General features: G+C 37.0%; 52 protein-coding genes and 1 pseudogene. 32 read left to right on the top strand and 21 right to left on the bottom strand.

The window, feature by feature from the left end; genetic code table 11:
- Positions 1-108 precede the first annotated feature (108 nt).
- The 5 genes from J678_RS20105 (at position 109) to J678_RS20085 (ending at position 4,016) form a co-directional block, all read left to right on the top strand.
- Positions 109-981 carry a DUF4882 family protein gene (locus J678_RS20105; protein ID WP_025466141.1) on the top strand — a complete coding sequence of 291 codons (873 nt, stop codon included), beginning with the start codon at positions 109-111 and terminating at the stop codon, positions 979-981.
- Positions 982-1,231: 250 nt separating this feature from the next.
- Positions 1,232-1,918, top strand: a complete 687-nt coding sequence (locus J678_RS20100) for a glutathione S-transferase family protein (RefSeq protein WP_017393415.1) — start codon at positions 1,232-1,234, stop codon at positions 1,916-1,918.
- A 7-nt stretch (positions 1,919-1,925) separates the two neighbouring features.
- Positions 1,926-2,687, top strand: a complete 762-nt coding sequence (locus tag J678_RS20095; RefSeq protein WP_017393414.1) for an SDR family NAD(P)-dependent oxidoreductase — start codon at positions 1,926-1,928, stop codon at positions 2,685-2,687.
- Between the two features lie 9 nt (positions 2,688-2,696).
- The gene (locus J678_RS20090; protein WP_017393413.1) at positions 2,697-3,380 is read left to right on the top strand and encodes an SDR family NAD(P)-dependent oxidoreductase; all 684 of its coding nucleotides are present in this window, start codon (positions 2,697-2,699) and stop codon (positions 3,378-3,380) included.
- 78 nt (positions 3,381-3,458) lie between these two features.
- On the top strand, positions 3,459-4,016 hold the full coding sequence (locus J678_RS20085; RefSeq protein ID WP_017393412.1) for a chorismate mutase: 558 nt from the start codon (positions 3,459-3,461) through the stop codon (positions 4,014-4,016).
- A gap of 28 nt (positions 4,017-4,044) precedes the next feature.
- Here J678_RS20085 and J678_RS20080 read toward each other — a convergent pair whose 3' ends face one another.
- Positions 4,045-4,530 carry an Lrp/AsnC family transcriptional regulator gene (locus J678_RS20080; RefSeq protein ID WP_031944247.1) on the bottom strand — a complete coding sequence of 162 codons (486 nt, stop codon included), beginning with the start codon at positions 4,528-4,530 and terminating at the stop codon, positions 4,045-4,047.
- A 656-nt stretch (positions 4,531-5,186) separates the two neighbouring features.
- Between J678_RS20080 and J678_RS20075 the strand changes: the two genes are divergently transcribed.
- The gene (locus J678_RS20075) at positions 5,187-5,552 is read left to right on the top strand and encodes a hypothetical protein (protein WP_032027467.1); all 366 of its coding nucleotides are present in this window, start codon (positions 5,187-5,189) and stop codon (positions 5,550-5,552) included.
- Positions 5,553-5,691: 139 nt separating this feature from the next.
- Here J678_RS20075 and J678_RS20070 read toward each other — a convergent pair whose 3' ends face one another.
- Positions 5,692-6,171: a hypothetical protein gene (locus tag J678_RS20070; RefSeq protein ID WP_017393410.1), complete on the bottom strand. Its 480-nt coding sequence runs from the start codon at positions 6,169-6,171 to the stop codon at positions 5,692-5,694.
- Positions 6,172-6,250: 79 nt separating this feature from the next.
- Positions 6,251-6,778 (bottom strand): hypothetical protein, encoded by a 528-nt coding sequence (locus J678_RS20065; RefSeq protein ID WP_017393409.1) that lies wholly within the window; start codon positions 6,776-6,778, stop codon positions 6,251-6,253.
- 650 nt (positions 6,779-7,428) lie between these two features.
- Here J678_RS20065 and J678_RS20060 point away from each other — a divergent pair.
- The gene (locus tag J678_RS20060) at positions 7,429-7,983 is read left to right on the top strand and encodes a TetR/AcrR family transcriptional regulator (RefSeq protein ID WP_017393408.1); all 555 of its coding nucleotides are present in this window, start codon (positions 7,429-7,431) and stop codon (positions 7,981-7,983) included.
- Positions 7,984-8,048: 65 nt separating this feature from the next.
- Here the strand turns inward: J678_RS20060 and J678_RS20055 are convergent, their stop codons facing one another.
- The 7 genes from J678_RS20055 to sbnA form a co-directional block, all read right to left on the bottom strand.
- The gene (locus J678_RS20055; protein ID WP_017393407.1) at positions 8,049-10,283 is read right to left on the bottom strand and encodes a TonB-dependent receptor; all 2,235 of its coding nucleotides are present in this window, start codon (positions 10,281-10,283) and stop codon (positions 8,049-8,051) included.
- A 153-nt stretch (positions 10,284-10,436) separates the two neighbouring features.
- Positions 10,437-11,210, bottom strand: a complete 774-nt coding sequence (locus J678_RS20050) for an HpcH/HpaI aldolase family protein (RefSeq protein ID WP_017393406.1) — start codon at positions 11,208-11,210, stop codon at positions 10,437-10,439.
- Positions 11,203-14,730 carry an IucA/IucC family protein gene (locus J678_RS20045; RefSeq protein WP_017393405.1) on the bottom strand — a complete coding sequence of 1,176 codons (3,528 nt, stop codon included), beginning with the start codon at positions 14,728-14,730 and terminating at the stop codon, positions 11,203-11,205. The genes J678_RS20050 and J678_RS20045 overlap by 8 nt, the downstream gene beginning before the upstream one ends.
- On the bottom strand, positions 14,727-15,932 hold the full coding sequence (locus tag J678_RS20040) for an MFS transporter (protein WP_017393404.1): 1,206 nt from the start codon (positions 15,930-15,932) through the stop codon (positions 14,727-14,729). Before J678_RS20040 ends, J678_RS20045 begins: the two co-directional genes overlap by 4 nt.
- A 3-nt stretch (positions 15,933-15,935) precedes the next feature.
- Positions 15,936-17,576, bottom strand: a complete 1,641-nt coding sequence (locus tag J678_RS20035) for an IucA/IucC family protein (RefSeq protein WP_079377527.1) — start codon at positions 17,574-17,576, stop codon at positions 15,936-15,938.
- 71 nt (positions 17,577-17,647) lie between these two features.
- A complete protein-coding gene (gene sbnB / locus J678_RS20030; RefSeq protein WP_002048660.1) occupies positions 17,648-18,661 on the bottom strand; it encodes a 2,3-diaminopropionate biosynthesis protein SbnB in 1,014 nt (337 codons plus the stop codon).
- Positions 18,662-18,682: 21 nt separating this feature from the next.
- Positions 18,683-19,687, bottom strand: a complete 1,005-nt coding sequence (gene sbnA, locus J678_RS20025) for a 2,3-diaminopropionate biosynthesis protein SbnA (RefSeq protein ID WP_031944644.1) — start codon at positions 19,685-19,687, stop codon at positions 18,683-18,685.
- A gap of 603 nt (positions 19,688-20,290) precedes the next feature.
- Here sbnA and J678_RS20020 point away from each other — a divergent pair.
- The 7 genes from J678_RS20020 to J678_RS23350 all read left to right on the top strand — a co-directional run bounded on the left by J678_RS20020 (position 20,291) and on the right by J678_RS23350 (position 24,863).
- Positions 20,291-21,526, top strand: a complete 1,236-nt coding sequence (locus J678_RS20020; protein ID WP_002048675.1) for a mechanosensitive ion channel family protein — start codon at positions 20,291-20,293, stop codon at positions 21,524-21,526.
- Between the two features lie 307 nt (positions 21,527-21,833).
- A complete protein-coding gene (locus J678_RS20015) occupies positions 21,834-22,085 on the top strand; it encodes a hypothetical protein (protein WP_002048677.1) in 252 nt (83 codons plus the stop codon).
- 413 nt (positions 22,086-22,498) lie between these two features.
- Positions 22,499-22,969 carry a hypothetical protein gene (locus J678_RS20010; RefSeq protein WP_004886619.1) on the top strand — a complete coding sequence of 157 codons (471 nt, stop codon included), beginning with the start codon at positions 22,499-22,501 and terminating at the stop codon, positions 22,967-22,969.
- A gap of 182 nt (positions 22,970-23,151) precedes the next feature.
- Positions 23,152-23,505 carry a hypothetical protein gene (locus J678_RS20005; RefSeq protein WP_224272965.1) on the top strand — a complete coding sequence of 118 codons (354 nt, stop codon included), beginning with the start codon at positions 23,152-23,154 and terminating at the stop codon, positions 23,503-23,505.
- Positions 23,506-23,665: 160 nt separating this feature from the next.
- The gene (locus J678_RS0104580; RefSeq protein ID WP_004886623.1) at positions 23,666-23,947 is read left to right on the top strand and encodes a hypothetical protein; all 282 of its coding nucleotides are present in this window, start codon (positions 23,666-23,668) and stop codon (positions 23,945-23,947) included.
- A gap of 169 nt (positions 23,948-24,116) precedes the next feature.
- Positions 24,117-24,500, top strand: a complete 384-nt coding sequence (locus tag J678_RS20000; protein ID WP_004886625.1) for a hypothetical protein — start codon at positions 24,117-24,119, stop codon at positions 24,498-24,500.
- Between the two features lie 231 nt (positions 24,501-24,731).
- Positions 24,732-24,863, top strand: a complete 132-nt coding sequence (locus J678_RS23350; protein WP_002048661.1) for a hypothetical protein — start codon at positions 24,732-24,734, stop codon at positions 24,861-24,863.
- A gap of 44 nt (positions 24,864-24,907) precedes the next feature.
- On the opposite strand, the gene J678_RS19990 is transcribed toward J678_RS23350, so the two are convergent.
- Positions 24,908-25,609: a hypothetical protein gene (locus J678_RS19990; RefSeq protein WP_017393401.1), complete on the bottom strand. Its 702-nt coding sequence runs from the start codon at positions 25,607-25,609 to the stop codon at positions 24,908-24,910.
- A 383-nt stretch (positions 25,610-25,992) separates the two neighbouring features.
- Between J678_RS19990 and J678_RS19985 the strand changes: the two genes are divergently transcribed.
- The gene (locus J678_RS19985) at positions 25,993-26,427 is read left to right on the top strand and encodes a hypothetical protein (RefSeq protein WP_002053610.1); all 435 of its coding nucleotides are present in this window, start codon (positions 25,993-25,995) and stop codon (positions 26,425-26,427) included.
- Positions 26,428-26,486: 59 nt separating this feature from the next.
- Here J678_RS19985 and J678_RS19980 read toward each other — a convergent pair whose 3' ends face one another.
- Positions 26,487-28,070 carry an ATP-binding cassette domain-containing protein gene (locus J678_RS19980; RefSeq protein ID WP_017393400.1) on the bottom strand — a complete coding sequence of 528 codons (1,584 nt, stop codon included), beginning with the start codon at positions 28,068-28,070 and terminating at the stop codon, positions 26,487-26,489.
- 262 nt (positions 28,071-28,332) lie between these two features.
- A complete protein-coding gene (locus tag J678_RS19975) occupies positions 28,333-28,776 on the bottom strand; it encodes a universal stress protein (protein WP_002053669.1) in 444 nt (147 codons plus the stop codon).
- Between the two features lie 288 nt (positions 28,777-29,064).
- On the opposite strand from J678_RS19975, the gene J678_RS19970 reads away from it, so the two are divergent.
- The 5 genes from J678_RS19970 to J678_RS19955 all read left to right on the top strand — a co-directional run bounded on the left by J678_RS19970 (position 29,065) and on the right by J678_RS19955 (position 34,396).
- On the top strand, positions 29,065-29,292 hold the full coding sequence (locus tag J678_RS19970; protein WP_000774578.1) for a hypothetical protein: 228 nt from the start codon (positions 29,065-29,067) through the stop codon (positions 29,290-29,292).
- Between the two features lie 177 nt (positions 29,293-29,469).
- Positions 29,470-29,643 (top strand): hypothetical protein, encoded by a 174-nt coding sequence (locus J678_RS23920; protein WP_002053667.1) that lies wholly within the window; start codon positions 29,470-29,472, stop codon positions 29,641-29,643.
- 257 nt (positions 29,644-29,900) lie between these two features.
- Entirely contained in the window at positions 29,901-30,344 is a 444-nt protein-coding gene (locus J678_RS19965) for an RDD family protein (protein ID WP_002053613.1), read from the top strand.
- A gap of 560 nt (positions 30,345-30,904) precedes the next feature.
- Positions 30,905-33,661, top strand: a complete 2,757-nt coding sequence (mgtA, locus tag J678_RS19960; protein WP_017393399.1) for a magnesium-translocating P-type ATPase — start codon at positions 30,905-30,907, stop codon at positions 33,659-33,661.
- Positions 33,662-33,676: 15 nt separating this feature from the next.
- Positions 33,677-34,396, top strand: coding sequence for an MgtC/SapB family protein (locus tag J678_RS19955; RefSeq protein WP_002053619.1), 720 nt, complete (start codon positions 33,677-33,679; stop codon positions 34,394-34,396).
- 73 nt (positions 34,397-34,469) lie between these two features.
- Here J678_RS19955 and J678_RS19950 read toward each other — a convergent pair whose 3' ends face one another.
- The gene (locus tag J678_RS19950) at positions 34,470-35,642 is read right to left on the bottom strand and encodes a benzoate/H(+) symporter BenE family transporter (RefSeq protein WP_017393398.1); all 1,173 of its coding nucleotides are present in this window, start codon (positions 35,640-35,642) and stop codon (positions 34,470-34,472) included.
- 187 nt (positions 35,643-35,829) lie between these two features.
- Between J678_RS19950 and J678_RS19945 the strand changes: the two genes are divergently transcribed.
- Positions 35,830-36,303 (top strand): Lrp/AsnC family transcriptional regulator, encoded by a 474-nt coding sequence (locus tag J678_RS19945; protein WP_000344223.1) that lies wholly within the window; start codon positions 35,830-35,832, stop codon positions 36,301-36,303.
- A gap of 36 nt (positions 36,304-36,339) precedes the next feature.
- On the opposite strand, the gene leuE is transcribed toward J678_RS19945, so the two are convergent.
- The 3 genes from leuE to J678_RS19930 form a co-directional block, all read right to left on the bottom strand.
- Positions 36,340-36,990, bottom strand: a complete 651-nt coding sequence (gene leuE, locus J678_RS19940) for a leucine efflux protein LeuE (protein WP_000467074.1) — start codon at positions 36,988-36,990, stop codon at positions 36,340-36,342.
- A gap of 74 nt (positions 36,991-37,064) precedes the next feature.
- A complete protein-coding gene (gene tal / locus J678_RS19935; RefSeq protein ID WP_000149851.1) occupies positions 37,065-38,054 on the bottom strand; it encodes a transaldolase in 990 nt (329 codons plus the stop codon).
- Positions 38,055-38,184: 130 nt separating this feature from the next.
- A complete protein-coding gene (locus J678_RS19930; RefSeq protein ID WP_017393397.1) occupies positions 38,185-39,078 on the bottom strand; it encodes a LysR family transcriptional regulator in 894 nt (297 codons plus the stop codon).
- 90 nt (positions 39,079-39,168) lie between these two features.
- Here J678_RS19930 and aceI point away from each other — a divergent pair, with 90 nt between their 5' ends.
- On the top strand, positions 39,169-39,603 hold the full coding sequence (aceI, locus tag J678_RS0104570; RefSeq protein WP_050456377.1) for a chlorhexidine efflux PACE transporter AceI: 435 nt from the start codon (positions 39,169-39,171) through the stop codon (positions 39,601-39,603).
- 65 nt (positions 39,604-39,668) lie between these two features.
- Here aceI and J678_RS19925 read toward each other — a convergent pair whose 3' ends face one another.
- The gene (locus J678_RS19925) at positions 39,669-41,237 is read right to left on the bottom strand and encodes an acetyl-CoA C-acetyltransferase (RefSeq protein WP_000047940.1); all 1,569 of its coding nucleotides are present in this window, start codon (positions 41,235-41,237) and stop codon (positions 39,669-39,671) included.
- Between the two features lie 235 nt (positions 41,238-41,472).
- Here J678_RS19925 and J678_RS19920 point away from each other — a divergent pair, with 235 nt between their 5' ends.
- From J678_RS19920 to J678_RS19910, 3 genes are all read left to right on the top strand, one after another.
- Positions 41,473-42,864 carry a 3-oxoacyl-ACP reductase gene (locus J678_RS19920; RefSeq protein WP_017393395.1) on the top strand — a complete coding sequence of 464 codons (1,392 nt, stop codon included), beginning with the start codon at positions 41,473-41,475 and terminating at the stop codon, positions 42,862-42,864.
- A gap of 74 nt (positions 42,865-42,938) precedes the next feature.
- Positions 42,939-43,793 carry a MaoC family dehydratase gene (locus tag J678_RS19915; protein ID WP_017393394.1) on the top strand — a complete coding sequence of 285 codons (855 nt, stop codon included), beginning with the start codon at positions 42,939-42,941 and terminating at the stop codon, positions 43,791-43,793.
- A gap of 71 nt (positions 43,794-43,864) precedes the next feature.
- A complete protein-coding gene (locus tag J678_RS19910) occupies positions 43,865-45,124 on the top strand; it encodes a serine hydrolase domain-containing protein (protein ID WP_017393393.1) in 1,260 nt (419 codons plus the stop codon).
- Between the two features lie 52 nt (positions 45,125-45,176).
- On the opposite strand, the gene J678_RS19905 is transcribed toward J678_RS19910, so the two are convergent.
- Complete coding sequence (locus J678_RS19905; RefSeq protein ID WP_002053659.1) at positions 45,177-45,755, bottom strand: TetR family transcriptional regulator; 579 nt, start codon at positions 45,753-45,755, stop codon at positions 45,177-45,179.
- A gap of 125 nt (positions 45,756-45,880) precedes the next feature.
- Between J678_RS19905 and amvA the strand changes: the two genes are divergently transcribed.
- The 5 genes from amvA to J678_RS19880 all read left to right on the top strand — a co-directional run bounded on the left by amvA (position 45,881) and on the right by J678_RS19880 (position 54,828).
- Entirely contained in the window at positions 45,881-47,359 is a 1,479-nt protein-coding gene (amvA, locus tag J678_RS19900; protein WP_017393392.1) for a multidrug efflux MFS transporter AmvA, read from the top strand.
- A gap of 255 nt (positions 47,360-47,614) precedes the next feature.
- Positions 47,615-49,396 carry a metalloendopeptidase CpaA gene (gene cpaA / locus J678_RS19895; RefSeq protein ID WP_017393391.1) on the top strand — a complete coding sequence of 594 codons (1,782 nt, stop codon included), beginning with the start codon at positions 47,615-47,617 and terminating at the stop codon, positions 49,394-49,396.
- A 22-nt stretch (positions 49,397-49,418) separates the two neighbouring features.
- The gene (gene cpaB / locus J678_RS19890) at positions 49,419-50,033 is read left to right on the top strand and encodes a metalloprotease secretion chaperone CpaB (RefSeq protein WP_017393390.1); all 615 of its coding nucleotides are present in this window, start codon (positions 49,419-49,421) and stop codon (positions 50,031-50,033) included.
- A 123-nt stretch (positions 50,034-50,156) separates the two neighbouring features.
- Positions 50,157-52,274: a DNA polymerase III subunit gamma/tau gene (locus J678_RS19885; protein WP_031956495.1), complete on the top strand. Its 2,118-nt coding sequence runs from the start codon at positions 50,157-50,159 to the stop codon at positions 52,272-52,274.
- A 325-nt stretch (positions 52,275-52,599) separates the two neighbouring features.
- Complete coding sequence (locus tag J678_RS19880; RefSeq protein WP_025466140.1) at positions 52,600-54,828, top strand: phosphocholine-specific phospholipase C; 2,229 nt, start codon at positions 52,600-52,602, stop codon at positions 54,826-54,828.
- Positions 54,829-54,877: 49 nt separating this feature from the next.
- On the opposite strand, the gene J678_RS19875 is transcribed toward J678_RS19880, so the two are convergent.
- Both J678_RS19875 and J678_RS19870 read right to left on the bottom strand, forming a co-directional pair.
- Positions 54,878-55,312, bottom strand: coding sequence for an acyl-CoA thioesterase (locus tag J678_RS19875; protein WP_002053618.1), 435 nt, complete (start codon positions 55,310-55,312; stop codon positions 54,878-54,880).
- Positions 55,312-56,469 carry an iron-containing alcohol dehydrogenase gene (locus J678_RS19870; protein WP_017393388.1) on the bottom strand — a complete coding sequence of 386 codons (1,158 nt, stop codon included), beginning with the start codon at positions 56,467-56,469 and terminating at the stop codon, positions 55,312-55,314. The genes J678_RS19875 and J678_RS19870 overlap by 1 nt, the downstream gene beginning before the upstream one ends.
- A 294-nt stretch (positions 56,470-56,763) precedes the next feature.
- Here J678_RS19870 and J678_RS19865 point away from each other — a divergent pair, with 294 nt between their 5' ends.
- Positions 56,764-57,123, top strand: coding sequence for a YcgJ family protein (locus J678_RS19865; RefSeq protein WP_017393387.1), 360 nt, complete (start codon positions 56,764-56,766; stop codon positions 57,121-57,123).
- A gap of 320 nt (positions 57,124-57,443) precedes the next feature.
- Positions 57,444-57,671, top strand: a pseudogene (locus J678_RS19860) (IS3 family transposase); the annotation flags it as partial.

The raw sequence follows: 57,671 nt of genomic DNA, 5'->3' as shown, positions 1-57,671 counted from the left end.
GAATTAAGAAATATATTTTTTCTATTTAAAATGCCGTTTATCAGATTTAATTAAATTATTTATCTACTTATATATACTAAACGTTCAAATATAAAAAAGGATAATGACGTGAAAAAGATAATTTTAGCAACAATAGTAGGTGTTTCGGGTATGAGTAACTCTTTTGCTGAATGTACCTATAACTTTGATGCTAGTGTACAAGATTTAAAAACTTTAGAAGCATCATTGAATTCACCTACAGGGTTGCAACGTTATATAGAACAAGTCTCTAATATAAATAATGCAAACCAATCAGGTTATGATCTTATACGCTATTACTCAGATAAAAACGTCGACATATATTTAACATCTAAAAAATATACCCAATTTAAAACTCAATATCATACAAAAACACCCGATAACGTTATTTTAGTAGATAAACCTATTGCTAGTTCAGATATCTTTGTACAGGAATTTATTTTTGATGTTAGCAACTTACAGGTCAATCTTGGGACTGCCTCTCAAATGTACGAGTACGGCTTTTTAATTACGGGTTCCTCACAGAACAAAATTGAGTTAGCTTTAAATATAGCTTTTACTAAAGGTAATAATTATTCTGGTGTTATGAATGGTGATTCGATTAACGTGCTTGGTGTGACTAATAAATCAGATGGTACTGGGTATCTAGCACCTTTAAGTGCTGCTAGAAATACTAATCCAGTAGAAGTTCCAGCTGATGGAAAAGTTAGAGTAGGTATTTATGTGAATCAAAATACTAAACAGGTGGGTTATATAGTTAATGGTACTAACTATGGTTATCTCAATATTACTATGGAAAATAAATTAAGCTATATCAGCTTCACAGGGGTAATTAATCAAAACCATTTTGCCAACTCTGCCTTAACTGGAAAAACGGTAGGACTTCAATTGATTACAGATAAATCAAAAATGCAGTTTACTTACCCAACAGGGTCTAAAGACATTTGTGGTGTCGCTTTATAAGAGAAAACTATCAAGACTATGTATCACAGTTTTTAGGGTACATAGTCTTTGTAAAATACTATAAATTAAAAGATAACGTAAAAACTTAAAGCTCTTTTTAATCATAATAAAAATCAAATAATTCTTAGATTACGAAACTTGACCGTCATCAAAAATGGTTTGACTTAAAAAGGTATTCTGTATATTTATTGATTAGTTCCAAAAAAGAACTGGTAAGTAAAACAGGCAATTAAAAAATAAAGGTGAATAAATGTCAGATATTATTTTGCATCAGTGGGAAATTTCTCCATTTTGTCAAAAAATTTCAAGGGCTTTGAAATTTAAGGGTATCCCATTTGATACAGTAAACTATAACGGCATTCTTGGTGCCAAAGTTCCTTTGCTAAGTAAAGTGGGTAAAGTACCTGTGATTGACCATAAAGGACAACGTATACAAGACAGTACTCGTATTGCTCGCTATTTAGACGAAGCCTATCCGGATACACCGCGACTTTATCCAGCAGATCCAAATCAAAAAGCACTTGCCGAACTGTGGGAGGACTGGGCAGATGAGTCTCTTTATTTTTATGAAGTGTATTTAAGAGTAAATTATTCGGAAGCTTTAGAGGAAGCCATCCGTATTAGTAGTATTGGTCGCCCAGCGTATGAAAAGCCGATGGTGAAAGCTTTTATTTTAGCCGAATTAAAAACACAGCTTTTCTTTCAGGGCTTGGGCCGAATGAAAGCCGAAGATGTTGAAGCAGAGTTTATTAAACACTTAGACCGTATTGAGCAGGTTTTATCACAAAGCGAATGGTTGGTTGGAGATAACCAGACGATAGCGGACATTGCCGTAGTTGCCCAACTCGGTGAGGTGGTTCGAACAAGCAAAAAGTTTAGTAAAGAAATTTTGAATCGTCCGTTTATTGCTTTATGGTATAAAAAACAAACAGGGTGAAACGGCTATGTCATTAGAACCACCGAATAAAACACGAGATTGTGCAGTTGTTATTGGTGTTGGGGCTTCACAGGGGATCGGAGCAGCCGTTTGTCATCGTTTTGCAAAAGAAGGATTAAAAGTTTACGTTGCAGGACGAACTTTCCAGAAAATTGAAGCAGTGGCTGCTGAAATCCATGCAAATGCAGGTGAAGCTGTCGCATTTCGTTTAGATGCCGAAGATATACATCAAGTACAAGCCTTATTTGACACCATTACTAATCAAAACGAGCGTATTACCGCTGTTATTCATAATGTTGGAGGGAATATACCTTCAATTTTTTTACGCAGCCCGCTGTCGTTTTTTAATGATATGTGGCAATCCACATTTTTATCAGCTTATTTGGTTTCTCAAAGCTGCCTAAAAATTTTTAAAGAACAAAATCACGGCACACTTATTTTTACTGGGGCGAGTGCTTCTTTACGTGGAAAACCGTTTTTCGCTGCTTTTACCATGGGTAAATCTGCCTTGCGAGCTTATGCATTAAATCTAGCTCAAATTTATAAAACACAAGGCATTCATATTGCTCATGTCATTATTGATGGAATGGTAAATGGTGACAGAATTAATAAAGCTTTATTTGGGCTAGGCCGTTTGGCGCGTCTTACACGTGGAACAGGCGGGCTTAATCTTGATGCAATAGTAGAAAACTATTGGATGCTCTACCTGCAAAGCCCTGAACTTTGGACACATGAGTTAGATTTACGCCCATACCAAGAAAAATTTTGAGAGACTTATATGCTAAAAACAATATTTCAGAAGTTTCAAAAAAAGCAGGGCTGTGTTGTGGTTGCCGGCCATGATATAGAACTACTTAATCATGACTTTGTAATTTTAGATAAAAACTATCAAGCTCCATTACATGTTTATCAAGTTGTGCATGATTCTACTGTTCAGAACATACAAGTAAGTTACGTAAATGATGGCATGACGAGTGTGCGCTTAAACTTGGTAAAAACTAAGCATTTAAAAAGTCTGCTGAAATATATAACAGAGCATCGTCATACCATTGAGTTATGCGTGTTTCAGCCAAATTTTTCATCAGCGCCAAATATCGAAGCTTTATCTTTAGAAGAAATTGAACACAGTTGGCAGACCACAGGTTTAAGTGCAGTGAGCGTGTCACAGTTCGTACTGAAACCTATGTTAAAGCAGCAGCGGGGTACAGTTATTTTTCTTGGAGCGCCATCTCATCATTCGGCTCATCACGATGTATTAAGTCAAAGTATGTTTGCGAGTATTCGAGCGTTATCGCAGTCGTTGGCAAGAGAGTTTCAGCCCAAAGGTATACACGTGGCGTATTGCATGGTGGAAAAATGGGATGGACAAAACCCGCACTTTATTTCATCGATTAAACAAGTGTGCCAGCACATCTATCACCAATCTGATTCTGCATGGAGCCAAGAGCTCAGCGTATCGTGAGATTTTACTTTCGAGTGTTCTTAAAATAGAGTACTGCTTTGGGATGACAGCACAACAATAATTTCTACAGGTACTCAAATGTTAAATATTAAGTATGCTCAACAAACGGTTAAAGTGGCGACTGCATTGGCAACTTTGATGTGCTTTTCTTCACTGACACAAGCATATCAATATGAGCAAACAGCACGTTTAGTTAACGAGCGTTTATCTTATATGAAAGATGTCGCAGGCTATAAAGCAGAGCAGCATTTACCGATTGAAGATTTAACACAAGAAAAGAAGGTACTCGACCAATCACTTTCTGAAGCCGAATCTTTTGGACTGAACAGCGAAACAGTAAAGCCATTTATAGTGGCGCAAATGGATGTGGCTAAAGCAATTCAGTACCGATATAGAGCAGATTGGTTGTCTAGCCCTGAAACCAACTGGAAGCCTCAAGACTTAAGTGAAGTGCGTTTAAAAATTAGTTCTTTAAACACCGAACTTCTAAAAAATATTGCCTATGAACTTAAGAAAAATAATAACAAGGCGCCTTATGGCTGTAGCTATATGTGGCCAGTTCAGCACCCTCAACTTAAAGAAGCTGACAAGAAAGCTTTATGTGTAACATTAAATAAAATCAAATTAAAACAATGAAACACCCAAAGCTGTCCATATAAGTAAATCACTCAATTAACATTAAATCGGCAGTATTGGCAGATTTAAGTGGTCGTAAGGCAAAAGTTGAACGCGTATGCCGAATACCTTTGATCGAATACAGCTTTTTACGTAAAAACCGTTCGTAATGTTCGGCATCTTTTACGGCCACTTTTACCAAGTAATCATAATCACCAGTAACTAAATGAGCCTCGACTACTTCGGGAATGTCTGCCAAAGCCTCACTAAAGTTTTCTAGCATTTCGTCATCGTGTCGTTCTAGCGTAATTTCAATAAAGAACAACTCGTGAATGCCAATCGCTTTTGGGTTTACGTTTACTGTATAGCCTTCAATAATTTTTAGACTTTCTAAACGTTTGAGTCGAGTCCAGCAGGGTGAAGATGAAAGCCCAACTTCTTCGGCGAGCTGCGCAACTGTTAAGCGTCCATTTCCACGAAGGGCAGATAATATTTTCCGATCTATGCGATCTAGTGTGTATTCTGTGCTGTTCAAAATATAAACCAAAGAAGATTCTTCTGTTAATTTTTAATATACGTGATTTTTATGCTGAGATCATTTAAAAAAACTGAAAATACAGTAAACATTTTGAGTGGCACAGCCATACACTATTTCTATGCATCGAACTCTACTGGATAGGAGTTGTGATGAAGCAAAGAGCACTGTTTCAGTAAGGGTGACTAAACAGTGCTCTTTGCGGATCTTATAAAAAATTAAATATTAGAATTTTTGATTCGAAAACTGCTTTTATAGTTGAAGTAAAAGTCACTAAAAGAAATTATCTTTATCTGCTGCTTAGTTTTATATTTGACAAATTTATTTAAACATTTTTTAGATACTCTCATAAACTAAATCTACCGATTTAATGAAGTTAATTCTCATTTTTATTTTATAATTATTCTTATATGGTTTTATAATCTCATTCATTGAAAAATATAAAGTATGTTATTTAAACCTACATCAAAATTTTAATTTAATCATTATAAGTGCATATAAAACTAATCCCATAATTTTAATAAGGTGATGAAATATTCAAAAGATAAGAGGATTTATCTAACTTTCTTATTATTAATAGACACTTATAAACAATTATTATTTAATACACCCGCAACATTGCCACTAATACTTTTAATAATTTTATCGGGGAAATAATGCGTAATTTTTTAGTAACAGCTTTCACTTTATTGGTAGGGTCATCAGTTTATGCTGCTCAAGAGCCTAAAACTTATATACAGCGAACAACTTGCGAGAGAACAGTACAACTACATGGTTTTTTAAGCCGTGCTCAACTTGATTGTAATTATCACTATACTTCACAAGAATTAGTTCATGAATCTGACAAATGTACCAAACATGAACTAGGTGAAAAATATGGTAGAGAAGTTATGAGATTAGGTATGGACCAATTTGAAGCACGCAAACGTGAAGATATGAAAGGCCAATTATGTAGTACGGTTTTAAAAGAGTTTCCAAACTATATTAGAAAAAAAAAAGGAAATCTAAAAAACCCTCTGTAGGAAAGCCGATAAAATGGATTTTATGATTCATTTTATCGGTGTATCACAGTATATAACTATCAATTAAATCAGAAAATAATTATTAAAAATGTAATCAATATAAAAATTAGCTAATTGGGGATCTATTAATGATCATATTTTAGTTGTTGGAATTAGTGGGAGATGAAAAGTGTTCTTTTAACTCTAATTTAAAATTTTCCCATAGTGTTTCAGGCTCTAATTGTGAATAACCTAGAAATGCCACATCTAGTTGACTCTCATATGAGTGAATTAACGAAGCTAGTTCTGCATTTTCTAAATAATGAATCAGGTAATGAGTATTCTGAAAGAAAGAATCTATCTGATCTTTATAATTCCAAGTATTTAAGTGCTTAAAAATATAATTTTCCAAAACTTTCCTTGTTACTTCATCTACCGAAATTTCATTGAATTCACTTTTTTCCGTGAGTCTGAAATATTGTAATATTTGTTCAGTGTTTGATAAAAAACAGATGTCTAAAGCTAGCTCATTTGTTGGATCATTCTCTAGTGCATGCACGGCCCAGTTCTGAATCTCTTCAGGCGTGATTAATTTTAGATCTAGCTCCATTTTTAATTGAAATTTATAACTATTAGACATTTATTTAACCTAAATTTATTACATGATATTTAGAGAAGGTAAGAGCAGCATCTTTCAATATGTGGTCATATTTAAAAAACTAGATAAAACCTTCACTCCATTTTTTGTCTAATTCTTTTAAATCATTATATGCTTTTTCAAATTCGCTCAATGGAAAACTTAATTGAGGAACAGAAGTCGAGGTTTTCCAGACTACGGATGTCACAACATCGTGAATATGGTTAAATGCGTAACCAAAACGAGCCCATACGACTTGATCTTCTGAAACAACTTGCTCAACCATAATTACGCTACATGTTAGATCTAAATCATCAGGGCAAATTAAGATTGGAACCACTGTTGAAATAGCTACATTTTCATAAGCTTCTGGTTTAAGAAGTTTCCATGCGTTACTTAATGCTAACTCACTATCATGATCATACAACCACCCTTGGGCTGGAACTAAATCATTCATTTCGTCAATAATACGCGCATTTTGATGCATCCATATATTTAATGGAATATTATCAATTGCAAGAATAGGGAATGGTTTTAAATTGCCATTTGCATCTTTAATGCATCCCTCAATTGGGTGTTCATATAAAAGAGTAGCTGAGATAGTATTCATATTTATAAGTTAATGTGCGTTAAGCAAATATAATATATTCTATTCAATAGATTAATGAATCTAATCTAATGAAAAACAAAAAATTATTTATCCATTTTCTAGCCAATATCACATTGACACCCCAAATCTCTCCGATTATCCTTTGCCTGCTGGCCTACATTGCCAGTCGATTTTGACAGATCGATTTAACACACAAGACATCAAAAAGTTCTCTTTTTGGTGGCGAACTCGTTCGTCCCCCTTCGTAGCGGTAGGGCGAGGGAGGGACGCCTTGTGCGTGCTGATTCTTGTGTGTCAGTCTGTCAACCTTCTCTCGTTCTACCACCATAATCATTTGACAGTGATCTGGTAGAACTTCTTTACACACAAGGAGTCCGCTATGCGTACTATTTCTTCTCATTTATTGGCCTTTGCCAAAATCTCTTTATTCATACCATTTCAACATCCTATAAAACGGTTTAATCGACTCTAGGTTTTCTGCACCTTAAGAATCGTTACGACTCAAAAATCATAGTAACAATAAACCCGAGATAGGCGAGCACACCTTTATTGTGCCGCTTTTGTATGCCTGTTTTTAGCACTCAATTTAAGAGTGACGGCATTTCTATCTCTTTTAGATACAACAAAAAATTATTTTAAACGGTACACATATGCCACCTTTAGTACTTTCTACACGTGCTTTAAAAGTTGTGAATAAGGGAATTGATTTATTTCACCATCACGGATTCCATTTAGTAGGTGTCGACAGAATTATCAAAGAGTCTGAAATTACAAAAATGACTTTTTATCATTACTTTCAATCCAAAGCGCGGTTTATCGAAATTTGCCTACTTGTGCAAAAAGAACGGCTGCAAGACCAAGTCATTAGTATGCTTGAGTATGATCACAGCACAAGCTTGGTGGATAAACTTAAAGCACTTTATGACGTACATACAGAATTGGAAGGGCTGTATTACTTATTATTTAAAGCCATTTTTGAAACCAAAAATACCTATTCAAATGCTTATCAGGTCGCACTTAAATATAGAACTTGGTTGATTAATGAAATCTATAGTCAGCTTAGCGTGCTAAAAGCTGATGCCTCATTTCATGATGCCAAATTACTTTTGCATATAATTGAAGGAACTATTATTCAAAGGCTCAGTCATAACGATGTAGATGAGCGGGACAAACAATTCGAATATTTTATAATGATGTTTTCATAGAAATACTCTAAAAATAAAAGCCCCGAGGTTGGGGCTTTTACTGTATTAGGGACTAACCAAAGTTCTTACCACTTATGGCTATAAGTCACTTTAAGCGTTATACCATTTGCAAGTAAGTGGCTGGTGTTATCGTTTGTTCTTAATAATTGGCTATAAAGCGGGTAGTACTTGCGGTTAAACATGTTTTCTAAACCAATGGTCATGGTGTCTTTGTTGTTAAGCGCAAAACTACTGATTAAATCTGCCGTGGTATAAGATTTTACATCGTAACGACCAAAACTATTTACACCATTCAAACGGTAATCTTCTGAACCGAAGTAAGTAGCTTGTAGACGGTTTGTCCAAGTTTCAGTTGGGCTATAAGAAATATAACCTGTTAGTTTTAATGGTGGAATACGGAAGCCCGTCATGTCCTGTTCAGCACCATTTTGAGGTTTCTCACGGCCTTTCATCCACGTTACGCTACCACCAGTTCCCCAAACATTTGCATCGTCAAGGTAGTCAAAAGTTGCTTCAACACCTGTGACTTTCTCTTTAGTTCGAGCCAGCACTAAACCATTATTGAATGATTGAACAGCACCCAAGTCAGAAGTAGAGTGGAATACAGCTAAGCTTGAAGAGAAGTTATTAAAGTTACCTTTCCAGCCAAGTTCGTAGTTATCAACTTTTACAGGCTCTAAGAATGATGATCCAAGGTTAAAACCTTCACCAGCATTACGAATAATCAAGCCAACATCAGGCAACTGGAAACCTTGGTTAAACGATGCATAAATTGAGTGCTGGTCGTTTGGTGAGAAAGTCACATTGGCATTGTATAACCATGCATCAGCTTTCACTTTTCCACCTGGAACTGTGTAAGGGTTGGTTTTGCCTAATTGTGATAAGGGAACAAAGCTGTCAATTTGCGCATAGCTGTCTTCATAGCGTGTACCAGCTTCTGCTGACCATTGGTCATTAAAGCGGTGTTTTAGCTGTACAAAACCACCCACACTTTGCGTGGTGAGTTCAGGTAAATAAATCAGTTTGCCAATTTTTACAAACTCTAAGCCGCCCGATTGATCATAAATTTTTTGATCGAAAATATCTAAAGGCATTTCGCTTTTTTCGCGGCTAAAGTCACCACCCCAAACTAAAGATGTGTCACCTAAAAACTCAAGGGGAGTGGTCACCGTTAAGCGGCTACCGAGTACATTATTTTCTTGATAAATCTGGTCGACTTGTTTACCACGGTTGGCATTTGCACGGGCGTCAAACGGTGAAAAACGGGTAAAGAAGTCGCGGTAATAAATTTGAGCATCAACCTTATTACCAAAAAAGTCTTTATGGTTATAGGTCAAATTGTAGATTTGGTTTTCGTTTTTATTTTGGTCTTTGAGCTTTAAGCCTTTAATGGCTTTAGCTGGGACAGTTCCTGCTGGAGCTTTTTTTACACTTGGGTCAGATGCATAGTCTGAGTCTTGCTCTGCATTATAGTAGTTTGCAGCAAACTGGAGGTATTGGTTGTCATCAATGTGATAACCCAGCTTACCACCGATGCTATATCCATTTGAGTCGTAAAGGTCGCCCTGACTTGGTTCTGGTGCAACACGGTCACCACTTGCATCGTAGGGGCTACCAATACGTTGATAACCAAAGTCGAGCGCATAATCAAAGGCATTAAAACTGCCCGTAAAATACTGGTGAATATCACCGCTTAAAGCATTAGAACGCAAATTTGTGAGGGGTGTTTGAAGTCCAACAACCGTTTTAGCCGTAGGTTCACCGCCCGCAGCTTTCGTGGTAATTGAAATAATACCGCCCGCAGCACCGCCACCATAAATTGCGTTACTGCCACGAATCACTTCAATGTTGGCAATACTTTCAGGGTCAATGGCTGAAAGTCCTCTCGCTGTATCACGTGTAAGGTTCATTGGAACGCCATCGACCAAAATAAGCGCATTACGGCCACGTAAAGTTTGACCATAGTCAGTAATAGTTCGGCTTGAGTCGGATAGGCCGGGGACGGCTTTGGCTAAAACAGTCGCAATGTTTCCAGACGATCCATTTTTTAAAAGCTCAATTTGTTTTTCATCTAACTTGGTGACTTGTTTGGCAGAGGTAGAGAGTTCATCTGCACGTGAAGCGGTAATGGTAATAGTAGGAAGGGCTTCAGGCTTTTTTTCTGTTTCTGTGGTTTCAGCAGGTGAAGCGGCAAATGCTGAATTTGAAAGAATAATGGCTCCTCCAAGTGAAAGAAGTGGAATGATATTTTTAACTTCGGACTTTCTTGTAAAAAGTTTATTACTTTTCTTATTTGCCATTGTCTCGCCCTGAGAGTGATTTTAAATTGAGCGAATTATAAATGAGAATCATTGTAATTAACAATATTATTAATTGCTTAAAAATAATATATTTGAAATTTATTCAATGAATTAGGGGAATAGGCATTTATTCCCCTTAAAAGATTTGAACAGTTATGAGTTGTCCTTAAAGGAATTTAGATGGTTTTGATGGGCACGGCGAATAATACTTCGGTCATCACCGAGTACAAAAAGCTGAACAGATCGTTGTTTCCACGCCGCGATATCTTCAGGTTGTCGAGGAATGGCGCAGAAATGCTTTTGACTATTTTTAGTCTTTAAATACATCTCTTGAACTTTTTCTTTCACTTTTGAATGGCTAGTTTGCCACGGCATTCCCATAGATTGAGAAAGGTCGGCAGCACCTTCAAGAATAATATCGATACCTTCGACTTTTAAAATTTCATCTAGTTGTTGTAGTCCTTCTAAGCTTTCAATCATAGCAATGACAACAGTCTTGTTTGAGGCTTGTTGAACAAAACTCGCTAAATCGTCCATGCCATATCGATTTAATCTTGTTGAGTTGAGTCCTCTTTGTCCAAGTGGCATATAGTGGCAATAGTTCACCGCCTCTTGTGCCTGCTTCGCATTTTCAATACGCGGAAACACAATGCCCGTTACCCCTGCATCGAGCAGAGGTAGTACTAGGTGGTTCGCGCTTAAAGGCACTCTTACAAATACATCAAGAGGCATGGCTCTAGCAGCTAAAATCATGGTCTCGACTTGAGATGTACTAAATAAAGTATGTTCCAAGTCGATAATAATAAAGTCGTAGCCCGCTAGTGCTAGTTGCTCGACATTAATCGGAGAAGCTACGGAACAAAATATTCCGTAAAGCATCTCTCCATTTGCTATTCGTTTCTTAAAAGAAATCGAATGCTTATTCATATTCAATTTCCTTAATGAAGCTAAGCGGGTTCGGCGTGGTTTGTACTCTTAAACGAATTTCCGGAAGAAAACGACGGCTTGCGAGCTGTTCAATATCGATGGTGTCATCTGTAAAGTTAAACAATTCATATCGTTCCGCAAACTCTGGATGAGCTTCTTTGTGTTGATTGATGATAGTTCTTAACATAGTCCAGAATTTGATTTCATCGAAGTCATAATGTTCATTTAAGAAAATTGCTAACTCTGCCAGATTTACAAACCAAAGCGCATCTTGAGTAAAGTCTCTGAGTTCATTTGGAGAGTGGGTTTCCAAGAACGAGTTCGGGTTAATTTTGGCATGTTCTTTAGGTGCATCTTGTAAGTTTGGTAAAAGATTCGGCTCACGTAAAAGATGACGGCTAAAACGGATTCCATCGTGGAAATCTTTCAAGGCAGCTTTAATGGGTAAACCATTTTTATGAATCAGAACCATGTTTTGTGCATGTGACTCTAAAGCGAGGCCGTGGCACCATAAAATATGCATGATTGGTAAATAAGCGTTGGTAAGTAATTTTTCTAACCAGAACTCGATACCGTATTCTTGAATCCAATCATCAATGAGAGGTTTTTGGTCAATATCGAGTTGCATTAAACCTGTTACTGGCGTTGCCGATTCATCTTCTTTTAAGTAGCTGTAAATACTTTCGCGCCAAATGCAGGCGAGTGCGCCGTATTGAACAGGAAGGGCAATCTGCTGATTCACTGAAAGACCGCCAATCTCTCTTAAAATAACAGGCTTACGCTGTTTTTCTAAAATATGGTCTTGCTCAACAATGTTATACAGCCAGTCACTCATTTTTGCCGCATTTTGAACGGTATGTGGTGCCAATACGCGAGAGGTCGAGGTATTGACTAAATTCATTGCCAACTTAAGAGAAAGTGCCGAGATATCACTAATATTTGATAAAGTTCGAATCGACTGCTGTGGTAAATAAGTTGGACCTTCAATATCTAACAGAATGATCAGTTGGTTGCTAATCGCATCTTGATAATACAATTCAATAATTTTATCACACTGCCACGGATGAATTGGGGTGAGGATATAATCTTTAAAATCTACATTTTGCTCTTTCAATTGCTCATTAATAGTTTTTAGATCTTTTTCTGAAAAATGCTGTTTATAAAGCTGATCTAGGTTAATGGTTTCGCTTAAAACCAGCTTGCACAAACTATTATGAGTCGCCGCCCATTGAACCGTAAAACCTTCAGAAAGCTCAGGTGCATATTTTTTATTTTCTTTTAAATCGAAGCCGATACGTGACTTAAAGCTTGGGTGATATAAATGCGCGTTGGTAATTCGAGCTTCTTGTTCTAGGTAAGGCAAAGTTCTTAAAGGCTGAGCAGGCGCTTGGCTTAAAGTTTGCGCATGTTTAACGTAAGTTAAATTGAGTTCATCGTTAAAGTTTTGCCATTTAACTGGATCAGCTTCAATAATATTTTTTAGGTCGGCAAGTAGCATTTTTAAGTTAGGGCGAGTTTCAGTGTCTAACGTAATATCAGAACGGATTAAGCTTGAAGGATCTAGCTTAATTCGTTTAAAACTAAAATGTCGTTTAGCCGTGCAAGTATAAAAAACGGTATCGAAAATATAGAACTTGATTTGACCTTTAGAAAACTCGTATTTAAAAGTATTTTCAAAAATAAGCGCTTCTAGTAATTGGCCCATCACGCGGTTTTCCGCGAGGATTTTATAATTGGTTTGTTGTGTTGGTTGAAGAGGGCAAAGCGCTTCTGCACCGCGATATTTATAAATAGGGTTTTCAACTTCAATCCAGATAGGATTGCCACCACTGTGGTAGAGCGTATTTAACATATTTGCCTTGATTGGTAATGTGAGTGAATGAATTAATAAGTCGCGGTACTGCTTGCCTTTGGCAGTAAAGTTTTCTTGTGTGAGGGTAAGACGGGTAGCTTGCCAAAGTTCAGATTCTTCAATTACCGTAACTCGTGCAATTACACTGATGAGATGAGCAATGTGATTGATCACGAGGTAATATTTTAAAAACGTCCATGCATCTTTTTGAGAGAACCAAACAGTACTATCTTCAGAAATAGATGAGTCGTCTTCTATCATTTCTGGAACAATGCTAATGCCTTCCATATCTCGAAGAATAAGGCGATGCGGATAACCGTTTTTAAATTCCATTAAGCTGTTTTGCATATGCGCTTCTACGCTAATACCTTTGTTTGCAAACAACTCAACTAATGGAATAAGCGAAACTTTAACGTACTGTTTCCACCAAAAAGTAATGAAATCCTTGGCATCGTTCGATTGTAAGTTTTGATTCGGTGCCGCTTGCTGAATAAAGCTTAAAAGCGGGATTTCATGGTTTTCGTTTTCTTCAACCAAGCCACCGAGCATTCGGGTATTTTCTAGTACAGCAGGAGTCAGCCCAGCTCGATAAATAATGCCAAATGAACTTTCAAGCTCTGGGATTTTGACTGTTTTCGCCTCTAATTCCGGCAGAATCACAAGGTCGGGATATTGCTCATTAATCTTGTGATTAATAATAATTTTGCTCGCATCAATGGCACGTTCCATTTCATCCATTGGGTTATTACGAATGAAACTGGTAATTCGTACATCAATAGAGAGTTTTAAGAATAGGTTCGATTGAGGTAACCATACTGTACGAACAGATGAGGTCGGCCATACGGTTTGACCTAATGCGCCTAGATAGATCACGTCTTGGCTGTCTAAATGTTTCTTTAACGATGGATGTTGAAGTAAGAAATTGGCTTGCCACGGATGCGTTGGCATGAGTTCATAATTAGTGAATTTCTCTTGCAAACGATCTTTTGCTGCTTCTAAAACTTCATCTTCAATATGGTGAGAACGTTCGGTCTCGCTAACTAACTTTTGAATTAAAGAAGAATGAACCGCGAAGTAGTGGAGTTGGAAACTTGCGCCTAACTCTGGGCTATACTTTTTCATGTCTTCTTTAGAAAAACCTAAGTTGGCTTTAGAGGTCACATGAAAAGGGTGCCCATATAACATGCCTTGCTCAGTAGCCTGAAAACCACTTAACTCTTTAGTTACTGTTTGGGAAGGCTTATTTTCTAAAAAGAATTTTGTGTTCTCGATACTATTGGCAATATCGGAGTATAGGTTCTTATTTTGGTTTTTATTTTTAAATAAGCTATTCAGTTCATCTGTAATCAGCTTCACTAACTGCTTAGGGTCGGTGAGGGAGTCAAATGTATCGTTGCTTAAGTTTTGTAGTACAAAACCACGTTGATATCTGTGATAGCCAGTGGTCGATAAGTGCTGAACTGCGCCATAAACAGTTGTGTTAGATGCATTAAATGTATAAGCAAAATAGAGGGTATCTGGTTGCTCTTTATACAGTGTGAATAAAGGAGAATCTTGAGAGGGAATAATGTGCTCTTCAAGGTTCACTTTAAGTTCACGAAAGAAAGTATTTAGGTACTGTTCGAAAAGTTTATAAGACCATGCATCTGTTGTAATAATTGAGTTCATTCTTGTGCCTCTTTTAAAATTGTATCCATTAAGAATCTGTTCAAAATCACCACTAATCCCGCACCGATAAAAAATAGTGAGGTGCAGATTAATGCAGCGGTAATATTGAAAAATGAGTAGGTGAGCGTGATGGTGATTGGGCCAATAAGTTGCCCTAAGACAAAGGCACTGTTAGAAATACCAATCACTTTTCCTTGGCTTTGAGCGCCAGCTTTTAGAGAAATGGTGTGTAAGATCGAAGGAATAAGGGCTGCAAAGCAAAAACCTTGTATGAGTCGTAATACAAGAACTAGCCAGATATTCGAAACCCAGATCAATGCAAAAATCGTGATGCCGCAAATTAAAGATGCGTAAACGAAGTTATTAAAAGAGTCTCCTTTATCATCATTTCTTTTTCCCCAATAGGTCGCAGCAATAAAGGCTGCTCCCCATGAAAGCGCATGAATGGTTCCCGTTAAACTCGCGGCAGATAACGATGAGTGAGTGCTTTGGCTTATTTCGCTAATGTATAAAACGAAGCAAGACACCAAACCAAAGCCACCCGCTTGAACCAAAATTCCGGCGCTTAACCATGAAAAAATTGTTCTATCAAAGAAAGCGGGAAGCTTGGATTTCTCTTTGGTTTTTGTGGTTTCAGTTTTAACGGGATTAGTTAATACAAATGACGCAATCACAATGAGTGTCACAACAACAAATGCTGTTGCGTTGAGTAATACTTCAACCCGCCATTGATCCATAAATATCCCGCCGAGCACGGGGCCACATAGGCAAGCGAGCGCAACACTACTTTGTAGTTGCCCAAAAGCGGTACCACGTTGTTGTTCATTAGAAAGATATGAAACATAGGCATTTAAAATCACGGAAAGACCGCAAAAACCGAGTAAAATTCGCGCAAAAATAAACAGGTATAAATGCTGAGCACTCGCCATGAGCAGTATTGAAATACAGAAACCTGCCAGAGAAAGTAGCAAGGCTTTTTTATGGCCGAATGTGTCGGATAGGTGTCCCACAATCGGTGCTGTAAATAAGCTGCCAATAGCCGGAGCCGCGAGTGCTAAACCTGCCCAGATAGTGGGAGCACTCATATGCGCCGTCAGTTTTTCCATATAGAGCGGCATGATCGGAATAAGTACCATGAGCCCAAAAGTGGAAAAAAACTGACAGAGCAAAATAATGAAATGATCTAGGCGAGATGAGCGCATGATTTAGATATCCATGGTCTCATAGCTAGAAACAGATAAGCTTTGATAGGGATTCGGCGTAGTTCCGATTTTACTTGGCATGCCTGTTGAGTCGCTTTCTTGCGCAAGTAAAGGCGTAAGTAGCTGTTTGAACGGCCAAGTCTTATTGTCAAAAAGATAGGTTTGAATTTGTGATTTTGTTTGTTCTGAAATGGGTTGGGTTTCTACAAAATCTTGAATAATGTCTTGAACCATCTCCCAAAAATCGCTTTCTGTACGACCTGTATATTTCAGAGTAGCTAGAGCAATTGGGTAGAGGTTAATTTGAATCCCTAAGGTAATGAAGTAGTTAAATAAGTCTTCATTTTGAGTAAAGATAAGATTATTTGGCGTGCTGGTATCAATGGTATAAACCGGAGGTGTAAAACCGCTTTCTTCAATGGCTGTGGTACATATTCTTAAGGTATCGTGGTCACGTAAAATAAAGCATTTCAACTTGTTATTTTCATAACACACCATGGTGTTTTGCCCGTGGCATTCAGGCATGACTCCTTTTGCCCAAAGCGTTAAGAATGTTTGAATAAAATGAACGCTTAAGTCTTTTAGTAATGTCCATTTGTCACCCTTAATGCCTAAAGTTTCCCAAGGGTCAACATAGGTACAGCTTAAAGCTGACATAGTGATTGATGTGACATTTTTGTCTTGGCAAAAGTCAGGTAAATGTCGGACTTGGCAACCAATTACACCTAAATTCTTTACAATCGGCTCTTGTTTACCCAGCACCCACCAGTGCGTTTCGTTACTTAAAAAGAGACGATTTTTTATTAAAGCAGTTTCATTAATGACGTCATTTAAAAAATCATAAGCCGTATGCCCATTCATTAAATAACGGCCTGGCATAGAGCGGATTGCACCTAATGTTTTGGCATTGGTTGAGAGTTTTAAATGTAGAGTAGGGTTTGCGTTGTGAATAAGCGTTCTTAAAGAAGAAGTCGGTAAACCAATTGTGGTGACATGGTTTAGGTCAATACCGCCGTATTTATTTTCATCAAACTTTAAATAGCGATGTTGAGTCTCTAACAGAGGCAGGGCTAAGTAGTCATCTGAAAGCTGAGCCATTTTGTCAGCAATAAGACTTTCCTCAACTTCGGATAATAGAAGCTCTTTGTGAGGAATCGACTTCATATTGTTGATGACATCATCCTTCTTAAATGCCCACCAATACACCTCAATTTCTTTTTGAGTTGTGAGTGGGGCAAGTTCACCTTTTGAGTGAGCGAACGGATGAAATGGACGATCAGCGACCAGCGATAGCAGCTCGCTTTTGATTAAAGGCGAAGACAATGAAAGGGCTGACTGTAAAATTTGAGGAATTTTTTCAGCCGTTACTAAGTTGTCTAGCCAATAATTAATTGCTTTTTGATGGTGTGGTGACGGCCACCAAGTTGCTTGAGTTAAATAGTTAAAAACTTCAGAAATAGAAATTTTAGAAGTTGTATTGCTCAACAGGTTATGAAGCAAAACTTCGGGTTGGGTAACATAGAAAGGATTTACACCATCTACTTTTAAACAGTTGAAATAGAGCTCCAACTCATCATTGAGAGTAATTGCCAGATAAGGCTTTTTATAGGAAATATGATCTTTAAAATCTCCATAATTCTCCATGTAGAGTGCATCTATCGTTTTTTGTAGTTGTGCTGTGTAAATCCGATCTAACATTTTAGTTATTCCTATTCTTATAAAAGCGGTAGAACCGTGCCAACGTTTTGTTCTTGTGCAGCATTGAAGAACCATTTAGCGCAGACAATATCGTCAATCGCCATACCCATTGGGTTGAGCAAAATGATTTCATCTTCGTGTTCGCGGCCGTTTTTATGACCAATAATGATGTCGCCAAGTTCAGCATGCAGTTTTTCACGGCTGAATAGACCATCTTCAACCAACACGTTGATGACTTTCTTTTCTCGGTTTGATTGGTCCCAGTCATCTACAATCACTTTGTCCACTTTTAAGAAGACTTCAGGCTCAATATCCATAATTGAAATGTTTGAAACAAAGCAGCCTTTTTTTAGCCAATCAAACGGAATGTAAGGTTTATCTGAAACTGTGCAGGTAATAAGGACATCTGCTTGCACAATCGCAGATTTAGCACTGTCATGAATTTCAATTTCTAGATTTGGATATTCTGATAAGAACAATGCTTTGAGTTTTTCAGCCGCTTCAGGGTTTACATCAAATAAATGTATTTTTTTCACTTGAGCGTATTGCTCAAGTACCGTCTTAATCTGCATTTGAGCAATTGGACCACAGCCAATTACGGTAATGTCTGAAAAGTCCTTTTTCGCTAAATACTTAATAGAAACACCCGTAATTGCCGCAGTTCGCATGGCACTGATGAGGCTGCCTTCCATCACTGCAACCGGATAATTTGTTTCTGAATCATTTAAAACAATCAGTGCGCTGGCACGCGGAATATTGAATTTTTTAGGGTTATGTTGTCTTGAACCAATCCATTTGATTCCGGCAATAGGGTCGTTGCCACCTAAATAGCAAGGCATTGCAATAATACGGTCCGCAATATGGTCAGCACCTTGCCAGCGAAGATAAGGTTTTAAAGGTTGTACAAACTGTTTATTTGCATGCAGGGTTAAACCTTCAGTAATCGCTTCAATAAATGAATTACTATGATTTGCACCAAGATTTAATAAATCTGATTGACTTAAATAGCGAAGGGTAGCCAAATTGCTCATGAATATGTCCTAAGGAGAAAGTTAAACAACATTTTGTAAAGTAAGGTTTTCTTGACGTCGTAAGTTTCGATTGAAGTGACGTTTCTTGATCATTTCGAACCATTCATCTTCATAAACAAGATCGAGATAGCGGTCGCCGCGATCAGGCAGCAGCGTTAAGACGCATGAACCTTCGGGAATGGTTGGAATCAGTTTTTTTATGGCTGAAATGGAGGAGCCGCTCGAACCGCCTGCAAAGATTCCTTCATGTTCAAGAAGTTCTCTACAACCGAGTGCCGATTCATAGTCATCTACATAAATGACATCATCAATTTCATCGGGGGAGAGGAGAGCTGGGACAGTACTTGCTCCAATGCCGGGAATTTCGCGTGGACCAGATGTACCACCGAACAGCACAGAGCCGACAATATCGACAGCGATGACTTTTAATTCTGGAAATCTTTCTTTAAGGCGACGAGACACGCCCATAATCGTGCCGGAGGTACTTGCTCCAATCACGAGGTAATCAATCTTGCGATCAATTTGATTTAAGATTTCTTCTGCTTCACCAAAATAGTGACTTTTCCAGTTGTTTGGATTGGCGTATTGATTATTCCAAACAGCATTTGGTAGTTGTTGGCAGAGTCGTTTTACGGTGTCAATTCGGGTTTTTAAGTAACCGCCGTTTTGGTCTTTTTCAGAAACCATTTCGATATTGGCTTTGTAGAGCTTCAGCATTTGTAGGTTTGCTGAGGCAATTTTCGGGTCAATAACGGCAGTAAATTTTAATCCATATATTTTGCAGGCCATTGCAAGCGCAATAGCTAAGTTCCCTGATGAACTTTCAACAATATGGCTGTCTTTATTAATCACTCCAGATTTCAGGCCTTCCTGTAGCATGAATAATGCTGGACGGTCTTTAATACTTCCTCCTGGGTTTAACAATTCCATTTTCGCAATCACTGAGACTGATTGATGCGTGAATAGCCTTGATAGTTGTAATAGTGGCGTTTTACCTATGCATTCGAGAATATTTTCATGGATCATGGCAGATCTTCTCAGGTTTTTATGTGTTGTAAATGATAATTATTATTAATTAAATTATTATTACGATTTATTCCAAGATTGTTGCTGTTTGTAAAGAAAAAACAGGGGGAGTTATAGGAATTTTCACTAATTTTTTTGTTCTAATTCTTTGAATAATAAAATCTATATTTTACAAAAGGTTAAATTAATAAACTTTTTAAATATAAGCAGATAGGCAGGAACTTACTATTTTATAAAAATTAATCACAGTGAAAAAATAAGTGAGTTGACGAAAAATGAAGAAAAATAGGTAATGAGGAAAGTTTTTCCATTCATAACTCTTCATACCAAGGTAAGTTTATTGAAAAAAAAGCTGTAATTTGATAAAAAGAGCACTTCTTATGAAGGAGCTAAGTAGATAAAGCAGTGTTGAATAACTAGTCTTATTTTAAAAATGAAAATCTACTTATTGCCTACTTGAATCATTTTTCTAAAAATTAATCTAATTTAGCGATTAAGTATTATAGACGTGTTGTATTTATGACGACATATGTAAACAAGCCTTAATCTATAACATACGAACACTTTAAAATTATTGAAAATAAAGTTGTAAGGTGTAAGGGTTTGGATTTTTTTAATTATTATCGTGATCTTCAAGCTGAGTTAAGCAACTATCCTTGGCTAGAAATGATAGTTTCACTCACAATTTTGATTTTATTTGCTGCGTTGGCAAACTTTATTGCTAAGCGAATTATTGTTAGGGGAATCCGTCATTTAGTGACTAAAATCAAGTCACTTAACCAATCTGTTTTTGCTCAGCATAGTGTTATTAAGCGATTTGCCAATATTGTGCCAGCCATTGTGATTATGAATGGTATTACCACTGTTCCACACTTATCTGAAAAAGCCATTGCTTTGGTACAGATGGGCGCACAGGCATTTATTTTCCTGACTATTGCACTCACTATTAGTGAATTATTAAATATATTTAACTTAATCTATCAGCGTAATCCAAAATCTAGAAATAAGCCGATTAAAGGTTATTTACAACTCGTTAAACTCATCATTTTTGTTGTTTGTGGTTTGATGATTTTAGGTACCTTCCTTAAAAAGGATGTATTTACCTTACTGGCTGGCTTCGGTGCGATGGCAGCCGTATTAATGTTGGTATTCCAAAATACCATTTTGTCATTGGTCGCGAGTGTACAAATTGCTTCTTATGACATGGTACGTATAGGAGACTGGATTGAAATGCCATCGTTAAATGCCGATGGTGATGTGATTGATATTTCATTGCATACTGTCACAGTCCAGAACTTTGATAAAACCTATACCACCATTCCAACCAATAAACTCGTAACGGACACTTTTAAAAACTGGCGCGGTATGAGTAATGCCGGTTGTCGCCGTATGAAGCGTTCTCTTTATATTGATCAAACTAGCGTTCACTTCATGACTGAAGAAGAGCAGCAAAAACTTAAAGATTTTCTATTATTAGATCAGTATCTCAATGCCAAGCAATCTGAAATTGAAGAATTCAATAAGCATCTAGGAAGTCAGTCACGTTATAACAAAAGACGTTTAACCAATATTGGGACATTCAGAGCATATGTTGAATTCTATTTACGTCAGCATAAGGGCATTGCTCAAAACCAAACTCTTATTGTTCGTCAATTACAACCAACGAGTGAAGGTCTACCTTTAGAAATTTATGCTTTTACCAATACTACGGCGTGGGTTTCTTATGAAGCAATTCAGTCTGATATATTTGATCATCTCATCGCGATATTGCCAGAGTTTGGCTTAAGAGTGTATCAAGCGCCTTCAGGCCATGATTTTCAAAAACTAACAGTAGAATAACTAAATAGAGAATGCTATCTTTCTTGATTTTTCAAATAGATAGCATTCTTTTAATAATTTTATACATTAATTAATAATTATTTTTGGAAAATTATTATTAAATAGCGGTATAAATTGACTATACCAAGTTATGGGCGTTTCATAACTTGAAAAGATTAATTTTTAAGCAAACTCGATCTATAACTTTTCAGGAGTAAGGCTTAAGTAACAATTTTGACATTTTGAACAAAGAAAATACTAAATGTTTAAGAATAACAAACAATAAAGTTGCTTTACTAAAATTTGTTAGGTGAGTTGGAGTGTTTGAATGGCTACAGCAATAGAGAACCGAGCTAGACAACTTAAAAACGCAAAACGTGGAGGATATGCGCCAACCATTGCCAAAGATGTAAACAAACACAAAGTCCAAAAACTAAGGAGAGCTCTAGACGAAGCCCGGCGATATGTGAGTGAACTAAATGACGAAACCATTATCTTTGACGATCAAGACGCAAGGCAAAAGGCTGAAGGAGCCAAAGCAATAATTGAAATGTTTGAAGCAGCTTTAAGCGGTGCATGAGTACCATCAAGCTAAAACATAAATTATAAAAGACCTTGCTGAAGACACGGTTAACTTTTCAGTCCCTCGACTAAAAACTCGTTATTCAGCAAGGCAGCAAATAAAAAAATAATTCAAAAATTTCTATATTTTATTTTTAGATAAAACAGCACAAAAAAATATAAGTCAAATAATATTATTGATGAGCTTAATTTTTTCAGAAAATTATTACCAACTATAAAATCTTTCCGCACATAAAATGCGACGAATTTTGCATTTTATTTAATTGCTGTGGCTTATTATGGAAGGCAGTTTCACAACCCTCTTATTGATTACATTTGGCATTTCAACACTTACATACTGCAATAATATATCCATCATACTTCCCTAAAAATCTGATCAATCACCAAAGTCAGAATAAGAGGGAAGGAACCATGCCAAAATTTCTAATAATCGCCGAGAAGGTCTATAAAAAATTCGAAGAAGATAAATTGTTCTCTGATAACCTGATTGAACAATTAAATAATTTGGTCAGTATTATTCGAAAAGAGATAAAGGGAACCCCCTGTAAACTCAAATATAATTTTATAGACTTTGAAGAATGTCTAAGTAAACCCTTAAATGAATGTTCAATTAAACTCGACATGAGCTTAATGCCTAAATATAAAAATAAGGGTGAATATATTATGTGGTTAGCAAGCTTTATTGAAAGAATTACAACAGGTGGTCAGCCAAAACTTCCACCACTTTCAAGTATTGTACCTGCTGACTTTAATACTAAAAAAGAAACTCAATCCGTACTTGAAAGTAAAAAGGCAGTATCAGAAGAAAATGCCAAGATGATAGTGAACTATTTTAATTCCGAAGAGTATAAAAAAAATAATAAAAAAATAAATCTGGTTTAAAACCTATAAAAGTGTGTGTCCACCGCACTTTTATAATTGCTGATAAATTTCAGCAACCGCCTTCTGGGGCGGTTTTCTTTTATATAATTTATTTACTTTATTTGATGGTGACAGTCTTATAATATGCACTTTTTAATTATCATAAGCGAATATTACATATTATGAAATTACGATTTTTTATCTTGGGTTTACTTATTTGTACTAACACTACGGCGGCACCAAACACAAGCTTTGAAGATGAATATTATAGTCTTTTAGAAAAATTCCATATAGTTCAAGCACAAAGAGATGCTTTTATCAAAAAGAATGCGAATAAAAATTTAACCAGTTCGCAAAGGAAAAAGCTAGATTCAATAGAATGTAGCTATATGCAATCCGAATTAAAATATAATGAATTTCTTATTTCTAGATTTAAAGAATATAAAACTTTCATGAAAAGATCTGGTCTAGTAGTAGCTGCTGATAAAGAGTTAATTCAAATGGATATTGATTCTTTAAAAGAAGAAATAAATGGTCCTAATGGAAAGTGTAAATAACTATAAGCACCGATAACGGTGCTTTTTAAAAGGAATTTTTTTATTTTCAATACGATATACATTACATACTTAAACAATTAGATCATAAAAAAATCCATAACTTATCTGTATAGCATGTTAAGTTTTTCTACACATATATAAATTATAGAAGGACTAAAACATGAAATGTTCATATCAAGATTTGGATGGAAGCAGTGTTGAAATAACTTGTGAAAGTTACATACATATACCATCCGGTGCAGGAGTAAACAAAATAGCCGGGAATAATCGGTCGGCAGACCTAATACATATTACCGAAGATTTCAGTTTTTTTAAGAAAACACAAGCAGATTCAATACCCATCTATCGATTTGCTGTTGATGATAATTGTAATGTTTTTAATAGTGATGAGTTACCAGCTTTGGCACAGATTGGAACAAATTGGAAGGTTTTAGATGAATAGTTTTTAAAATGAAAACATAGTCTATAAGTTAATTTTAAATATTTTGTAAAATTTATCAAATAGTAAATATTTAACTAAACTTAATAGAGGTATTATAGACAGCTAAATTAGATGTAGTCTGAATATTTATAGGCAGTTTTAGACTAAATGTTGCATAGTGAGAAAGAACATGAAGCGCCTTATTACATTATTTTTATTGCCTTATGCTACGGGTACATTCGCTCAAGAGCCCTTCGAAGTCAGTAAAAGCTGTTTTATTGTGAATGGTAAAAATAGTACTGAGACTTGCTTACTCTCTTCTACGAATAACTTAAGTTCTAACTTTGAAAGATTAACTTTTCCAAATAGCAAAGTATTTATAAAAGAATCAAATATTTGTTCTCATGAGGATTCATGTATTTCTGTGGGAAGTAATTTATCGAATTTAAAAGATGCGACTATTTATTATCGTGATTTTAAAACTAAAAAGATTATTGAAGTCCCTGAAAAAGATTCATGGACATGCTTTAAGCAACAGCATGATCGGTTAGATTTTTGTGTTTCCTACAATTAACAAAAGCTTACCTCTAAGAGTGATAATTAAAGTAATGAGCGAAAACTAGTTAAGTATCCCTCTCATCTCTAAAACTGCTGCTATTTAATTATCAATGCTTTAATTATGTGTGCTCCATTCTAATTTACATTTCTATGCGAGAAGTACAAAAAAGTCTATAAACCTATGCTGATCGTAATATGGATAGTCAGTATTTATAACCTAATCAATGGAAACTATATGAGGTAAGACATGACTAAAATTATAGCTACCCTAGGTTTAGCAGCAATTATTTCAGTCTCTGTTGCGGCATGCCAAGGCGAGAACGATACCAAACAGCAAGATAAAACCACAACGCCGCACTCATTAGATAAAGACTCATAAAACTAAAAAAGCCCATCAATAGATGGGCTTTTTTAATCTTATTTTCATTTAAAAAATGGATTACTCACAAACACTAAACCGACTGAAAAAAATGAGTCATCTTTAGTCTGATTTAAACGGTTACCGTAACTTGCGTTGAACTGTATATTTTCTTTGTACAACATATATTTAATACCGGTTTGATAAAATGAATCACTTCGATCATTTCCATACACTTCAGCAGTAACCGTTAAGGGCTTCGTAATGAATGTTTCTGTACCCACACCCCAAGTAGTTTGCTCGCGGTGAGTGGTGTGTTCTCTAAGCCAGCCCACATTAGTATGCAATAAGAAATGGTCATCCAACATAGAAATACTTAAGGGCACATTCACAGTCCAATCTTTTTCACTAGTGTGGTTGTTATTAATTTGGCTAGAAAATGAAACACCAATTCCCCAGTTATTGGTCTCAAGTGGTTTTATAAGCGTTTTCCCTTGAACAGTTGTATAAGTGATATTACCTGCCTCATCAGAAAAATGACGCCCCAAACCTACACCAAACTCAAAATTGCCACCAATATTGCAAGAAGGAATAACCCAATATTCCTTATCTTTAGAATTATTCTGCATCCATGAGTCAAGTTGACAAGAATGGGCTGGGACTAAAGAAGCATCATCAACGACCATTGGTCGTCCAGCATAGCTACAAATAAATGCCAAGCAAGTGCTAAAAAAAACGATAGATTTTTTAAAATTAAGAAATAGCATGGATGACTCCAAAACAACAAGGAGCATATGTAAGTATTTACTTGTTTTTTAAAACAACTGATAAATAAGAAATAAAGCAAAAGGGAAGGACTCTCTTAAATCCACAAGAGAGCCAGTGGGCTTTAGTGGATACTTAAATCTGAGTCGATGATTTATTCTTATCAATCGAGCAAGTACTCACAATGAAGCCCCTAAAAATTCGTTGCGCGGATTCTAAGGCGGTTTTTATAAGCTGGCAAGTTAAAGTTTCATGACATATATTTTTTGAACAACTATTAAAAGACTTACAAACTCAAACGTTACTCATCAAATTTATACATAAAGTAAAATTTAATAAAAAGTATCTTTTTTATAATTATTTAAAAGAATTTTGAGGGTTAAAAATGAAAAAAAATATTAAAATTTTATTATTAACAGGATTAATTGCAACTTTACCATTAACTGTTGTTGCTAAAAATGTTGAAACCAAAGTAAGCTTTTTAAAAGGTTCTGATCAAACAACTTTAACAGGAAAATTTCAGGGCTATGATGATGTAAGGTATCGAGTTTTTGCAAAAAGTGGTCAGGTTTTAAAATTTAATATTAATAGTTATAGTAACTTAGCTTATATTAATGTTTTTGCTCCAGGTCAAAAGCCAGGCAAAGATAAGGCATTATTGGTAGGCTCGACTACAGGCTCTTCAGGAGAAGTAATACTACCCGTTGATGGTGACTATATTATTCAAGTTTATCAAATGAGAAATAGTGCACGAAAAAATAGAACCGTATCATTTAATTTAGATCTTCAAATAGTAAATAATAAAAATATAAAGTACTAATTAAGGCAATCTATATAAAAGCTCTAATAATTAGAGCTTTTATAGAAGATTAAAAAATATTAATTTAAATAAATTGACTCATGAATTCCGCACTTTTCAACAAAAGCTAAATCATGAGAGACTAATAACACAGCACCTTCATAGCTAGAAATAGCATTTGCAAATAGCTCTCTTGATTCAATATCCAGATGATTTTCTGGTTCATCCAGTAATAAAAGTTCAGGCATAGTCTCTGCATGACTTAAACCTAACAATGCGACTTTTAACTTCTCACCACCACTCAGTTGAGCTAAAGGATAAGTCCCTTTTTCACCACGAAGCCTAAGCTGACCTAATAGATTTCTCCACTCTAACTCAGAAATATCAGGATTAATATTTCTTAAATTCTCAACAGCAGAGAGATGGTCTAACAAAAAGCTGAAGTTCTGATCTAGATAGAAGCAATTTACAAACAGGCTAATTTCATCTGTATGCGCTACAGCAGATTGAACAATCTGTTTAAGCAAGGTTGATTTACCGACACCATTACGACCAACTAAGTGAGTTTTTTGAGAAGCTTTGAGGGCAAAATTGATGGGTTGCTGTGTTCCATAGTGGAGTTTTAAGTCATGAACTCTAAGAATTTCTCCTGAACGTTTTTGAAAAGAGGGGAATATAAATTGTTGAGGTTTAACAGTTTCCAGAAGTGATTTTTTATTTTTCAAATCCTGCTGGCTTTGCTCAATTTGACGGTGATGTTGAGACTGGATTGCTCCTAAACTTTGTCCAGCCTGTTCTTTTTTAAAGTCGAGTAAAATTTTAGCTTGTGAGTTTGAATCACGAAGTTTGTTGCCAGCACGCTCACGTTTTTGTGCTTTCATTAAAACATCATGTTGCTTCTGCTTCATGTGCTTAACTTCACGTTGATGTTGATGTACAGACTGTTCTAAAGCCTCAACTCGTGTTTGATATTGCTCATAAAAAATTTCATAGTTTCCTGTAGTGTGCTGTAAGCCATGTTCATTTAAGTGATAAATATGGTCCACTTCATTTAACAAAGTTAGATCATGGCTAATGATAAGAGCACCCGCCGGATGTTTCTTGAGGTGATGAATTAACCACTGTCTAGCATCTTGGTCGAGATGGTTACTTGGTTCATCAAGCAATAGATAGTGGTCGGTTTTTAAAAATAATGCTGCTAACGCTAACTTGGTTTTTTGTCCTTCACTTAACTGTTTCACCGGAAAGTTTAAATCGGTTGGTAAGTGAGCCGATCGCAATAAGGCTTCCCAAACAGAAGGGAGATCCCAATTGCCTTCTAATAAATCATAATCATCGAATTCAGCTTCGCCTTGTTCTACTCTTTGCAAAGCTTTATAAAGATGGTCAATCTCTAAAGCTTCTGCAATGGTGGATGAAGAAAGGCGTGTTAATTGAGCTAAATATGCATGCTTAGACAGCCAAGTAATTTGACCACTAATGTGCATTTCTTTGGTGGGCGAAATCTCTTGGAGCAATTGCATAAGTAAAGACTTACCTTGACCATTGCGGCCAATTAAAGCTGATACGTGATGATGCTCAAGTGAAAAATTTAATTCTTTAAACATCACTTTTGAAGGAAATTCTAAAGTGAGCTGCGATACTACACATGCCTGCTGAGTCATAAAAAACCTCATAAATACAGGATGTACAAAATAGGAAAGTTAAGCTTTAAATAAAGACGTTAAGTCACTAAAAATAGTCTATTTTGCACATCAAAAAAGAGAAAATTGATGAGAAAAAAGACTTACTTCATTGGCGTGACTCACAAAATAGAAGAGGAAAGAGACTAATAGTTTATAACGGTTTTTAAGCTGTGTAAAACTTATGCATTTTTTTATGATGAAAAGCCTAATCACTAGATTAGGCTTTTATTTGCCTAATCAATTATTCTTTTACCACCAAAACTTGAATTTTAGTGCTGTTTAGAACATCTTGTGCAAAACTACCTAAAATAAGTTTTTGGAAACCTTTGCGACCATGAGAACCAATAACGATCAGGTCTGATTTTAAGTCTTCTACAGCTTTTAAAATGCCATCAGATGAGATTTCACCTTGAATAATTTGTGTATCAATATCAACGCCTTCTTCAGCACATAAGGCTTTTACCTTGGCAAGCGTTTTTTCAGCATTCGCACGCGCTTCAACAAAATAATCTTTTACAACAGGAGAGATGTAATAAAAATCAACACCACTAAATGGATCTACTGCAACAAGACTAATTGCTGTAAGTTTACTACCAAAAGCTTTAGCAATATGGGCAGCTTGTCGGGCTGCTGCCAAAGAAATCTCGGAACCATCCACAGGTACAATAATATGTTGATAATTCATAATGTTATTCCTCTTATTTACAAGTTGTTATATGTATGAAGCTTTTCTTACTTAAAGATTAACACATTTGTTTAAAGGTAGAAATCAATTCAATTAAGTTGTCATTAAATTAAATAAAAATGTAATATATAATTGATTTTTATTGCTTTTAAAATGAAATTGCTTGATCGATATAGAGTAGAGTGAAAATTTTATTTTTTAGATGAACTTTACAATAAATTACTTTTCATATTTTTGTCATACAGAACTCGTATAACCAAATAATATATTGAGTGGGGGAGTATAAGAATGGCAGATTTAACAGCAAAGAAAGTAAGTAAACTTATTGAAGAATTTCGCCAAACAGGTAAAGAACCGGAAAAATTAGTAATTGGATATAAAACTTATGCAAGACTTATGGCGGACGATAAGTTTGCTGAAAAAGTAGTACCTTCACTGGAAAATTCAAAAGATCGTTTATATAAAAATCTGAAAATAAAACTTATTACTGAAAAGCACTATTTTGAAGTTAAATAAATTATAATTGTGATATTTGTCACAGTTTATTTTTTATTATTAACATTTAGCAAGAATTATTAACATATTGTTTTTGAGTTAATACAAAGAAGGTGTGTATTCAACATTTGAGAACAGTATTTATTGCTAAAAGCGCTAGAATGAGTTGATTTTATCGTAAATGGTTGAATAAACTAAATGTTTAAGTTAATTATAATTTTATTTTATCTACTCGCTATTCTAGGTGTTTTATCTATACTAGGCGGTGTATTAACTTTAAGCTTCTTTTTGATAATTATTGGTTTAGGACTAATCTGTGCTGCATTACTATTGAAGAAAGAATTTAAAATCGATGTTTTGTTTTGGAAATAATCAGCCGTTATATATTATTAATTCAATAAAAATAATTAAACCACCTCATCTAGAGTGAGGTGTATATAAAATACTTAAATATTATATATGATGTTGTAATTTATTGGTCTCAACAGTATTTATTACAATTCTAAGTAAAATAGAAAATTAAAAATTATTTCAAGTATTTAAAAATAAAAAGATTTCCTTTAGGATTAAAGTAAAATGAAGTTGTCTCTTTAGTATAAGGCAAACGATAACAAAACAGAGGTGTACGCATGAGCTATAAATACGAATATGCAGGGTTCTGGTTACGATTTGGTGCAATGATTATTGATACACTTATTCTTTTTTTAGCAATTATTCCAGCTGCATGGGTTTTTTATCGTGGAGATTATGATCTGATATTTGCGACAGGAATGAGTAGTAAACCGCAAAACTATTGGTTTGATCTGATTGTAAATTATGCTTTTCCATTTTTATATACCGTTTTATGTTGGCTCTACTTTGCAGGTACACCAGGTAAACGCCTTATGCGTTTAAAAGTTCTCGATGAAAAAACGGGAAATAAGTTAACTTTGATGCAATCCATCATTCGTTATATTGGATATATTCCATCCATCTTAGTATTTTGTATTGGCCTTATTTGGGTGGCATTTGATCCTAAAAAACAAGGCTGGCATGACAAAATGGCGAAAACTGTGGTAGTCAAAGAGCTGTGATTTTAAGCTGGAATTTTGTTAATAAAAAATTACAAAAAAAATCTTGTGTGTTATAGAGTAAAACATATACTTGCCGCGAGTTTATTTAATGGAGATCCTAAATGGGTAGTTGTTCGAGGTTCGAGTTTAATTATCAATTAAACCAAAGCCAATACTGAGCAAGATAACCATTAGGAAGGGCTATCTTGCAATGAGATAGCTTTGTAAAAAATTAGATTAAACCTATACAAATTATTTTTTGTAATTAAGTACTTCAAGCACTTATCTATTTAGTTTCTCGCTAGAAATGGGGAGAAGCCAATGTTCTTATATGCTTCCACACACTGCTATAACTACCAAAATTCAATTTTGGTAAATAATTCGTCTCATACGATTCAAAGTATTCGAGCTATGTTCAAGCCCGCGACTTTCCGTCAGCGTTGGTTCGGCTTTGGGCTAATTTTCTCTTCTTCATCGTAACTTTACGATCTCCGATTCCTTTCTAAATTTTAAATTTTTATAGACTTTATTTATCAATAAGGTCGAGAGCTTTGTACGCCTAAAAAATGGAGGATTTCGCGATGAAATTCTGGCAACGACTCTTCACAGCATTTTTACAAAGATTTCATTTGATGCGTTTTTTTGGTCGTAATCGATCTTTTAAAGAGCTACATCAATCTAGCTATGCTCAAGAAATTAGCAAAAATTTATCTATGCGTTTGCTCGATGCATCAAGAGCCCAATCAAGTGATTTATTAAAACAATTCGATACTCATTACACAGGGCTTACAGAAGAACAAGCACATACCCAGCAAATGGCAGTGGGGCTTAATGAGATCACTCATGAGAAGCCATTAACTTGGTGGCAACATCTTTGGTATTGCTACCGCAATCCGTTCAATATTTTGCTTAGCCTTTTGGCATTAATTGCTTTTTTTACCGATGATTTAACGGGTTCAACCATTATTAGCGTGATGGTTATTCTCTCGACGTTACTTCGTTATTGGCAAGAAGCAAAATCAAATCAAGCTGCAGATGCTTTAAAGGCAATGGTAAGTAATACTGCTACAGTACTGCGTCATCAAGTTAGTGCAGAAGATTTAGAGCTTATGCATGAGCGTTATGGCATTGATATTAAAAACCAAACCAATCACCAATTTGAAATGCCAATTCAATATTTGGTGCCAGGTGATGTGATTTTATTATCTGCAGGTGACATGATTCCTGCTGATTGCAGAATTTTAAATGCCAAAGATTTGTTTGTCTCTCAAGCTGCAATGACTGGTGAATCAATGCCTGTCGAGAAATTTCCATTGCAGAAAAATCTCGAAGAAACGAGTGCTTTAGAGTTAGATAACATTGTATTTATGGGGACCAATATTGTTTCTGGTTCGGCTCAGGCAGTTGTTTTAAGTACGGGTATTCAAACATATTTTGGTGCACTCGCTCACCGTGTTACAGCTACTGATCGAAGTAACACGGCATTTCAAATGGGTGTCAACAAAGTCAGTTGGTTACTTATTCGTTTCATGTTGGTGATGGCACCTGTTGTACTTTTTATTAATGGTTTCACTAAAGGTGATTGGACAGAGGCATTTTTATTCGCATTATCGGTTGCTGTTGGTCTTACTCCAGAAATGCTACCGATGATTGTGACTTCAACTTTAGCCAAGGGTGCGGTTTTCTTATCTAAAAAGAAAGTAATCGTTAAACGTCTAGATGCGATCCAAAACTTTGGTGCAATGGATGTTCTGTGTACCGATAAAACTGGAACGCTAACTCAAGACAAAATCTTTTTATCTCAACATATTGATGTTCATGGGGAAAAATCAGACTTTGTACTCATGCAAGCATTTTTAAACAGTTACTATCAAACTGGTTTAAAAAATCTGCTTGATGTAGCGGTATTAGAAGCTGTTGATGATCAGATCAAAACTCAAAAGTTACGTTATAAGAAGTTAGATGAAGTTCCTTTTGATTTTGATCGCCGCCGTATGTCGGTTGTTGTAAAAACCCCTCAAGAAAAAGTGCGGATGATTACCAAGGGCGCAGTTGAGGAAATGTTAAATGTTTGCCGTTATGTCGAGGTAAATGGCAAAGTAGAGCCTTTAACAAAGCAACGTGAAGTCGCAATTGAAGCATTAACTCAACGTTATAACCGAGATGGCTTACGTGTTGTTGCTGTAGGGTATCGTGAGTTTGATAATAATCAGGAAAATTATTCGGTTGTTGATGAAAGTGATTTAATTTTAATTGGTTACGTCGCATTTCTTGATCCACCTAAAGAGTCTGCTCGAGAAGCAGTACAAAGTTTGCATGCTCATGGTGTAACCGTAAAAGTACTTACTGGTGATAATGAGTTTGTCACTCAAAAAGTGTGCCGAGAAATTGGCCTGAACTATGATCAAGTTCTATTGGGCGGTGTAATTGAAACCTTAACCGATGAGCAGCTCAAAAGAGCAGTAGAGCAATACCACATTTTTGCGAAGCTTAGTCCTGTACATAAAGAACGTATTGTTGAGCAGTTAAAAGCCAACGGTCATGTAGTTGGTTTCTTGGGAGATGGTATTAATGATGCCGCGGCTATACGCGCTGCCGATATTGGTATTTCAGTAGATACGGCAGTAGATATTGCGAAAGAATCAGCAGATTTAATCTTGCTTGAAAAAAGCTTGATGGTGCTTGAAAAAGGTGTAATTGAAGGCCGTAGAACTTTTGCCAATATGTTGAAATATATCAAAATGACGGCAAGTTCAAATTTCGGTAATGTTTTTTCGGTATTAATTGCGAGTGCTTTTATTCCATTTTTACCAATGCTGCCTATTCACTTACTCATTCAAAACTTACTTTATGATGTGTCACAAATCGTGATTCCATTTGACAACGTTGATGAAGAGTTAATTGCAAAACCGCAGCGTTGGCAACCTGAAGAAGTTGGCCGTTTCATGGTGGTGTTTGGACCGATTAGCTCTATTTTTGACATTATCACTTTTTGTTTAATGTGGTTTGTGTTTTCGGCAAATACACCTGAACATCAGACTTTATTCCAGTCTGGCTGGTTCGTAGTGGGGTTACTCACTCAAACGTTAATTGTGCATATGATCCGTACGGCTAAGATTCCATTTATTCAGAGTCGTGCTGCAACCCCATTGTTAGTCATGACAGTAGTGATTATGTGTATTGGTATTTTCTTACCAATGGGCCCTTTAGCAAGTTATTTAAAACTGCAAGCTTTACCATTAAGTTATTTCTTATATTTGCCTTTAATTTTAATTGCTTATATGTGTATTACTCAATGGGTGAAAAAAATCTATATCCGCCGTTACGGCTGGCAATAAAATTATAGGTGCAAGATGAAGTTGCAATTTCTACAACATGCAGATTTATCTAATATTGTTGATACATTAATTAGTCTCTCAGTTGCTTTTATTTTAGGGGCGTTAATTGGATTTGAACGGCAATATAGGCAACGGACTGCTGGTCTTCGAACCAATGTACTGGTCGCTGTAGGTGCTGCAATTTTTGTGGATGTTGCAACAAATCTTACTGGAGCAGATGGCGCTGTTCGGGTCATTGCTTATGTGGTTTCGGGTATTGGTTTCTTGGGCGCAGGTGTAATTATGCGTCAAGAAGGTAACATCCATGGCTTAAATACCGCAGCAACTTTGTGGTGTTCTGCTGCGGTAGGGGCTGCTGCGGGTTCTGACTTAATTATTGAAGCCATACTGGCAACAGCTTTTATTTTATCTGCCAATACGTTGTTAAGACCGATTGTTCATATCATTGATCGTCGTCCATTAGACGATGATACAGAGGTTTTACATGTAATTTATATTATCTGTGACCGAAGTCAGAGCAAAGTAGTTATGGATGAATTAAATCTAACGTTGAAGCACCACAATTACCCTCCCAAAGACATTGATGTAACACCTTTTGGAGAGAAAGAGGTTGAAATAGAAGTGACCTTAATTGCGACTTCAATTGAAGCGGAAGAAGCGCAGCATATTATTAACCACTTAAATGCGATGCCACAAATAAGACAGGCTTTTTGGGATAAAAACGCAATTAATTAATTTAATGAGACTTTGCACTTAATTGTTTATGAAATGCTCTAAATGGTTAAGCGCAAAGTTTCTATTGTAGGTGTTATTTTTTAACCTTAAATTTAAGGACTACAAATACAATAATACCGACAATTAGTCCCCAAAATGCCGAACCAATACCGAAAAATTGGATACCCGAAGCACTACATAAAAAGGTAAATAGTGCTGCTTCACGGTCTTCAATTGGGCCAAAGGCAAGCGCAATGTTATGGCTAATGGTGCCAAGTAATGCAATACCTGCTAAAGCTACAATAAAAATATGAGGAAAGGACATGAGTAAGCTTGTCAGTGTTGCTGCAAATAGTCCCATCAATGCATAGAAAAAACCAGAGCTTATGCCAGCAATATAGCGTTTACTTGGGTCAGGATGAACTTGATCATCAAGGCATACAGCCGCACTAATCGCGGCAATATTGACGCTATAACAACCAAAAGGCGCAAGCAAAACTTGGGTTAAACCGGTCCAGCCAATGAGTTGATTGACATGTGGTTTATAGCCATAACTTTTAATCATGGCAATACCGGGTAAATACTGTGAAGCCATACTAATCACAAACAGTGGTAGCGCTAAGCCTAAAACTGCTGACCAGCTAAAGACAGGACTAATCCAAACAGGTTTAGCCAAAGACCAGTGAAGTGTAGGCATATGAAAGTCTAAAAACACAGGGCAGAGCACAACACCAGCAAGTGCTGTGAACACGATGCTATAACGCGGCCATAATCTTTTGGTAAAGATATAAATGAAGAGTAAAGATAAAAGGAATGCCCAATCATTTTGCAAACTTGCGAAAAGTGAAATACCAAATTTGAGTAAAACGCCTGCAAGCATGGCACTGGTCAAGCTTTGAGGAATATATGAAAGCGCCTTTTGAAATATTCCTGAAAAACCTAAAACCGCAGTCAGTACACCAACAACTAAAAAAGCACCAATTGCTTCATTTATGCTATATCCACCGCCAGTTGCAATAATTAAAGCGAGACCGGCAGTAGACCAAGCTGTTGCTACAGGGTATTTAAATTTCCAAGAAAGGATGAGTCCTGATAAACCAAGACCCAAACCTAAAGCCCAAAACCATGAGGTGATTTGTTCAGGTGAAGCATTTAAAGCTTGGGCTGCCTGAATCACTAAAATAGCCGAAACACTAATACCAATTAGAAAGGTAATGAAACCCGCGAATACGGCTGGAATAGAAAAATCTTGAAGAATCTTTTGCATGGCTAAATGTTCTAAGTCCCTGAAAAATTAATATGTTTCTGCCTATATTTTCAGCCAGATAAATCTAACAATTTTTTTAAAGAAGGTGCTTTCTATTTTGGGTGTAAAAATGAAATAATATTTTTTAAATAGCTATAAATGCTATTATTCATTTCATAAAAATTAATGAATACTGGATATTATTCTTATGGATGAACAAGCTGAAAATTTAACACCTCTTGAATTGAAAATTATGCGCTGTTTACAAGAGAATGGTCGTTTAAGTAATGCTGAACTGGCAAAACTTGTTGGCATTAGTACTTCGTCATGTTGGAACCATACTCAGCGTCTTTTTAAGATTGGGGCCATCTTGGATGTGCGTGCTCGAATTAATCCGGGTATGGTGCAACGTGAGACCATTGTTTTGGTCGGAGTAGTGCTGGATCGCTCGACACCTGATAGCTTTCAGGCATTTGAACAAGCAGCAGGTGATTTGGAGAATGTTCTAGAATGTTACTTGGTTGCCGGAGAAGTCGACTACTTTCTAAAAATTCGTGTTAAAGATTTAGCTGCTTTTAACCGTTTTCATAGTGAAAAAATTATTGCTTTACCTGGGGTAAGACAGGTAAGAACATTTTTTGTACTTAATGAAGTTAAAACAGATGGCATGCTGGCATTTTAACAACCTAATAGATTCTGACTTCCTTAACTCGGCAGCTTACATTGTTGAAGTTGCCAACTTTAAGCCAAATCCGAAAAATAAAATACCAACTAAGAAAATTCCGCTTGCTGCAATTTTATGGTTTTGTTTAAAAAAAGTTGAAAGTTTAATTCCAGAGAAAATGAGCGCAGTTAAATAGCTAAAACTAATAATTTGTAAAATTACCGCTAAGATTAAAAAACTTAAAGCTGGATAAGCATAATCTGGTTCAACAAACTGCACAAAGAAAGACAGGAAAAATAAAATCGCTTTAGGGTTGAGTAAACTAATACTTAAGGCTGTTTTATAAGGGTGAACTTTATCTAAAGCAGGTAAATCAGCCATTTCTGCTTGGGGTTGATTACGTAATTTCCAGCGCTGAATGCTGCCTTGTAAAAGTTTAAAACCTAAATAAGACAAGTAAAGTGCACCGACGAGTTTAAGTACGATAAAAACCCAAGGGAACGCTTTAAGTAAAGAAGCTGCACCAAGTACGGTACAGAGCATTAAAATTAAGTCACCGGTAAAAATACCAAGTGCCCCCATATATCCGGTTTTAATACCATAGCGTGAAGCAATTGACATCACATAAAGGGAATTGGGTCCAGGCAATAACACAATTAGGAATGTACCAATAATATATGTTGTTAAGTCTGTTATGCCGAACACGAGAAACCCAATAAAAAAAACCGATTTTTGTCATGATAACAAAAATCGGTAATTTTGTATGAAAAGTGCAGTTTTTAAGATTTAATTTCTGCATCAATTCCAAAAGATTGACGTAACAAAAGGCTTAATTGATCTCGCGCTTTAATAAAGCCATCAACACCACCTTGTAAAAGCTGGAATGCCATTAAGTCATGATTGAGTTCGTCTTTAAAACTTTGCTCATCTTGAGCTGGTCTAACAATCGCTTCTGCCTGTTTTGCTTTGTTTGCATCAAGTGCTGCATCGACTGTACGCGTATCTTGTTCAAGCTGCGTTAGTAAGCTTGGTGAGATCGTAAGCAAATCACATCCTGCAAGGCCAAGCACTTGGTCGATACTACGGAAGCTCGCGCCCATGACTTGAGTTGGAATATTTTGCTGCTTGTAGTAAGTGTAGATTTTCTTAACTGAAACTACACCTGGGTCTTTCTCGATTGGGTAAGAATCTACACCTTCAGCTTTTTTGTACCAGTCTAAAATACGGCCTACAAAAGGTGAGATTAAAGTAACTTTGGCATCTGCACACGCTTGGGCTTGATGTAAACCGAAAAGGAGAGTGAGGTTACAAGCAATCCCTTCAGCTTCTAAGACTTTAGCCGCTTGAATACCTTCCCAAGTCGATGCAATTTTAATAAGAATACGTGACTGATCAATACCATATCCTTTATAAAGCTCACATAATTCATGTGCTTTTTGAATGGTCGCTTCGGTGTCGTATGAAAGGGCAGCATCAACCTCTGTTGAAACTCGGCCTTCAATGAGTTTTAAAATTTCTACACCAAATTTTACGGTTAAAATATCAATGGTTCTCTCGATCAGCTCATCATTTTTATAGCCTTCTTCTTTGGCTTGATAATAAGCGTCTTCAATGAGCTCTTTACTTTCAGGTTGTTCTGCCGCAGCGGTAATTAACGAAGGGTTCGTTGTAGCATCTAAGGGACGAAATTTACGAATTGCTTCAAGGTCGCTACTGTCAGCAACAACGGTCGTTAATGTTTTTAATTGGTCAAGTGCTGTATGAGTCATTGATATTCAACATCTTCAATAAAAAATCTTATGTTTTCTTTATAGCACAAACTCTATCCATACTGTCGATATATCAATTGTTATGTTTCAAAGAAAAACGTTTAGGTTCTGCATCTAAATTGAAATGATTTTACGGAGTCGATTGCATTCGCTTATTACGAATATAGTCAATCAAAAACCGTGCAGCAGCGCCGAGTTCACTTTCGCGGCTCCAGACCAAATCAACGTAATATTCAAAGCGCGGTGTAAAATCAAATACATCTAATGCTTTAAGCTTGTTGTTTAACTCAGGGTTTTCTTTAAACATCTCTTGCGGCAGTACTCCCCAACCCAAATTACGTAAAATCATTAAGCACGCAGAGTGGTGGTTGTCTGTACGCCAGTAATGTTTTGAAAATAATAATTCGGGTTTTAAGGTTTCATCTCGACTTGCTACCACAATTTGTCTCGTACCCAAAATCTGCTCATATGAAACATGCTCTTGGCTTGCGAGCGGATGGGTTTTTGAAATAACAGGAATTAAGGCTTCACCTTTGAGTTCAACAAACTGTTCTCTATTGTCTAAATGCTCACGTTCAAACATAAGGGCCAGTTGGGCAGAGCCATCTAATAACATTTGAAGCGCATCTTCTTGAGGGGCAGACACAATATTAATTTGTAAGTCCGGAAAACGGCTTTCTAGTAGACAAACATAGTCGGTCCAATTGGTATGTAACAGCTCAGACACTACAACAATAGTAAGATTTGGTTCCAGCCCAGTACTTAATGCATGCGCGTGCTGTTTCCATTGATTCATTTCAATCAATAGTTGTGCCGTCTTTTCATATAGCACTCGTGCTTCGGCTGTAGGAGTAGGTTCGCGGCCTTTGCGTTCAAATAAAGTCAGGTTCAGATCGATTTCTAAATTAGCAATCGACATGCTCACAGCAGAGGGGACTTTACCGAGTTTCCGTGCTGCTGCTGAAAATGAACCTGTTTCCATAACGGCTTGGAACATGAGAAGTTGTTCTTGATTAATATTCATCTGTCAAAAAAATTGAAAGAACCTGATTGGATTAATCAAAATTATAAAAATAAAATGCACATTATCCAAGTTATTATTGAGTATTTAAAAATGTTGATTTCCAAGAGAAGACTCATTCATGCAATCAGTTATGAAGGAATTTTGTTGGTCATCATTGCGATTGCATTAAGTTTTATTTTTGACATGCCGATGGAAGTGACCGGAACACTTGGTGTGTTTATGGCAGTGGTTTCAGTTTTCTGGAATATGATTTTTAACCACTATTTTGAAAAAGTAGAGCATAAATTTAATTGGGAAAGAACGGTCCCTGTGCGGATTTTACACGCGATTGGTTTTGAGGGTGGTTTGCTGATTGCGACTGTTCCAATGATTGCATATATGATGCAAATGACAGTGATTGATGCATTTATTTTAGATATTGGCTTAACCTTATGTATTTTGGTTTATACCTTTATTTTCCAGTGGTGCTATGACCATATTGAAGATAAGTTTTTCCCAAATGCTAAAGCGGCATCCCTTCATTAATTCACATAGATTGAAATGAAATAAGCACCCAGATGGGTGCTTATTTTTTGGTCGATAAATAGAAATTATTTTTCTACAATCGCAACCACACCTTCACCACCTGCTGTACAGATCGAGATTAATGCGCGGCCTGAACCTTTTTCATTAATTAATTTAGCTGCAGTAGCCAAGATACGACCACCAGTTGCAGCAAATGGGTGACCTGCACCTAAAGATGAACCATTTACGTTAAGTTTAGAACGGTCAATTGAACCTAAAGGTGCATCTAAGCCAAGACGTTCTTTACAGAATTTTTCATCTTCCCAAGCTTTTAGGGTAGAGAGTACTTGAGATGCAAATGCTTCATGGATTTCGTAGAAATCGAAGTCTTGAAGCTTAAGGTTAGCACGCTTAAGCATACGAGGTACTGCATAAGCAGGAGCCATCAATAAGCCTTCTTTAGGACCGTTCTTACCAATAAAGTCAACAGCTGCTGTTTCTGAGAAAGAAAGATAAGCTAAAACTTCATGTCCGTTTTCTTTTGCCCATTCTTCAGAAGCAAGCAATACCACAGACGCACCGTCAGTTAACGGAGTTGAGTTACCTGCAGTCATTGTTGCAGTTTCGCCTTTACCGAAAACTGGTTTTAACTTAGCAAGTTTTTCAACTGTACTGTCAGGACGTAAGTTGTTGTCACGGTTAAGACCTAAGAATGGAGTCATTAAGTCATCAAAGAAACCACGCTCATAAGCAGCAGCAAGTTTTTGATGGCTGCTTGCAGCTAACTCGTCTTGTGCTTCACGAGTGATACCCCATTCTAATGCAGTGATTGCTTGGTGCTCACCCATTGAAAGGCCAGTACGTGGTTCACCATTGCTTGGTGCATCAAGAAGCTTTTTAAAATCAATTTTTGTTAAAGCTTTAAGGCGGTCTTTACCAGTTTTAGCAACATTGAGCTCAAGTAAAACTTTACGTAAACCATCACCTACAGCAATTGGCGCATCAGAAGTGGTATCTACACCACCTGCAATACCTACGTCGATTTGACCAAGGGCAATTTTGTTGGCAACGACAAATGCTGCTTGTAAACCTGTACCACATGCAATTTGAATATCATAAGCAGGAGTTTCAGGAGCAAGATCTGTGCTCAATACAACTTCACGAGTCATGTTGAAGTCACGGCTATGTTTTAAAACAGCGCCCGCAACAACTTCACCAATACGCTTACCTTGTAAATTAAAGCGCTCAACCAAACCATTCAATGCTGCTGTCAGCATGTCAGAATTAGACGCTTTAAAGTAAGCAGTATTTGAACGTGCAAATGGAATACGGTTGCCACCAAGGATTGCAACGCGGCGAACAGTGTTTTGACTCATGGTTTTATCCTGTTGAACAGAAGTTTTGGTTTTTGTTGCTTTTGGTGCTGCAGCTACATTTGAAGATGTAGACGGGGTTGCTGAAGCAGCGCTCTTACTACGAGGGCTGCGTGCAGGTGCAGTCGTTGAACGAGTACGTGTCGTTTTTGGTGTATTAGTTGCTGCTTTAGGAGTAGTGCTGTTACGCTTAGCCGTGTTAGAAGCCGACTTTGATGTATTTGACACTTTTTCCTGAGCAGAATTCTCGACTGCTGGATTTTCTTGAGTTGTTTTGCTCATAAGGCTTTTCCAAGCATAATAACGATATTCTTGTTAGCTACCTTAACACAATTCAAATAGACCTGTATTGACTAGAATGACATTGTAGATAGTATTCAGGTCAAGACATCCAAAGATGAACTCAAGTATGATTTGGAGTAACTCTAATGAACGACTGCTTTCATATTGTTTCTATCCATCTCATAACATAATGAAGCCTGTCGTAGAAAATTCATTTCTTTGAGAGATAATAATCATGACTGATCAATACCAAGCATTTACGCAATCTCCTATTGGTAAATTCGTTGTTAAAAATCTGGGTTTACCTTCGCCTGTTGTATTAGAGCGTTTTGAAAGTGCTCAGCCAGTAGTGAAAGGTGCAGTATTGGTTGGCGCGGCGCCTTCAAGCGTTTTGTCTGGTGCGATTGCACAAGTACTTAGCAATATTCATGCAGATAGCTATGTAGGCAATAATGTTGCATTACAACAAGAAGCTGCAAAAGTTGGATTAAATTTACGTCCATTCAATGCAGGCGATAAAGAATCAAAATTCAAAGCTGTTGTATTTGATGCATCTGGTATTCAAAACTCAGAACAGTTAAACGAACTTTATAAATTCTTTAACCCGATTGCACGTCAAGTTGCGATTTCTGGTCGAGTGATTGTTATTGGTACAACGCCTGAAACTGCAAAAACTGTAAAACAGGCGATTGCTCAGCGTGCACTTGAAGGCTTTATCAAATCTGTAGGTAAAGAATTTAAAAAGGGTATTACTGCTCAAGTTGTCTATGTTGATGAAGGTGCTGCTGCAAACCTTGAATCAACTTTACGTTTCTTGCTTTCTCCGCGTTCGGCTTATGTATCTGGTCAAGTGATTCGTGTATCTAAGGCAGATGTAGTTGATGTTGATTGGGCAAAACCGCTTGCTGGTAAAACTGCGTTGGTAACAGGTGCGAGCCGTGGTATCGGTGAAGCCATTGCGCATGTATTGGCACGTGACGGCGCGCATGTTATTTGTCTAGATGTACCACAACAACAAGCTGACCTTGACCGTGTAGCTGCTGATATTGGTGGTTCTACATTGGCAATTGACATTACAGCTGCTGATGCGGGCGAAAAAATTAAAGCTGCTGCGGCAAAACAAGGTGGTTTAGATATTATCGTTCATAACGCCGGTATTACACGTGACAAAACTTTGGCAAACATGAAGCCAGAGCTTTGGGACTTGGTCATTAACATTAACTTGTCTGCTGCTGAACGTGTAAATGACTACTTATTAGAAAACGATGGTCTAAATGCAAATGGCCGTATTGTTTGTGTATCATCAATTAGTGGTATTGCGGGTAACCTTGGTCAAACCAACTATGCTGCTTCAAAAGCTGGTGTAATCGGTTTAGTGAAATTTACTGCACCTATCTTAAAAAATGGTATTACCATTAACGCAGTAGCACCTGGCTTTATCGAAACTCAAATGACTGCGGCAATTCCGTTTGCAATTCGTGAAGCAGGTCGTCGTATGAACTCAATGCAACAAGGCGGTTTACCTGTTGATGTGGCAGAAACAATTGCATGGTTTGCATCAGCTGCTTCTACAGGTGTAAATGGCAACGTTGTACGTGTGTGTGGTCAAAGCTTGTTGGGCGCTTAAGCACTCTTAGCTAAATAGGGGTGCTTGTGCATCCCTTTTTTATTCAAGAATCTATAAATTATAAAAGGTTAGGTATGAATACTCGTCATTTTAGCCAACTACCAAAAGCGGCATTGGCTTATCCAAAAGTAGTACAAGGCTTAATTTTTAAAAAGCCACAGGGGCCAAAAATCTTACCACAAGTTGAATATGTGGTAGACCGTCTTGAAATTGATCAGAGCCATCTCAAGGCTTATAACGAAGTATGTGGCTTTCAAAATAATGGCTTTGTACCGGCAATTTATTTAGCGGTACTTTCTCAAAGCTTGCAAATGCATATGATGACAGCAGAAGCCTTTCCATTTCCAATTTTAGGTTTAGTGCATATCCGTAACCAGATTAAACAGACTAGACCTATTGGTGTAACTGAAAAACTAACTTTGTCATGCAAATTTGGGGAATTAAAACCGCATGATAAAGGCGTTCAGTTTGACTTTATTACCACGGCAAAAGTTGGCAATGAAGTAGTGATGGAAGGCTTAACGACTTATTTATCTCGCCAAAAAGTCGAGAAAAGAGTGGGTGAGAAAGCCAAAGAAGAACAAGCACCAGTTTATGTTCCAAAGGCCCAGTGGGATATTTTAGAAAACACAGGCCGCCGTTACGCGAAAGTGTCTGGTGATTTTAACTTAATTCATATTCATGCCATTACTGCAAAAGCATTTGGCTTTAAGCAAGCAATTGCACATGGTATGTGGAGCAAAGCTAAAGCACTAGCGAATCTTGAATTACCTAATGCTTATGAAGCAGATGTCTGGTTTAAGCTACCAATGTTCTTACCATCAAAAGTTGAGTTTTTAACTGCCAATACAGACAAAAAGACTGACTTTTTGATTCGTAATGCAAAATCGCAAAAACCGCATGTTGCAGGAACAGTAAAAGCATTATAAAAATATCAGCAGCCTGAACACAGGTTTGGGCTGCTTTTGAGCAAAATAACAAAAAATGCAAGGAACTTCATGTGATTAAAGAGATTTTACTGGCCGATACCCATAACTATCACGGTATTTTAGATGAACGTTTTATTGATTTAGCTCACCAGTTCAGCCGTCTTCAAGATGCTAGAACAGGACAAGGTGGAGCTACTTTAGCGGTTTATTTTAGAGGTCAGAAAGTTGTAGATATTTACACCGGTCTAAAATCACAAACTGAAGCTTGGCAACCTGATACTTTGGCAGTTTGCTACTCTACAGGGAAAGGTGTACTTGCAACCTTAGCACATATTTTAGTCAGTGAAGGTTTTTTAGAATATGACAAACCGATTGCGACTTACTGGCCTGAGTTTGCTCAGAATGGTAAAGAGCAAATGACTTTGCGTCATGTGTTGAGCCATCAAAGTGGTATGTTTGATATTCGAAATATTATTGAAAGTGCGAGGGAAATGCTCGACTGGCGACATATGTTGAATGTAATGGCTATGTCCAAGCCAAGATTCATTGCAGGACAGGGCAACGCTTATCAAGCCTTAACATTTGGTTGGCTTGTTGGTGGAGTACTTGAAAAAGCAACTGGTCAATCTTTAGATCAACTCATGCAAAAATATCTCATTGAACCGTTGCAGTTAGATGGTGCTTATTTTGGTACGCCTGCAAGCCAGTTGGAACGGGTAGCTCGTTTAATTATTCAACCGAAACCAGAAAAACCAGCATCTGCTCAAGCTGAAAAACCTAACAAACCTCAGCCACGCAAAAGTTCACTTTCTGAAAAAATGATTACATGGACTGGGCAGGACCCGCAAGATTTTCAGGATGCTATGATTCCAAAAGGAATGAAGAATTTTAGTTTCTTTAGTGATGAAGGATTGCAAGCTGTTATTCCAGCAGCAAATGGTACATTTACTGCAAATAGTCTTGCTAAAATTTATGCGATGCTGGCAAATAAAGGCGAATGGGATGGACAGCAACTCATTCGCCCAGAAGTATTTAAAGAACTCAGTACCATTCAAAGTTATGCACGTGATCGTGTCATGCCAATACCGATGAATTGGCGTTTAGGATATCACCGTATTATTACCATGGGTAAACGCGCTAAAAATGGTTTTGGACATATTGGTTACAATGGTTCAGGGGCATGGTGTGACCCTGAGCGTGATCTTAGCTTTGCATATACCCATAACTTTCAGATTGGTTCAATCACGGGTGACTATCGTTTATGGGGATTGACTCAAGAAACCTTACGCTGCACTGACCAAGTTTTAAAAGGGCGTAAAGGTTGGTTCTAAGTTTTATATAATCAATAAATGCTGGTGTTTTTTAATAAATGCCAGCTCCCATTTATAATAATTCTAGACGAATAATTGCTTCGGTATGACGCTTAAAGTCGTTTTCAGCTAAACCTTGTAATCCAAGTTGATAAATACCTTCTAATCCGCACACAAAAGCAATGAGTCGCCATGCTATGTCTGTTGAATTAGATATATTTTTAAATTCGCCTTCTTTCTTACCGAGTTCAATTGCTTGCACAATAGATTCATGCCAACTTTGCATGGCAAGGTTATAGGCCTTTTGTATTTCTGCATCTTGTTCAATCAAGAGTTCTGCTTCATTCCATAATCGTAAATAGGGCTGAAGTCTGTCTATGTTTTCTGCGCCTAATAAGATGAAGAGTCTTTGAAATTGGCTGGTTGTTTGGAGGGTTTGTTCAATTTCATCAAGTTGTTCCATCAGCTTTAAAAAAGCTTCAGCTTTTAAATGAGATGCCGAAGAAAAATGATGATGAACTTGTCCGGTTGAGGTTTGTGCTTCTGTTGCGATTCTACGTACCGTCATGGCTGTAAAACCTTCAGCCAAAGCAACTTGCATGGCAGCTTGCAGAATCATTTCTCTGCGTTGATCGCGATTAAGATAGGCCATGTTTCTTTCACCTGACTGAATTCGACACAAACTACATTAAAATTTAAAGTTGGACAAGTGTCCAATTGTGTATATAATAACCATGATTTGAACACATGTCCAAGTTTTGGATATCGAAGAGCGTTATGCAAAAAAAATGGTTAATTCTGACAATTATCGTCCTTATTTATTTACCCGTTACGATTGATGCAACGGTAATGCATGTTGCTACACCGACTTTAAGTGAAGCATTAAATTTAACTGCCAATCAGCTTTTATGGATCATTGATATCTATTCACTGATTATGGCGGGTTTAATTTTGCCGATGGGTGCACTTGGTGATCGTATCGGCTTTAAAAAATTATTATTTATAGGAACTGCCGTTTTTGGTATTGGTTCTCTAGCTGCGGCTTTTTCTCCAACGGCCTATGCCTTAATTGCTTCACGTGCTGTTTTAGGCCTAGGGGCAGCGATGCTTATTCCAGCCACTTTATCAGGCATCCGTAATGCCTTTACCGAAGAAAAGCAAAGAAATTTTGCACTTGGTCTTTGGTCTACAGTAGGAGGCGGTGGAGCAGCTTTTGGCCCGCTAGTTGGTGGGTTTGTGCTGGAACATTTTCATTGGGGAGCTGTATTCCTCATTAACATCCCAATTATTTTGGTGGTTCTAGTTATGATCGTGATGATCATTCCTAAACAGCAAGAAAAAACTGATCAGCCAATTAACTTAGGGCAAGCTTTAGTTTTAGTTGTAGCCATTTTAAGCCTGATCTATTCAATCAAATCGGCAATGTATAACTTTTCGGTGCTCACGGTTGTGATGTTTGTGGTGGGTATAAGCACATTAATTCACTTCATTCGAAGCCAAAAAAGAGCTACGACGCCAATGATTGATCTGGAGTTATTTAAACACCCAGTGATTTCTACCAGCATTGTTATGGCAGTTGTGTCTATGATTGCTTTGGTTGGCTTTGAATTACTACTGTCTCAAGAGTTGCAGTTTGTACACGGGTTTTCTCCATTACAGGCAGCCATGTTTATTATTCCATTTATGATTGCAATTAGTTTAGGTGGTCCATTAGCAGGTATTTGTTTAAATAAATGGGGACTTAGACTTGTATCTGCTGTTGGTATTTTAATAAGTGCACTCAGTCTCTGGGGACTTGCCCAACTTAACTTTTCGACTGATCACTTTTTAGCGTGGACGTGTATGGTCTTTTTAGGCTTTAGTATTGAGATTGCCTTACTGGCTTCAACTGCTGCCATTATGTCATCTGTACCCCCACAAAAGGCGAGTGCAGCAGGTGCGATTGAAGGTATGGCCTATGAGCTTGGAGCTGGTTTAGGCGTCGCTATTTTTGGTTTGATGTTGTCTTGGTTTTATAGTCGCTCAATTAGTTTACCGGCCGAGCTTCCGTCAAACTTAATTGAAAAAGCGAGTATCTCGATTGGTGAAACCATGCAATTAGCTTCTAACCTTGAAAGCCCTTTGGGAGGGCAATTAATTGTAGTTGCTCAGCAAGCTTTTAGCTATGCGCATAGTTGGGTACTCACTATTTCAGCTATTTGTTTCTTCCTGTTAACTGTATTTGTCTGGTTTAGTTTTCCTAAGAAAGTAAACTAAAATAAAGGGTAAAAAGAGAGATTTATCTCTCTTTTACCCTCAAATGTCTTTTTAATATTTTCTTTATATTCGATTTGGTTATTTAATTCTCATAAATAAACTATTATTTAATAAATTTCATGTTTTTATTTCAAAATGATTCAAACATCATCTTATTGAAATTTAATAAAAAATTAATGATTTGAAAATTGACTGCAAAAAAATGGTTTGTTAACCTGCTATTCGAAAATCTAAAAACAAATAAAAGAGGCTACTGTGAATTTTAAATTAAAAACATCACTTATTATTGGTGCAATTGTTGCATCTTCACTTGTATATGCTGCAACCGTACTCTCACCAAATCAGAATAATAATAGTGGATCAATTCCGACGGGTTATTCAGATTTAGAGTTTTCTTTAGCTAATGGAAATTGGGTAAAAAATCTCTCTTTACCAAAAAATGCTAATAATTCAGACAAAATTACAATTCGTTCTAGTGCTGCTTATAGTAGTTATTTAGACACTTCTAATACGAATATTCCGTTAGAAGTGTTGAAGATAAATAGCGGAGATATCTATCAATTCATTTTTAATAGCAGTCAAAATAAATGGATTGCTCAGCTAGTGACGGTTAGTCCTACTACTGGGGCTAACTATGAGTTAATACCGTTAACGACTGCAACCATGCAAAAAGTACTTATTCAAGATGGCAAATGGGCACAAACCATTGCTTTACCAAGTGATGTGCGTGACGGAACAACCGTACAAGTTGTTTCTACAGCAAGTGTAAGTTCGGATATTGATAAAACCAACTTACTATTCCCGAGCAGTTTTACATTAAAAAATGGTTCTGAATATTGGTTTAAATATTATTCTGCTTTAGGAAAATGGGTGCCAGAATATATAAAACCTCAGAAGCTAAATGTTCAGCAAATTGGAACATCTTTAGCAGCAGTAAATAGCCCACTTACCGAAATTGCATTTGGAGATGGAAATTGGGTTTCTAATTTCACTTTACCTACCACTGCAAATGATCGGGATAGGATTATTATCAAGTCTACTGCAACTTGGTCTGCAAAAATTAATAATACCAATGTTAATAGCCAAGCGACCTTAACCCTTAAAACAGGCGATCAGTATGAGTTTATGTATGTAAGCGACAAAGGCTATTGGCAGCTCATCTCTTCACCAACAAAAGTGATTGATTCAACGGCAACAATTCCTGCAATTTTACCGAATATGACCCAACCCACTTTAAAGGTAAAACTGTCTACATCCAATTGGCAGCCGACCTTGCAGCTACCAGCTCAAGCTCAAGTCGGAGATAAGGTGGTTATTGTGTCGAATTCATCGGCCGACACCTATATTAATGCTGCTAATGGTTTGTCGACAGCAATTAAAAATGGTGAAAACCGCCGTTTTATCTACACCGCTCAAGGTTGGACAGTAGATAGTTATACAATTGATATGTTGTTGGTTTCTAGCCCAGAAGTAAACTCAATTTTAGGTGAGAGTGCAGCAAAACTTAGAATGATTGAAGGCGTAAATTTAACAAACTTAACCGCTGAAAATTCAAATGCACGTTTTTACTTAAGAGATGTGGGCTATTTAACTTATAAAATCCCAGCTACTACTTTAAAAGAAGCAATCTCGACTGGACGAGATGACACGACGGTACAAAATGAGCGTAAACGTGTATTGGCAGACGGTGTTTATTATCAAGGTAATGAACCAGGGGATGGCGGTTGTGGCTGGGCTTGGATTAATGCTTCGGCATATAACATGATTGGTGCAAATGATATTGCAGGTTGTTCTTTTGCAGCCATGCGTCATGAAGTTGGGCATAATCTTGGTCTATATCATAATGGCTCAACCAATATCGGTTCAGGTTTTGCTCATCCCTTAGGTAGTACTGCAATGGGTGGCAATAATATTAATTTTTATTCTAGTCCATACCTTTACAATCCTAAATATGGTGTTCGTTTGGGTGAAGAAGGAAAAATTGATGCGGTTAGTGTGATTAACCTGAACGCACAAAAAATTTCTCTATATAACTAATCTCTATTTTTAGCTGTAAATAATGAAGAAAAATAAGTTGTTAATAGGAACTGCTATCGCTTGTGTGGCGTTAGCAGTTTTAGTCTGGTTTGCTTTTTCACAGCAAAGTTCTTCTGCTTTAACGTTCTCTCCAGAAAGTCGGCAACAATCTGGGGCAAAAATGATAGAGAGTCAAAATATTCTGAATTTGAGTCCGTCAGAAAAAGAAAGGTTGTCTCAGCAACAAATTGTTTTTAATGAAGTAGAAAAAGATCAGCTTCCTTCTAAAACTAATTTTCCCCTGCTTAAAAATGCTAAAGGTATGTTCATTAAATATGATCCAAATGTGATCGAACTTAAAAAAGTCGGGGACACTGTTAAATTTCAGATGTTGGAATATGGCATTAACCGTACAGGGAAAATTGTAGAGATCGAACCTGTTGATCAGGATATTGTTCGATGGACTGGTAGATTTGACCAAGGCGATCCGAACCAAAATTTTTTTACTATTACTCAAAGTCAAAAAGATCACTATACGATCATGCAGATTTTTACCGAGAAAGGAAATTATTCGGCTGAAATTAAGGATGATGTCGGATTGGTACAAACTATGGATGAGGGTGTTACAGATCAAGAATTGCATCATGATCATCCATAAAGGAATAAATGATTTTGGTAGAGAAAAGAAGCCAGTTCGCAGTTTATCTGTACGGATATGAGCTTTATGCGTTCACACTCTTTTAAAAACAAAGTATGCTTATGCCTGTAACAAGGAGCATACATGTATCAAGTACTTGCTAGAAAATACCGTCCACGTAATTTCAATGAGTTAGTGGGACAAAACCATGTTTCTCGTGCATTAAGTAGTGCATTGGAACGCGGTCGTCTTCACCATGCTTATTTATTTACAGGAACGCGTGGTGTAGGTAAAACTACAATCGCCCGTATTTTAGCCAAGTGTTTGAACTGTGAAACAGGTGTGACTGCTACACCATGTGAAGTCTGTGCAACCTGCAAGGCGGTAAATGAAGGCCGTTTTATTGATTTAATCGAAATTGATGCTGCTTCAAGAACAAAAGTAGAAGATACGCGTGAACTTTTAGACAACGTTCCTTATGCGCCAACGCAAGGTCGTTTTAAAGTTTACCTTATTGACGAAGTACATATGCTTTCTACGCATTCTTTTAATGCGTTATTAAAAACACTAGAAGAACCACCAGAACACGTTAAATTTCTGTTTGCTACGACTGACCCACAAAAGTTACCGATTACGGTTATTTCACGTTGTTTGCAATTTACGCTACGACCTTTAGCCGTCGATGAAATTACCAAGCACCTTGGTGCTATTCTTGAAAAAGAGCAAATTACAGCTGATCAAGATGCAATTTGGCAAATTGCTGAATCTGCTCAGGGTTCGCTACGTGATGCGCTATCATTAACTGACCAAGCCATAGCTTATGGCCAGGGTTCTATACATCACCAAGATGTGAAACAAATGCTTGGCTTGATTGACCGTACGATCATTTATGATTTGATTTTAGCGGTTCATCAAAACCAACGTGAAAAAGTGAGTCAGTTATTACTCCAATTTAGATATCAAGCCTTGGATGTATCGTTAGTGCTTGATCAGCTCATTTCAACATTACATGAGTTAGCTTTATTACAGTATTTACCAGAGCTTGGCTTAAAGTATAGTGAAGAAATTAATGCCAAAATTCTCCAACTTTCTAAGTTAATTTCTGCTCAAGATTTGCAGCTTTACTATCAAATCGCATGTAAAGGCCGTTCAGACTTGCAACTTGCTGTGACGCAAGAGCAAGGTTTTGAAATGTGTATTTTACGCTTATTGGCTTTCCGTCCTTTAGCACCAAATGAAATTTTAGTTTCAGAGCCTGTTCAACAAAATGAGCAAGCAGTGGTAGGGCTAAATCAACAAGTTCAGCAAACTGCTCAGGAGATTACACCTGTAAGTACTGTTCAGCCTGTTGAAGTTATTAGCCAACCCGCTATGGTTGAACCTGAACCTGAACCTGAACCTGAACCTGAACCTGAACCTGAACCTGAACCTGAACCTGAACCTGAACCTGAACCTGAACCTGAACCTGAACCGCAGTCTAATCAGGATTTAATGGTATTTGACCCAAACCATCATGAGCTGATTGGGCTTGAGTCAGTACCTGTTCAAGAAACGATTAGTGTTCTAGAGGAAGATTTCATTCCGGTACCAGAACAAAAGGCAGTACATGTTCAGGCTGAAACCCAAGCCAAACAAACTGAATCTGAGCCAACATTTACTGCTGAGCTGCAAGGTTTGTTTGAAACATCTGATACTGAATTTTCTCTGGGTCAAGATGCACCTGTAACTCATGATTTGGTTTCTGAACCTGTTATTGAGCAGCAAACATTGGTGCAAGCCGAAGTGGTTGTTGAAACTGCTACAGTTATCAAAGAGTCTAGTGCAACTGATAACGCGCAATTGATGCCTCAGGATATTTTGAAGCTTTCTGCTCAAGTTTTAGAAGGCGAGTGGACACTTGAAAAGTGGGAATATTGGTTTAGAAATAGTCAGCTTTCCCCAGCCGTTCAAGAACTTGCTCAACATGGTGTGATGACTGGTGAAATTGGAGGCAACACGATTTTCCATATTCCTCAAGAATATGAAAATATGTTAACCCAATTACAGCAAGGCCTAATTGATGCTTTAAAGCAACAATGGGCAGATACACAGTTTACAGTTGAATATGGTGCAGTTCATACATCTACACCTTATGTTATGCAAAGCATTCGTAAAGAAAAAGCTTTCCATAGAGCGACAGAGCTATTACAGCAACAACCCGTTATTAAAAGTCTTATAGAGACTTTTGATGGTGAGTTACAAAATATTCAATTAAAGCCTTAATTCCAATTGAGTTTTGATTTGGTGAAAAATATGTAAATAATAGAATTTTCATATTTTTCACTGGATTGAAATATTCAGGTCACGCCACTGTCATTGTACTTTTCTATGTTAGCCATTTTAGATTTTAAAATGGACTATATATCGTCATGAAAAGGCAATGTACAGGAATAACTTCCTTTAAATATTCATATTTCTTACTCATCGGTGCACTCTTACTGAGTGGTTGTAACGACTCTGCAAATGATAATTCGAATACACCAGACACAGGTAAAAAGCCTGTAATGCGCTGTGCTCCATAAACTTAAATAATAAAAAGAATTTGATCATGATTACACGTCGTAAATTTTTAAATTACTCTTTAAATATGGGCTTTGGTGCTGCAGCGTTGGCGGCTTTCCCATCAAGTATTCAAAAGGCTTTAGCAATTCCTGCGAATAATAAAACGGGCACCATTCAAGATATTGAGCACGTTATTATTTTGATGCAGGAAAACCGATCTTTTGATCATTACTTTGGTACGTTAAAAGGCGTTCGAGGTTTTGCTGACCGCTTTACAATTCCTTTGCCAAATGGTCGTAAGGTTTGGGAGCAGCTTAGACGCAATGGGCAAGTTTTAACGCCTTTTCATTTAGACGGTACAGCCAATAATGCACAGCGCGCAGATGGTACGCCGCATACGTGGAATGATAGTCAGTTGGCTTGGGACAATGGCCGTATGGCGAACTGGCCAACCCATAAAACTGATATATCCATGGGCTATTTTAAAGAAAAAGAAATTCCATATCAGTTTGCACTTGCCAATGCCTTTACGATTTGTGATGCCTACCATTGTTCCATGCACACTGGAACAGATGCGAACCGATCTTTTCATTTAACCGGTACCAATGGGGCAACGCCGACTAAGCGTTCATTTGTAAATAACGAATGGGACTGGATTGATGGTAATCCCGCTACGGCAGACCGTGGTTACACTTGGAAAACTTATGCCGAAAGATTAGAAGAAGCAGGTGTTAGCTGGATTTGCTATCAAAATATGCCAGATGAATGGGGCGATAATATGTTGGGTGCGTTCCGTTCTTTTAGAAAGGCCAACATTGCATCCGGTTATCCCGTTTCAAGCGGTGGAGAGCCGAATAAACCGTATGCCGATACGGGTCAAAAACTACCGTATAAAGCCTATGATGCGGCTACTGATAATGCCAAAAATCCACTATATAAAGGCATTGCGAATACGCTACCGGGCAATAAACCAGAAGAGTATCTTGACGCTTTTAAAAGAGACATTCGTGAAGGGAAGTTACCTCAAGTTTCTTGGATTAATGCGCCATCAATTTACTGTGAACATCCGGACCCTTCAAGCCCGGTTCAAGGAGCTTGGTTTATTCAAGAAATTATTGATGCATTAACTGCTGTACCAGAGGTGTGGAGTAAAACAGCACTACTTATTAACTTCGATGAAAATGATGGTTACTTTGACCATATGCCGTCGCCATCAGCACCATCTCGACTCAAAAACGGCCAGTATGCAGGTAAGTCGACACTAAGCAATGCTGATATGCAGGATGAAAATTTTGATCATGCTGCACCTGAGGGGAGCCATTCACAGCCTACACCTGATGGACGTGTTTATGGTCCGGGCCCGCGTGTTCCTTTGTATGTGATTTCTCCATGGAGCCGTGGTGGTTGGGTAAACTCGCAAGTGTTTGACCATACGTCCGTGCTCATGTTCTTAGAAAAACGTTTTGGTGTAAAAGAACCGAATATCAGTCCATACCGCCGTGCAGTGTGTGGTGATTTGACCAGTGCATTTAACTTTAAAACACCAAATGCAGATGTTTTACCGCAGCTTAATGGTAAGCAAACACGTGTGCAGGCAGATGCGCTAAGGGAAAATCAAGAAGCTTTGCCAGCTGTTCCCGTACCAACTGACATTAAATTACCAATTCAGCAAAGTGGCATACGTCTGTCGCGTGCGCTACCTTATGAGTTGCATACCAGTGCACGTTGTAGCACTGATGGCAAAGTGCAATTAATTTTTTCTAATACAGGTACGCAAGCAGCGGTTTTTCATGTTTATGACAAACTTAACTTAGACCGTATTCCAAAGCGGTATATTGTCGAGCCGAATAAAACACTAGATGATGAATGGGATGCTTTAAAAGATAACTTAGGCCGTTATGATCTATGGGTACTTGGTCCAAATGGCTACCATCGTCATTTTAAAGGGGATACTCAACGTATTATCGATAGTGGTGTTAAACCTGAAATTCGAGTGTGCTATGACATCGCGAATGGTGATGTTTATGTCGAACTTATGAATGAAGGAACCAAGGATACAATATTAACGGTAAAACCTTGTGCATATCGACAAGATGCACCATTACAACTGACCGTAAAAGCAGGACAAGTGGTTAAACAACATTGGGCCTTGGCTGATGTTGGGCATTGGTATGATTTTGAAGTAACTAATCAGAGTGATCCATATTATTACCGACGTTTTGCTGGCCGGGTCGAAACAGGGGAAGACTCTTTTAGTGATCCTGCAATGATCTAAGTTAAGACGAGGCAAAAAGAGCAAATTATTTTCTTTTTGCCTCATCTTTTTATAATAAAAAATTATCTAAAACTTCACGAACTGACTCGGAAATTGGCACAGTCTTGCGTGTTTCGCGATCAACAAACACATGCACAAAATGTCCTTGAGCTGACGCTTGGTCTTGACCTTGTTTAAAGATTGCCAATTCATAGCGTAAAGATGTTGTACCAATTTTACCAATCGCAACACCTACTTGAATAACTTCTGGAAATGATAACTCTTGAAAAAAGCTACAAGCTGAGTCGACGACTAAACCAATTGATTTTGCTTCATGAATATCAAAACCTGTTTTTTGAATGAGTAAAGCATTGGCAGCCGTATCGAAGTAGCTATAGTAGGTCACATTATTCACATGACCGTAAATATCATTATCGGCCCAACGAGTTTGAATATCTAAAAAGAACTTAAATTGATCACGGGTTTTTAAAACGGGTTTAGTCATTAATAAATCGCCTGATAAATTGCTAAAGCAGCGGCTTCTGTCATATCACGTGGGTTGTTTTGTAGTAAGCGGGTTTGCAACATGGCATCTTGAGCAAGTCTTGGTAAGCTAGACTCTTCAATACCCAAATCACTAAGTTTTAAAGTCAAACCGCTACGGTCTAAGTGATTTTGCATATGGTCAATAAACAGATCACATAACCCATCGGTGCTGCCATTACTATATGGATCTAGCCATTGCATAAGTTCTGCATAGTATTTTTTTGCATTCGGCGCATTAAATTTTAAAACTTCAACCAGCACTAAAGCATTGGTATGTCCATGCGATAAATGAAAATGTCCACCCAGTGGGTAAGCTAGAGCATGCACAGCTGCAACAGGTGAGTTAGCAAATGCCTGACCTGCAAGCATTGAGCCGAACAGCATGTTCTGGCGTGATTCTAAATCATTACCATCTTTAAGAACTTTCGGTAAATTATGGTTCAATAATTTCAGTGCATGTTTGGCTAAAATATCGGTATAAACATTTTTTTTGTGTTTAGAAGTATATGCCTCAATAGCATGGACCATAGCATCGATACCAGTTGCTGCGGTAATATGTGCTGGAAGGTTTTGAGTAAAAGTTGCGTCAAGAATTGCTGTATCAGCATATAGTACTGGGGAAACAATCCCCATTTTTGTTGTCTCGCCAGTAGTTACAATTGAGATAGGCGTTACTTCTGAACCTGTGCCTGCAGTAGTAGGAATCAATATAAGTGGTAGGCGAGTGGTGGTTACTTGGTTTACGCCATACATCTCTTGCAAACTTTGAGTTTGATCAGGATGCGAGAGCAAAGCGATTACTTTTGCCACATCCAAAGAGCTGCCACCTCCAAAACCAATAATGACATCTACATTTTGCTGTTTTGCATAATTGGCCGCATTTAAAACAACTTGTTCTGGCGGATCAGCCTGCACATCTGCATAAATGACATATTCAATATTGAGGGTATCTAAAATTTGCAGGATGGGACAGTGTAATTGGTTTTTAACCATACCAGCATCTGTGACTAGCAATAACTTACGGTAAGATTTTGAAGACAAAACATTCTGTAATTCTTGTATAGAGCCTAAGCCAGAGATGATATTTGGAACAGTTTGAAATTGAAAATGGCTCATATACATTATTTCCTTATTCTTGAAAATTATTGTTGAACGGTTCTATTCAATCTTTAAGTAACTTAGCATAAGACGCTTTAAAATAAAGTAGTTCTGAGGCAATTATGTTGAGGGTTGTATGAGGTGAGCACTGTTTGTATGTGCTCGAAGAGGAATATTTAACAGGTGTACAAGTTATTTAAAAGGCCATTGAACCGTGGGCTTTTTGTTATTTGTGGCCTTGTGTAGATTTTCGAGCAGGCTAGTAATTTTATATAATGTTTTAACAATTTATAATTTTATTCGGTTCTAAAAATGAAAATTTCTAAAATTTTACTTGGTGTTATTGGAAGTACTTGCTTCATGCTTAGCTCTGCAGCGATGGCGAAAACTAACTCTGGTGTATATTCACCTCAAAAGGGTGTCATTTGTGATAAATACATTTGTGCGGACAAAAAAGGCGTCTCTAAAAAACTTACAGCTAAATATTTAGGTCCTTATAAAGCGAATAAAGCTTTCTCTCAAGGTGATTTTGATACTTCAGCATTTACATTCTCAAATGGTGTGTTTTGTGATACCAAAACAAAGCTATGTCATGTCGATCGATACTTTCAAAATGGGCATCGTAGCAAAATTGATAAAAATATGACTGATAAATTATTCAAAAGTAAATAATTTTCCCGTATTAAATAAGGTTTGACTAAAACGATCAATAACTTAAAAGACAAAATTTTGTGTTTTAAGAAAAAATTATGCTATGTTTAAATACGCTTTAATGATGAGCAAGTTTAATTCATGAACTGTTTACCAAAAAAAATCAATACCACCACCACGACCTTTAAAAAAGGCTGCGTGTGATTTTTTGTTAGAGCGACTTAATAAAATACCTCAACCCAGCCAATAATAGCTGGGTTTATTTAGAGGTGGATCAGGAAATTTGAACAACACTTATAAGTGATATTTTGCTCCCCAAATGATGTTATAAACATCAATATATGGAGTATTTTATGGCACGTAGACCAAGAAGAAATCATTCAAATGATTTTAAAGCTAAGGTAGCACTTGCTGCGATTAAAGCAGAAAAAACACTTGCTGAATTGAGTGCTGAATTTGATGTTCATCAAAACCAAATTATCGACTGGAAAAATCAACTGATTTCAGCTTCCTCGCAAGCTTTCGATCAATCAAAAGCTCCAACAGAACCACCCATCGATCTAAAAAAA

It is taken from the genome of Acinetobacter sp. 1424608 (genome assembly GCF_000588255.1).
Taxonomy (GTDB): domain Bacteria; phylum Pseudomonadota; class Gammaproteobacteria; order Pseudomonadales; family Moraxellaceae; genus Acinetobacter; species Acinetobacter nosocomialis.
This window is presented reverse-complemented; position numbering and strand designations above follow the sequence as displayed.

Coding starts and splice junctions, on each gene's coding strand:
- J678_RS20100 (WP_017393415.1), top strand. CDS start 1,232: ATGTCAGATATTATTTTGCATCAGTGGGAAATTTCTCCATTTTGTCAA.
- J678_RS20095 (WP_017393414.1), top strand. CDS start 1,926: ATGTCATTAGAACCACCGAATAAAACACGAGATTGTGCAGTTGTTATT.
- J678_RS20090 (WP_017393413.1), top strand. CDS start 2,697: ATGCTAAAAACAATATTTCAGAAGTTTCAAAAAAAGCAGGGCTGTGTT.
- J678_RS20085 (WP_017393412.1), top strand. CDS start 3,459: ATGTTAAATATTAAGTATGCTCAACAAACGGTTAAAGTGGCGACTGCA.
- J678_RS20075 (WP_032027467.1), top strand. CDS start 5,187: ATGCGTAATTTTTTAGTAACAGCTTTCACTTTATTGGTAGGGTCATCA.
- J678_RS20070 (WP_017393410.1), bottom strand. CDS start 6,171: ATGTCTAATAGTTATAAATTTCAATTAAAAATGGAGCTAGATCTAAAA.
- J678_RS20065 (WP_017393409.1), bottom strand. CDS start 6,778: ATGAATACTATCTCAGCTACTCTTTTATATGAACACCCAATTGAGGGA.
- J678_RS20060 (WP_017393408.1), top strand. CDS start 7,429: ATGCCACCTTTAGTACTTTCTACACGTGCTTTAAAAGTTGTGAATAAG.
- J678_RS20055 (WP_017393407.1), bottom strand. CDS start 10,283: ATGGCAAATAAGAAAAGTAATAAACTTTTTACAAGAAAGTCCGAAGTT.
- J678_RS20050 (WP_017393406.1), bottom strand. CDS start 11,210: ATGAATAAGCATTCGATTTCTTTTAAGAAACGAATAGCAAATGGAGAG.
- J678_RS20045 (WP_017393405.1), bottom strand. CDS start 14,730: ATGAACTCAATTATTACAACAGATGCATGGTCTTATAAACTTTTCGAA.
- J678_RS20040 (WP_017393404.1), bottom strand. CDS start 15,932: ATGCGCTCATCTCGCCTAGATCATTTCATTATTTTGCTCTGTCAGTTT.
- J678_RS20035 (WP_079377527.1), bottom strand. CDS start 17,576: ATGGAGAATTATGGAGATTTTAAAGATCATATTTCCTATAAAAAGCCT.
- sbnB (WP_002048660.1), bottom strand. CDS start 18,661: ATGAGCAATTTGGCTACCCTTCGCTATTTAAGTCAATCAGATTTATTA.
- sbnA (WP_031944644.1), bottom strand. CDS start 19,687: ATGATCCATGAAAATATTCTCGAATGCATAGGTAAAACGCCACTATTA.
- J678_RS20015 (WP_002048677.1), top strand. CDS start 21,834: ATGGCTACAGCAATAGAGAACCGAGCTAGACAACTTAAAAACGCAAAA.
- J678_RS20010 (WP_004886619.1), top strand. CDS start 22,499: ATGCCAAAATTTCTAATAATCGCCGAGAAGGTCTATAAAAAATTCGAA.
- J678_RS0104580 (WP_004886623.1), top strand. CDS start 23,666: ATGAAATGTTCATATCAAGATTTGGATGGAAGCAGTGTTGAAATAACT.
- J678_RS20000 (WP_004886625.1), top strand. CDS start 24,117: ATGAAGCGCCTTATTACATTATTTTTATTGCCTTATGCTACGGGTACA.
- J678_RS23350 (WP_002048661.1), top strand. CDS start 24,732: ATGACTAAAATTATAGCTACCCTAGGTTTAGCAGCAATTATTTCAGTC.
- J678_RS19990 (WP_017393401.1), bottom strand. CDS start 25,609: ATGCTATTTCTTAATTTTAAAAAATCTATCGTTTTTTTTAGCACTTGC.
- J678_RS19985 (WP_002053610.1), top strand. CDS start 25,993: ATGAAAAAAAATATTAAAATTTTATTATTAACAGGATTAATTGCAACT.
- J678_RS19980 (WP_017393400.1), bottom strand. CDS start 28,070: ATGACTCAGCAGGCATGTGTAGTATCGCAGCTCACTTTAGAATTTCCT.
- J678_RS19975 (WP_002053669.1), bottom strand. CDS start 28,776: ATGAATTATCAACATATTATTGTACCTGTGGATGGTTCCGAGATTTCT.
- J678_RS19970 (WP_000774578.1), top strand. CDS start 29,065: ATGGCAGATTTAACAGCAAAGAAAGTAAGTAAACTTATTGAAGAATTT.
- J678_RS23920 (WP_002053667.1), top strand. CDS start 29,470: ATGTTTAAGTTAATTATAATTTTATTTTATCTACTCGCTATTCTAGGT.
- J678_RS19965 (WP_002053613.1), top strand. CDS start 29,901: ATGAGCTATAAATACGAATATGCAGGGTTCTGGTTACGATTTGGTGCA.
- mgtA (WP_017393399.1), top strand. CDS start 30,905: ATGAAATTCTGGCAACGACTCTTCACAGCATTTTTACAAAGATTTCAT.
- J678_RS19955 (WP_002053619.1), top strand. CDS start 33,677: ATGAAGTTGCAATTTCTACAACATGCAGATTTATCTAATATTGTTGAT.
- J678_RS19950 (WP_017393398.1), bottom strand. CDS start 35,642: ATGCAAAAGATTCTTCAAGATTTTTCTATTCCAGCCGTATTCGCGGGT.
- J678_RS19945 (WP_000344223.1), top strand. CDS start 35,830: ATGGATGAACAAGCTGAAAATTTAACACCTCTTGAATTGAAAATTATG.
- tal (WP_000149851.1), bottom strand. CDS start 38,054: ATGACTCATACAGCACTTGACCAATTAAAAACATTAACGACCGTTGTT.
- J678_RS19930 (WP_017393397.1), bottom strand. CDS start 39,078: ATGAATATTAATCAAGAACAACTTCTCATGTTCCAAGCCGTTATGGAA.
- aceI (WP_050456377.1), top strand. CDS start 39,169: ATGTTGATTTCCAAGAGAAGACTCATTCATGCAATCAGTTATGAAGGA.
- J678_RS19925 (WP_000047940.1), bottom strand. CDS start 41,237: ATGAGCAAAACAACTCAAGAAAATCCAGCAGTCGAGAATTCTGCTCAG.
- J678_RS19920 (WP_017393395.1), top strand. CDS start 41,473: ATGACTGATCAATACCAAGCATTTACGCAATCTCCTATTGGTAAATTC.
- J678_RS19915 (WP_017393394.1), top strand. CDS start 42,939: ATGAATACTCGTCATTTTAGCCAACTACCAAAAGCGGCATTGGCTTAT.
- J678_RS19905 (WP_002053659.1), bottom strand. CDS start 45,755: ATGGCCTATCTTAATCGCGATCAACGCAGAGAAATGATTCTGCAAGCT.
- amvA (WP_017393392.1), top strand. CDS start 45,881: ATGCAAAAAAAATGGTTAATTCTGACAATTATCGTCCTTATTTATTTA.
- cpaB (WP_017393390.1), top strand. CDS start 49,419: ATGAAGAAAAATAAGTTGTTAATAGGAACTGCTATCGCTTGTGTGGCG.
- J678_RS19885 (WP_031956495.1), top strand. CDS start 50,157: ATGTATCAAGTACTTGCTAGAAAATACCGTCCACGTAATTTCAATGAG.
- J678_RS19880 (WP_025466140.1), top strand. CDS start 52,600: ATGATTACACGTCGTAAATTTTTAAATTACTCTTTAAATATGGGCTTT.
- J678_RS19875 (WP_002053618.1), bottom strand. CDS start 55,312: ATGACTAAACCCGTTTTAAAAACCCGTGATCAATTTAAGTTCTTTTTA.
- J678_RS19870 (WP_017393388.1), bottom strand. CDS start 56,469: ATGAGCCATTTTCAATTTCAAACTGTTCCAAATATCATCTCTGGCTTA.
- J678_RS19865 (WP_017393387.1), top strand. CDS start 56,764: ATGAAAATTTCTAAAATTTTACTTGGTGTTATTGGAAGTACTTGCTTC.